Source organism: Acidovorax sp. GW821-FHT11A03, from assembly GCF_058809075.1.
On record NZ_JBXASG010000012.1, the window covers coordinates 1 to 55185 of the forward strand.

General features: G+C 66.2%; 54 protein-coding genes and 1 tRNA gene. 23 read left to right on the forward strand and 32 right to left on the reverse strand.

The window, feature by feature from the left end; genetic code table 11:
* The coding region (locus tag AC1RVY_RS25075) for a P-loop nucleotide/nucleoside kinase family protein (protein ID WP_492808814.1) at positions 1-584 on the reverse strand (584 nt) is incomplete at its 3' end.
* The gene (locus AC1RVY_RS25080) at positions 585-3035 is read right to left on the reverse strand and encodes a UvrD-helicase domain-containing protein (protein ID WP_492808816.1); all 2451 of its coding nucleotides are present in this window, start codon (positions 3033-3035) and stop codon (positions 585-587) included.
* A gap of 42 nt (positions 3036-3077) precedes the next feature.
* Between AC1RVY_RS25080 and AC1RVY_RS25085 the strand changes: the two genes are divergently transcribed.
* Together AC1RVY_RS25085 and AC1RVY_RS25090 are read left to right on the forward strand one after the other, a co-directional pair.
* Positions 3078-3794: a hypothetical protein gene (locus AC1RVY_RS25085; RefSeq protein ID WP_218340032.1), complete on the forward strand. Its 717-nt coding sequence runs from the start codon at positions 3078-3080 to the stop codon at positions 3792-3794.
* Between the two features lie 213 nt (positions 3795-4007).
* On the forward strand, positions 4008-4985 hold the full coding sequence (locus AC1RVY_RS25090) for a GMP reductase (RefSeq protein ID WP_218340031.1): 978 nt from the start codon (positions 4008-4010) through the stop codon (positions 4983-4985).
* A 143-nt stretch (positions 4986-5128) separates the two neighbouring features.
* Here AC1RVY_RS25090 and AC1RVY_RS25095 read toward each other — a convergent pair whose 3' ends face one another.
* Complete coding sequence (locus AC1RVY_RS25095) at positions 5129-6010, reverse strand: alpha/beta hydrolase (protein WP_492253690.1); 882 nt, start codon at positions 6008-6010, stop codon at positions 5129-5131.
* Between the two features lie 129 nt (positions 6011-6139).
* On the opposite strand from AC1RVY_RS25095, the gene AC1RVY_RS25100 reads away from it, so the two are divergent.
* Both AC1RVY_RS25100 and AC1RVY_RS25105 read left to right on the forward strand, forming a co-directional pair.
* Positions 6140-7024 (forward strand): NAD(P)-dependent oxidoreductase, encoded by an 885-nt coding sequence (locus AC1RVY_RS25100; protein ID WP_369643069.1) that lies wholly within the window; start codon positions 6140-6142, stop codon positions 7022-7024.
* Between the two features lie 81 nt (positions 7025-7105).
* A tRNA-Lys gene (locus AC1RVY_RS25105) sits at positions 7106-7181 on the forward strand.
* A 314-nt stretch (positions 7182-7495) separates the two neighbouring features.
* Here AC1RVY_RS25105 and AC1RVY_RS25110 read toward each other — a convergent pair.
* The 4 genes from AC1RVY_RS25110 to AC1RVY_RS25125 form a co-directional block, all read right to left on the reverse strand.
* Entirely contained in the window at positions 7496-8182 is a 687-nt protein-coding gene (locus AC1RVY_RS25110) for an IPTL-CTERM sorting domain-containing protein (protein ID WP_492808819.1), read from the reverse strand.
* 481 nt (positions 8183-8663) lie between these two features.
* Positions 8664-9545 (reverse strand): glycosyltransferase family 2 protein, encoded by an 882-nt coding sequence (locus AC1RVY_RS25115; RefSeq protein ID WP_492808821.1) that lies wholly within the window; start codon positions 9543-9545, stop codon positions 8664-8666.
* Positions 9542-10432: a Gfo/Idh/MocA family protein gene (locus AC1RVY_RS25120; RefSeq protein ID WP_492808823.1), complete on the reverse strand. Its 891-nt coding sequence runs from the start codon at positions 10430-10432 to the stop codon at positions 9542-9544. The genes AC1RVY_RS25115 and AC1RVY_RS25120 overlap by 4 nt, the downstream gene beginning before the upstream one ends.
* A gap of 35 nt (positions 10433-10467) precedes the next feature.
* A complete protein-coding gene (locus AC1RVY_RS25125; protein WP_218295703.1) occupies positions 10468-11025 on the reverse strand; it encodes a dTDP-4-dehydrorhamnose 3,5-epimerase family protein in 558 nt (185 codons plus the stop codon).
* 312 nt (positions 11026-11337) lie between these two features.
* On the opposite strand from AC1RVY_RS25125, the gene bcsZ reads away from it, so the two are divergent.
* The 3 genes from bcsZ to AC1RVY_RS25140 all read left to right on the forward strand — a co-directional run bounded on the left by bcsZ (position 11338) and on the right by AC1RVY_RS25140 (position 15054).
* Positions 11338-12507 (forward strand): cellulose synthase complex periplasmic endoglucanase BcsZ, encoded by a 1170-nt coding sequence (gene bcsZ, locus AC1RVY_RS25130; protein ID WP_492808825.1) that lies wholly within the window; start codon positions 11338-11340, stop codon positions 12505-12507.
* Positions 12508-12576: 69 nt separating this feature from the next.
* The gene (locus tag AC1RVY_RS25135) at positions 12577-13809 is read left to right on the forward strand and encodes a multidrug effflux MFS transporter (protein ID WP_218295705.1); all 1233 of its coding nucleotides are present in this window, start codon (positions 12577-12579) and stop codon (positions 13807-13809) included.
* Positions 13810-13923: 114 nt separating this feature from the next.
* Positions 13924-15054: an HD-GYP domain-containing protein gene (locus AC1RVY_RS25140; protein ID WP_492808827.1), complete on the forward strand. Its 1131-nt coding sequence runs from the start codon at positions 13924-13926 to the stop codon at positions 15052-15054.
* Positions 15055-15087: 33 nt separating this feature from the next.
* Here AC1RVY_RS25140 and AC1RVY_RS25145 read toward each other — a convergent pair whose 3' ends face one another.
* The 3 genes from AC1RVY_RS25145 to orn all read right to left on the reverse strand — a co-directional run bounded on the left by AC1RVY_RS25145 (position 15088) and on the right by orn (position 19491).
* Positions 15088-16515, reverse strand: a complete 1428-nt coding sequence (locus tag AC1RVY_RS25145) for a sensor domain-containing diguanylate cyclase (RefSeq protein WP_492255411.1) — start codon at positions 16513-16515, stop codon at positions 15088-15090.
* A 177-nt stretch (positions 16516-16692) separates the two neighbouring features.
* Positions 16693-18558 (reverse strand): DEAD/DEAH box helicase, encoded by a 1866-nt coding sequence (locus tag AC1RVY_RS25150; RefSeq protein WP_218295707.1) that lies wholly within the window; start codon positions 18556-18558, stop codon positions 16693-16695.
* 354 nt (positions 18559-18912) lie between these two features.
* The gene (gene orn / locus AC1RVY_RS25155; protein WP_492245883.1) at positions 18913-19491 is read right to left on the reverse strand and encodes an oligoribonuclease; all 579 of its coding nucleotides are present in this window, start codon (positions 19489-19491) and stop codon (positions 18913-18915) included.
* Between the two features lie 78 nt (positions 19492-19569).
* Here orn and AC1RVY_RS25160 point away from each other — a divergent pair, with 78 nt between their 5' ends.
* Genes AC1RVY_RS25160 through rsgA form a run of 3 tightly spaced genes read left to right on the forward strand, consistent with a single transcriptional unit; the run spans position 19570 to position 22195 of the window.
* Positions 19570-20880, forward strand: coding sequence for a M48 family metallopeptidase (locus tag AC1RVY_RS25160; protein ID WP_492808830.1), 1311 nt, complete (start codon positions 19570-19572; stop codon positions 20878-20880).
* Entirely contained in the window at positions 20877-21212 is a 336-nt protein-coding gene (locus AC1RVY_RS25165) for a 4a-hydroxytetrahydrobiopterin dehydratase (protein ID WP_218295710.1), read from the forward strand. The genes AC1RVY_RS25160 and AC1RVY_RS25165 overlap by 4 nt, the downstream gene beginning before the upstream one ends.
* A 38-nt stretch (positions 21213-21250) precedes the next feature.
* Positions 21251-22195 carry a ribosome small subunit-dependent GTPase A gene (rsgA, locus tag AC1RVY_RS25170; RefSeq protein ID WP_218295711.1) on the forward strand — a complete coding sequence of 315 codons (945 nt, stop codon included), beginning with the start codon at positions 21251-21253 and terminating at the stop codon, positions 22193-22195.
* A gap of 202 nt (positions 22196-22397) precedes the next feature.
* Here the strand turns inward: rsgA and AC1RVY_RS25175 are convergent, their stop codons facing one another.
* The 6 genes from AC1RVY_RS25175 to rpsP form a co-directional block, all read right to left on the reverse strand.
* Positions 22398-23384, reverse strand: coding sequence for a CobD/CbiB family protein (locus AC1RVY_RS25175; RefSeq protein ID WP_218295712.1), 987 nt, complete (start codon positions 23382-23384; stop codon positions 22398-22400).
* A 178-nt stretch (positions 23385-23562) separates the two neighbouring features.
* Entirely contained in the window at positions 23563-24285 is a 723-nt protein-coding gene (locus AC1RVY_RS25180; RefSeq protein WP_218295713.1) for a CoA pyrophosphatase, read from the reverse strand.
* A gap of 81 nt (positions 24286-24366) precedes the next feature.
* The gene (gene rplS / locus AC1RVY_RS25185) at positions 24367-24750 is read right to left on the reverse strand and encodes a 50S ribosomal protein L19 (RefSeq protein ID WP_218295714.1); all 384 of its coding nucleotides are present in this window, start codon (positions 24748-24750) and stop codon (positions 24367-24369) included.
* 128 nt (positions 24751-24878) lie between these two features.
* A complete protein-coding gene (gene trmD, locus AC1RVY_RS25190) occupies positions 24879-25637 on the reverse strand; it encodes a tRNA (guanosine(37)-N1)-methyltransferase TrmD (protein ID WP_218340024.1) in 759 nt (252 codons plus the stop codon).
* A gap of 28 nt (positions 25638-25665) precedes the next feature.
* On the reverse strand, positions 25666-26235 hold the full coding sequence (gene rimM, locus AC1RVY_RS25195) for a ribosome maturation factor RimM (protein WP_218295716.1): 570 nt from the start codon (positions 26233-26235) through the stop codon (positions 25666-25668).
* A gap of 74 nt (positions 26236-26309) precedes the next feature.
* On the reverse strand, positions 26310-26561 hold the full coding sequence (gene rpsP, locus AC1RVY_RS25200) for a 30S ribosomal protein S16 (protein ID WP_008904984.1): 252 nt from the start codon (positions 26559-26561) through the stop codon (positions 26310-26312).
* A gap of 146 nt (positions 26562-26707) precedes the next feature.
* Between rpsP and AC1RVY_RS25205 the strand changes: the two genes are divergently transcribed.
* A complete protein-coding gene (locus AC1RVY_RS25205) occupies positions 26708-27229 on the forward strand; it encodes a GNAT family N-acetyltransferase (RefSeq protein WP_369643082.1) in 522 nt (173 codons plus the stop codon).
* Positions 27230-27319: 90 nt separating this feature from the next.
* The gene (locus tag AC1RVY_RS25210; RefSeq protein ID WP_218295718.1) at positions 27320-27766 is read left to right on the forward strand and encodes a TM2 domain-containing protein; all 447 of its coding nucleotides are present in this window, start codon (positions 27320-27322) and stop codon (positions 27764-27766) included.
* A 114-nt stretch (positions 27767-27880) separates the two neighbouring features.
* On the opposite strand, the gene AC1RVY_RS25215 is transcribed toward AC1RVY_RS25210, so the two are convergent.
* The 8 genes from AC1RVY_RS25215 to AC1RVY_RS25250 all read right to left on the reverse strand — a co-directional run bounded on the left by AC1RVY_RS25215 (position 27881) and on the right by AC1RVY_RS25250 (position 35479).
* A complete protein-coding gene (locus tag AC1RVY_RS25215) occupies positions 27881-28891 on the reverse strand; it encodes an inorganic phosphate transporter (protein ID WP_218295719.1) in 1011 nt (336 codons plus the stop codon).
* Between the two features lie 19 nt (positions 28892-28910).
* Complete coding sequence (locus AC1RVY_RS25220) at positions 28911-29558, reverse strand: DUF47 domain-containing protein (protein WP_010463500.1); 648 nt, start codon at positions 29556-29558, stop codon at positions 28911-28913.
* 116 nt (positions 29559-29674) lie between these two features.
* Positions 29675-30037: a DMT family protein gene (locus AC1RVY_RS25225; RefSeq protein WP_218340022.1), complete on the reverse strand. Its 363-nt coding sequence runs from the start codon at positions 30035-30037 to the stop codon at positions 29675-29677.
* 225 nt (positions 30038-30262) lie between these two features.
* Positions 30263-30991 (reverse strand): ABC transporter ATP-binding protein, encoded by a 729-nt coding sequence (locus tag AC1RVY_RS25230; RefSeq protein ID WP_218295721.1) that lies wholly within the window; start codon positions 30989-30991, stop codon positions 30263-30265.
* Positions 30992-30993: 2 nt separating this feature from the next.
* Positions 30994-31776: an ABC transporter ATP-binding protein gene (locus tag AC1RVY_RS25235; protein WP_218295722.1), complete on the reverse strand. Its 783-nt coding sequence runs from the start codon at positions 31774-31776 to the stop codon at positions 30994-30996.
* 25 nt (positions 31777-31801) lie between these two features.
* Positions 31802-32878, reverse strand: coding sequence for an ABC transporter permease subunit (locus AC1RVY_RS25240; RefSeq protein WP_369643083.1), 1077 nt, complete (start codon positions 32876-32878; stop codon positions 31802-31804).
* Between the two features lie 13 nt (positions 32879-32891).
* Positions 32892-33821, reverse strand: a complete 930-nt coding sequence (locus AC1RVY_RS25245; protein ID WP_218295724.1) for a branched-chain amino acid ABC transporter permease — start codon at positions 33819-33821, stop codon at positions 32892-32894.
* 314 nt (positions 33822-34135) lie between these two features.
* On the reverse strand, positions 34136-35479 hold the full coding sequence (locus AC1RVY_RS25250) for a replication-associated recombination protein A (protein WP_492808834.1): 1344 nt from the start codon (positions 35477-35479) through the stop codon (positions 34136-34138).
* Between the two features lie 386 nt (positions 35480-35865).
* Here AC1RVY_RS25250 and AC1RVY_RS25255 point away from each other — a divergent pair, with 386 nt between their 5' ends.
* Positions 35866-36222 (forward strand): DUF1304 domain-containing protein, encoded by a 357-nt coding sequence (locus AC1RVY_RS25255; RefSeq protein ID WP_218295726.1) that lies wholly within the window; start codon positions 35866-35868, stop codon positions 36220-36222.
* Positions 36223-36354: 132 nt separating this feature from the next.
* On the opposite strand, the gene lolA is transcribed toward AC1RVY_RS25255, so the two are convergent.
* The 3 genes from lolA to AC1RVY_RS25270 all read right to left on the reverse strand — a co-directional run bounded on the left by lolA (position 36355) and on the right by AC1RVY_RS25270 (position 40119).
* Positions 36355-36987, reverse strand: a complete 633-nt coding sequence (lolA, locus tag AC1RVY_RS25260; protein WP_492808836.1) for an outer membrane lipoprotein periplasmic chaperone LolA — start codon at positions 36985-36987, stop codon at positions 36355-36357.
* Positions 36988-37035: 48 nt separating this feature from the next.
* Positions 37036-39369: a DNA translocase FtsK gene (locus AC1RVY_RS25265; protein ID WP_492808838.1), complete on the reverse strand. Its 2334-nt coding sequence runs from the start codon at positions 39367-39369 to the stop codon at positions 37036-37038.
* A gap of 72 nt (positions 39370-39441) precedes the next feature.
* The gene (locus AC1RVY_RS25270; RefSeq protein ID WP_369643086.1) at positions 39442-40119 is read right to left on the reverse strand and encodes a Crp/Fnr family transcriptional regulator; all 678 of its coding nucleotides are present in this window, start codon (positions 40117-40119) and stop codon (positions 39442-39444) included.
* Positions 40120-40304: 185 nt separating this feature from the next.
* Between AC1RVY_RS25270 and trxB the strand changes: the two genes are divergently transcribed.
* The 3 genes from trxB to rpmG all read left to right on the forward strand — a co-directional run bounded on the left by trxB (position 40305) and on the right by rpmG (position 41859).
* Entirely contained in the window at positions 40305-41258 is a 954-nt protein-coding gene (trxB, locus tag AC1RVY_RS25275) for a thioredoxin-disulfide reductase (RefSeq protein ID WP_492808840.1), read from the forward strand.
* A gap of 185 nt (positions 41259-41443) precedes the next feature.
* Positions 41444-41677, forward strand: coding sequence for a 50S ribosomal protein L28 (gene rpmB / locus AC1RVY_RS25280; RefSeq protein WP_007859763.1), 234 nt, complete (start codon positions 41444-41446; stop codon positions 41675-41677).
* 11 nt (positions 41678-41688) lie between these two features.
* Positions 41689-41859 (forward strand): 50S ribosomal protein L33, encoded by a 171-nt coding sequence (gene rpmG / locus AC1RVY_RS25285; protein WP_008904999.1) that lies wholly within the window; start codon positions 41689-41691, stop codon positions 41857-41859.
* Positions 41860-41972: 113 nt separating this feature from the next.
* Here the strand turns inward: rpmG and AC1RVY_RS25290 are convergent, their stop codons facing one another.
* Positions 41973-43481, reverse strand: coding sequence for an aminotransferase-like domain-containing protein (locus tag AC1RVY_RS25290; protein WP_492808843.1), 1509 nt, complete (start codon positions 43479-43481; stop codon positions 41973-41975).
* 239 nt (positions 43482-43720) lie between these two features.
* Here AC1RVY_RS25290 and AC1RVY_RS25295 point away from each other — a divergent pair, with 239 nt between their 5' ends.
* Complete coding sequence (locus tag AC1RVY_RS25295; RefSeq protein ID WP_492808845.1) at positions 43721-44131, forward strand: hypothetical protein; 411 nt, start codon at positions 43721-43723, stop codon at positions 44129-44131.
* Positions 44132-44223: 92 nt separating this feature from the next.
* Here the strand turns inward: AC1RVY_RS25295 and AC1RVY_RS25300 are convergent, their stop codons facing one another.
* The 3 genes from AC1RVY_RS25300 to AC1RVY_RS25310 form a co-directional block, all read right to left on the reverse strand.
* Positions 44224-45438: a DesA family fatty acid desaturase gene (locus tag AC1RVY_RS25300; protein WP_492808847.1), complete on the reverse strand. Its 1215-nt coding sequence runs from the start codon at positions 45436-45438 to the stop codon at positions 44224-44226.
* Positions 45439-45569: 131 nt separating this feature from the next.
* Positions 45570-46844, reverse strand: coding sequence for an RsmB/NOP family class I SAM-dependent RNA methyltransferase (locus AC1RVY_RS25305; protein ID WP_492245894.1), 1275 nt, complete (start codon positions 46842-46844; stop codon positions 45570-45572).
* A 105-nt stretch (positions 46845-46949) separates the two neighbouring features.
* Positions 46950-48803 (reverse strand): M48 family metallopeptidase, encoded by a 1854-nt coding sequence (locus AC1RVY_RS25310; protein ID WP_492808849.1) that lies wholly within the window; start codon positions 48801-48803, stop codon positions 46950-46952.
* Between the two features lie 44 nt (positions 48804-48847).
* On the opposite strand from AC1RVY_RS25310, the gene AC1RVY_RS25315 reads away from it, so the two are divergent.
* Together AC1RVY_RS25315 and AC1RVY_RS25320 are read left to right on the forward strand one after the other, a co-directional pair.
* Positions 48848-49102, forward strand: coding sequence for a DUF1653 domain-containing protein (locus tag AC1RVY_RS25315; RefSeq protein WP_492808851.1), 255 nt, complete (start codon positions 48848-48850; stop codon positions 49100-49102).
* 291 nt (positions 49103-49393) lie between these two features.
* Entirely contained in the window at positions 49394-49948 is a 555-nt protein-coding gene (locus tag AC1RVY_RS25320; RefSeq protein WP_492808853.1) for a hypothetical protein, read from the forward strand.
* A gap of 40 nt (positions 49949-49988) precedes the next feature.
* Here the strand turns inward: AC1RVY_RS25320 and purN are convergent, their stop codons facing one another.
* Positions 49989-50570, reverse strand: a complete 582-nt coding sequence (purN, locus tag AC1RVY_RS25325) for a phosphoribosylglycinamide formyltransferase (protein ID WP_218295738.1) — start codon at positions 50568-50570, stop codon at positions 49989-49991.
* Between the two features lie 39 nt (positions 50571-50609).
* On the opposite strand from purN, the gene AC1RVY_RS25330 reads away from it, so the two are divergent.
* From AC1RVY_RS25330 to AC1RVY_RS25345, 4 genes are all read left to right on the forward strand, one after another.
* Positions 50610-51314, forward strand: a complete 705-nt coding sequence (locus AC1RVY_RS25330; RefSeq protein ID WP_492808855.1) for a YceH family protein — start codon at positions 50610-50612, stop codon at positions 51312-51314.
* Between the two features lie 46 nt (positions 51315-51360).
* Entirely contained in the window at positions 51361-52542 is a 1182-nt protein-coding gene (locus AC1RVY_RS25335) for an acyl-CoA dehydrogenase family protein (RefSeq protein WP_218340011.1), read from the forward strand.
* A 24-nt stretch (positions 52543-52566) separates the two neighbouring features.
* A complete protein-coding gene (locus tag AC1RVY_RS25340; RefSeq protein WP_492245897.1) occupies positions 52567-53682 on the forward strand; it encodes an acyl-CoA dehydrogenase family protein in 1116 nt (371 codons plus the stop codon).
* Between the two features lie 76 nt (positions 53683-53758).
* The gene (locus AC1RVY_RS25345; RefSeq protein ID WP_492808858.1) at positions 53759-55153 is read left to right on the forward strand and encodes an alpha/beta fold hydrolase; all 1395 of its coding nucleotides are present in this window, start codon (positions 53759-53761) and stop codon (positions 55151-55153) included.
* Positions 55154-55185 lie beyond the last annotated feature (32 nt).

Sequence of the window (55185 nt, forward strand, 5' to 3'; positions counted from 1 at the left end):
CTCCTGACTTGAGTTGCTTGGCCTGGTAACCAGCTTCCCAAATCCGAGACGGATGAACAACCTATTGAGACATCACACCTAGCCGCTTCGCCCGGGCTGCGGTGGGCGGTGTCGACCACCAGCTGGTTGTTGTCCGCCGCCCAGGGCACGTAGTCGTGCCGGCACACGGCCTCCCAGAAGGGCGGCACGAGACCGGGTACGTCGCTCACCCGCTGCTCGACCCGCCGGCGGTGCTCGGCGGGATCGCCGCAGACCACCTCCACGGCCAGCATCGGCGCCTGCGCGTCCAGGGCCACCCGGTGCCAGGACGCGCGCGTCTCGGCCCAGGGGTTCACGCAGTCCGCCAGAACGGACAGTCCTTGCGAAAGATGGGTACGCGCCAGGGCATATGCCACCACATAGCCCGCGGCCCCCACGCCACTGCCCCCCAGCGCGCCGCAATCCCGCAGCGCCTGCTCGATGGTGTCGATGCGCAGGTACACCGCCGGCCACTGCCCCAGCAGCGCGCGGGCGATCGTGCTCTTGCCCACGCCCGGCAGCCCGCCGAGCACCACCAGCGCGGGAGCGGCGGGCGATGATTTCAATCAGTCCACCACCGTGAGCTTGGCCACCGACAGCGCCAGCCACTTGGTGCCATGGCGCGGAAAATTGACCTGCGCGCGCGCGTCGTCGCCCGTGCCTTCGATGGCCAGCACCTTGCCTTCGCCGAACTTGGTGTGGAACACCGCGATGCCCACCCGCAAGCCGTGGGCGGGCGCGGTCTTCTGCACGGGCACCGGCGGGCTGGCGAAGGTCTCGGACTTGAAGCCAAATGAGCCTCTAGCGCTTGACCCATAAGCGCCAGAAGCTCCTGAATTAGGAGCAAATGAGCCAAACCCCTGCTGCTTGGGCGTGATCCACTTGAGCGCGCCCTCGGGCAGTTCGTCAAAGAAGCGGCTCTTGATGTTGTAGCGCGTCTGGCCGTGCAGCATGCGCGTCTGCGAATGGCTCAGGTACAGGCGCTTCCTCGCGCGGGTGATGGCCACGTACATCAGGCGGCGCTCTTCCTCCAGCCCGTCGCGCTCGCTGGCGGAGTTTTCGTGCGGGAACAGGCCCTCTTCCATGCCGCCGATGAACACGCCGTCGAACTCCAGGCCCTTGCTGGCGTGCACGGTCATCAGCTGTACCGCGTCCTGCCCGGCCTGGGCCTGGTTGTCGCCCGCTTCCAGCGCGGCGTGCGTGAGGAAGGCGGCCAGGGGCGAGAGGGTTTCGCCGGTGTCCGCGTCCACGATGCCCGGCACGGGCTTGAGCGGTTCGTCGACGACCGGGGCATCGGGATCCAGCCCCTGGCTGACCGTGCTCTGCGTGAGCGGCGTGCCATGCTCGTCCAGCGGCAGGGCCACGGCATCGCGGCCAAACCCCTCCTGCGTGACGAAGCTCTCGGCCGCGTTGACCAGTTCTTCCAGGTTCTCGATGCGGTCGGCGCCTTCCTTCTCGGTGCGGTAGTGCTCCACCAGCCCCGAGGATTCGAGCACCTGCTCGATGATGCCGCGCAGGTTCAGGCCCTGCGTCTGCTCGCGCAGCACGTCCACCATGGCGACGAAGGCGCCGAGGTTGGCGCCCGCCTTGCCGGGCACGGCGCTCACGCCGTCGTGCAGCGAGCAGCCGGCGGCGCGCGCCGCGTCCTGCAGCACCTCGATGCTGCGCGCCCCGATGCCGCGCGGCGGAAAGTTGACCACGCGCAGGAAGCTCGTGTCGTCGTGCGGGTTCTCCAAGAGGCGCAGGTAGGCCAGCGCGTGCTTGATTTCGGCGCGCTCGAAGAAGCGCAGGCCGCCGTACACGCGGTAGGGCACGCTGGCGTTGAACAGCGCCGATTCGATCACCCGGCTTTGCGCATTGCTGCGGTAGAGCACGGCGATCTCCTTGCGCTCGAAGCCGTCGCTGCGCACCAGCTGCTTGATCTCGTCGACCATCCACTGCGCCTCGGCCAGGTCGGTGCTGGCCTCGTACACGCGCACGGGCTCGCCGGGCCCCTGCGTGGTGCGCAGGTTCTTGCCCAGGCGCCGGCTGTTGTGGCTGATGAGCGTATTGGCCGAGTCGAGGATGTTGCTGTAGCTGCGGTAGTTCTGTTCGAGCTTGATCTGCTGCTGGACATCGAACTCGCGCACGAAGTCGGCCATGTTGCCCACCCGCGCCCCGCGAAAGGCGTAGATGCTCTGGTCGTCGTCGCCCACGGCGATCACGCTGCCGCGCGCCTCGAAGCGCCCGCCAGTGTCGTTGCCCGCCAGCTGCTTGAGCCAGGCGTACTGCAGCTTGTTGGTGTCCTGGAATTCGTCCACCAGGATGTGCGCGAAGCGGCGCTGGTAGTGCTCGCGGATCGGGTCGTTGTCGCGCAGCAGCTCGTAGCTGCGCAGCATCAGCTCGCCAAAGTCCACCACGCCTTCGCGCTGGCATTGTTCTTCGTACAGTTGGTAAATCTCGACCTTTTTGCGGGCATCGCTGTCGTGCGTGGGCACGTCGCCGGGGCGCATGCCCTCTTCCTTGCAGCCGGCGATGAAGTACGACAGCTGCTTGGGCGGAAAGCGCTCGTCGTCCACGTTGTGCTGCTTGCACAGGCGCTTGATGGCCGAAAGCTGGTCCTGCGTGTCCAGGATCTGGAACGACTGCGGCAGGCCGGCCGCCTTGTGGTGCGCCCGCAGCAGCCGGTTGCACAGGCCGTGGAAGGTGCCGATCCACATGCCGCGCACGTTCACCGGCAGCATGGCCGACAGGCGCGCCACCATTTCCTTGGCGGCCTTGTTGGTGAAGGTGACGGCCAGGATGCCGCCGGGCGTGGCGTAGCCGTTTTGCAGCAGCCAGGCGATGCGCGTGGTGAGCACCCGCGTCTTGCCCGAGCCAGCGCCCGCCAGGATGAGCGCATGCCCCGCCGGCAGGGTGACGGCGGCGAGCTGCTCGGGGTTCAGATGGGCCAGGAGGGGCGACGCAGCCGAGGGCGCATCAAGGGAGGTGGGCGCCAGCACATCTGGCCCCCCCGGGAACGGGTCTTGTGGGAACATCCAGCCATTGTAGAAAGCGCCCCGCCGCTCTCCCATTCTTTTATGAAAAACACTGCCCGCACCCTGGCCAGCCTCGTGGCCCTTGTACTCGCCCATGCACCCGCGGCCACCTGGGCCCAGGCCAGCTGCAGCAGCGACGGCACCCCACGGCCCACCGCCCTCTTCGAGCGCTTCCTCAGCGCGGACTGCGAGGCCTGCTGGACGGACCGCGCGACCCCCGCGCCGACCGCCGGCGCCGGCACGGCGGTGCTGGACTGGATCGTGCCCGGCGCGGCGGGCGAGGATGCACCGCTGGCCGCCGCTGCCGCCCGCGACGCCCTGGTCCGACTGGAGGCGCTGGGCCGCAAGCCGCCCCGGGCCACCGACGTGCACACCGCTGCGGTACAGGCAGCCCGGCCTGCCGGACTGCGGGTGGCCCACGGCATGCCGTTCAACGACTACCTGGGCACGGCGATCGCGTTCACCCCGGGCCGGACCGCCGCGCCTGGCCCCCTGGAGTTCTACCTGCTGCTCGTGGAGGCCGTGCCAGCGGGAACCGATGGCACGGCCGTGCCCCGGAATATCGTCAGGAACATGCTCCACGGCGCATGGGGCAAGCCCGGCCAGCGGCCGGGGTCGGGATTGGGGCCATCGAAATGGATGGAAACACGGTCCATGCGCATCCCCGAAGGGGCGCAGGCCGAGCGGCTGCGCATGGTGGGCTGGGTGCAGGATGCCCGGGGGACGGTCATCGCCGCGGCGCAATCCACCTGCCGGTGATACCGGTAATACCACCATCGTTATAGGGTGGGACGGACAGGCGGGTAGAATCAATCACCGGGCCCAAGTTTCTTGGCGTCCGGTTTTTTTGTGCCCGCGCACCGCGGGGTTCGGAGCGGCCTGAACGGCCCCGCCCACAAAGCCGGTCCCAAGCCAAGCGCCCACCGCCGCTGAAATTGTTTGGCTGCGTCCCTTTATGGAGCTTGGAATCTCATGGAAATCTTCGACTACGACAACGTTCTCTTGCTGCCGCGCAAGTGCCGGGTGGACAGCCGCTCGGAATGCGACGCCAGCGTGGAACTGGGCGGACGCTCGTTCCGGCTGCCAGTGGTGCCCTCCAACATGAAGACGGTGGTGGATGAAAAGATCTGCACCTGGATGGCACAGAACGGCTACTTCTATGTCATGCACCGCTTCGATCTGGACAATGTCCAGTTCGTCAAGGACATGCACGCCCAGGGCTGCTACGCCTCGATCTCGCTGGGCGTGAAGCAGCCCGACTACGACACCGTGGACCAGCTGGTGGCACTGGGGCTCACCCCCGAATACATCACCATCGACATCGCGCACGGCCATGCCGACAGCGTGCGGAACATGATCGGCTACCTCAAGCAGCACCTGCCCAAGGCCTTCGTGATCGCCGGCAACGTGGCCACGCCCGAAGCGGTGATCGACCTGGAAAACTGGGGGGCCGATGCCACCAAGGTCGGCGTGGGCCCGGGCAAGGTGTGCATCACCAAGCTCAAGACGGGTTTTGGCACGGGCGGCTGGCAGCTCTCGGCGCTCAAGTGGTGCGCGCGCGTGGCCACCAAGCCCATCATCGCCGACGGGGGCATCCGCAGCCACGGAGACATCGCCAAGAGCATCCGCTTTGGCGCCAGCATGGTGATGATCGGCTCGCTGTTTGCGGGGCATGAGGAATCGCCGGGCCAGACCGTCGAGGTCGACGGCGCGCTGTACAAGGAATACTACGGTTCCGCGAGCGACTTCAACAAGGGCGAGTACAAGCACGTCGAAGGCAAGCGCATCCTGGAGCCCGTCAAGGGAAAGCTGGCCAGCACCCTGATCGAAATGGAGCAGGACGTGCAAAGCTCCATCAGCTACGCGGGCGGCAAGAAGCTGATGGACATCCGCAAGGTGAACTACGTGATCCTGGGCGGCGACAACGCAGGCGAGCACCTGCTGATGTAGCACGGGCGGCCGGCACGGCAGCGCCGGCCCCTTGCGCCGCCACGGCACATGCAGATGGCGCAGCCCAGGCCAGCGGGCGCCACCCCAGCGCGAAGCCCGAGGGGCGGGAAACACGGGCAGCGCCGCAAGGGGTTGCCCCCACTTCAGGCGCGCAGCAGGTTTTGCGCCATGTGGTGCAGGTCATGCCCCGGCCTGGCCAGGCAATCCACGATGCTGAAATGGTGCAGGCCCGGCAGTGCCTGGCTGCGGGGGACGAAATGGCTGCCCCAGGCGTCCTGCATGAGCTGGTTCTGCCGCAGGAACTCCGTACTTTCATCGGCCCCCACCACGCAGTAGAGCGTGCCCGCCGGCGGCTCCAGAAGCCGCGCGGGGCTGCACTGAAGGACCTGCTGCTCCGTCAGGTTCAGCACCGACTGGTACATGGGGGTGTGCATGATGGGTTCCAGATCGTGGATCCCGGAAATCGACAGCGCATTGCGCACCAGCCCATCGGGCAGCCCCTGGCCGACCAGGGGCCACACGCTGGTAAGCAGCATGGCGGCCAGCTGCCCTCCCGCCGAGTGCCCGGCCACCGTGATGCGCCGGGGGTCCCCGCCGTGGCTGGCGATGTGGCGCCACACCCATTCCAGTGCCTTCTCCATCTGCCGCACGATATGGGGAATGGTGACCGGCGCCTCCGGCGTGCCCGGGCACAGCGCGTAGTTCACCACCACCACACAGAAACCGGCCTGCGTGAAGGACGGGGCAATGAACGAATGGTCGGACTTGTCCAGCGAGCGCCAGTACCCGCCGTGCACGAACACCAGCACGGGAACACCGTCATCCGAGGCACGTGCGGACGGGAAAATATCCAGCGCCTCTCCCGTCCCGGTACCGTACGCCACGTCCAGCACGCACGGGTGGCTCGCCCGTACCCGGGCGGAATCGTCGGCCCAGCGCTGCAGATAGGCCATGTGGTCGGGCACCAGCGCGCGGTTGTTGTACATGCGCTCGAGCCAGGCGGGGTCGTGCAGGGGCAGGCTCATGGATGAAGTCTCCTGTGGCGGTGCGGCATCATCATTCCAATCCGACCATGCTGCAAGCTCCGTGACAGGGTGACGCACCAAAAAGGCACATGATGCACAGAGAGACAACCTTCCTGGGTGAATGACGCCATGACCACCACACCGCTTCGCATTGCAGTCCTCGGCATCGGAATGATGGGCCTGCCCATCGCGCGGCGCCTGAAGGACGCTGGACATCAGGTGCACGCATGGAACCGCACCCGCGCCAAGGCGGAGCCCCTGGCTGCATCCGGCATCACCGTGCATTCCCTGGCCGCCGATGCCGTCCAGAACGCCGACGTGGTGGTCAGCCTGCTTGAAAACGGCCCCGTGGTCGGCCAGGTGCTTTTCGAGGCCGGCGCGGCCAAGGCCATGCGCAAGGGCGCGCTGTTCATCGACATGGCCTCCATCCAGCCCCGCGAGGCCCGGGACCATGCCGCTCGCCTGGGCGAAATGGGGCTGTCCCACCTGGATGCGCCGGTGTCCGGCGGAACCGTGGGTGCGGAAAACGGCACGCTCGCCATCCTGGTCGGCGGTCGCCCCGAGGATTTTGCGCGGGCCCAGCCCCTCTTCGCCGCCTGCGGCCGCGCCACCCACGTCGGACCGCATGGCGCTGGCCAGCTCACCAAGCTGGCCAACCAGATGATCGTGGGCATCACCATTGGCGCGGTGGCGGAGGCTCTGCTGTTCGCCGCCAAGGGCGGGGCCGACATGGCCAAGGTGCGCGAGGCCATCCAGGGAGGCTTCGCCGACAGCCGCATCCTGCAACTGCACGGCCAGCGCATGGTGGAGCGCGACTTTGCCCCGCGCGGCCGCATGGCGGTGCAGCTCAAGGACATGCGCAACGCCCTGGCCACCGCCGGCGAGATCGGCTTCGATGCCCCCATCACGGCCCTCTTCGAGACCCTCTATGCCGAAGGCGTCGAGCATGGCCTGGGTGAACTGGACCACAGCGGCCTTTTTGTGGAACTCGCAAGCCGCAATGCGATGCAATAATTTTTTGCGGCGCTTGCCAACTCGCAGAAAATTGGTGCATAATTCGAGGCTCTGCAGCAATGCAGACAGATTAACAAGTTTGGGTTCTTAGCTCAGTTGGTAGAGCAGCGGACTCTTAATCCGTAGGTCGAGTGTTCGAGTCACTCAGGACCCACCAAACTAAGCCGCAAGGCTAAAAAAGCCGCAGCTATCGAAATGGTAGCAGCGGCTTTTTTCATTGGCTCGTTGTGATTCGATGAGGCGCATTGCAGGCCCCTTGTCCAAGTGTTCAACGCTGCACGCCGCGCCTGCTGCGGTTCGGTTGCATTGCACGCCAACACGTCGGCAGCTCCGGGCCAGGGCATCGAAAACGCACCCAAGACGGCGTGGAACATCTCCGCATCCGAAAACGGCAGATGCCGCCACGCCGCACCACAAGCAAAAACCCCGCAGCGTTTTTTGGCTTGGCTGCGGCTTTTGCGAGTCAGGTCGTTAGAGGCTCTTGCGGCGTAGGGCCGCGAAGCTGGCTAGCGCCATCAGGCCCGCCATGATTGCCAAGCCCCATTCAGACAGGGAGGGAATTGCCGCAGGGGCCGCTGCAGCTGACCAGGCCAATGTGACAGGGCCGGCGGTGGAAGACGAAGCATCCGTGAGTCCGCCAATGCATGTGTCCGCCGCACCACTGGGTGCGACACCCGTGGTGATACAGGGCACATTGTGCAGAGCCGATGCGGCTACCCCAAACACCAACATGCCGGAGAAACGGTCATTGACGATATGGGGTGCGGACCCGGTCAACCAGCGCTGGACAAAAAACGAGGCCCCTACGATGGCGCCACTGGGGTCCGTTGTCGCCAGTATCTGGACGATGCGTGCCGACGGGTCGATGTTTGAATATGCGTTGATCCCATCGCTAAAGTTGAACGAGGTGACCAACGGAGTTATGTCCGTGTTGATCAAGCTGCCAGGCAACGGGCTGGCTGTTCTGAACGAACCGGATGGCGGTGCCGACAGCACGTAGTTTTGGCACGGGCCAGCGCCGCAAGGTGCGGTGAAGTCCACTTTCGTCGGGTAGGGGCCGGTGGATATGGCGGTATAGACCATGGCTTGAGCATTGGCCCAGCCTGTGGCGCAAAGAACCAAGATGGCTGCGAGCCAATTTCGGACGTTGGTTTGCATGTCTCTGTTCTCCCCCGAAGTAGTGCCGTCGATCATACGTGCGCGCCCTAATAAAAGCGGCTGCCGTGCTCTCGCGCAGCCGCCCATCCCCCCCATTGCAGCATGGCACGGATACGCCCTCGTCTCCCGTGTTGAAGCAGCCATCAGCCAGGGTCCCCTTGCGGGTCATCCACTTGCACCCGCGAGTGCGGGGTCATCAGCAATGCGCGGCCCGGCAACTGCCGGGTTTGCAACATCTGGATGCGGGGGGTGTTGGGCCACGTTCGGCTCTTGTTTGCGAGCCACAGAGGCTCCGCATGATTGAGGCGATTGGGTATCAACGCCAAGCTGGCACCCCAGAGCTTTCTCACGGCACCAGCGCACGCTGAGCGACGTGTTGCCTCATCGTGTACGCGGGCCATCAAGCCCATGCAGGCCCACAACCTCTCCCACCAGGGCAGGCGCCTATCGGCATCCGTTCAAAGCCGCTCGAAGCTCCCGGTCACGGCTTCATCCCCAGTCGATGACCCAGCGCACGCAAAGGCGCCGTGATCCGCCAGGATAGACTGCTCTTGATCATCTCGATCTCAGGCTGAGACTGAGACTGAGACTGAGACTGAGCGTAGCAATGGGCGTTGACCCTGAACAACACGTTTTTCAGCAAGCTCAGCCGGGCTTCAGGGTCTTGAAGGCGTTCCCACCATTGCTCCAGTTCAGCCGCCCGGTCGGCAGGGGACAAGCTGCGGCGGGTCACCGATGAAAAATGGAGGCTGGTGGGCCATTTCACCGAGGAATAGCGCAAACCCGGCTGACCCAGCATTTGCAGCCAGAAGTGAAGATCAGTACTAATGCTGAGGGGCGCAGGGGTCCAGCCGACAGGCAGCGCATGGTAGGCGCGGCGGGTATGCGCTGCGGACGCCAAGCCAAAGCCACCGGCGGAGGCTCGCATGCGCTCAATCTGCTGGCCATCCTGGAAGGCATCAAAAGGCCATGTCGCGGTCTCGCCTGCCGGCGATACGTCGATCTGCATGGTGTGGACCAGGTCATGGTCTTCAAGCGCCGCCGCCAGGATGTCAAGATGGTCTGGAAGCCACAGGTCGTCATCGGATTGGTAGGCGACAAAACGGCCTCGCGCCTCCTGCAAGGCCCGGTGCCTGTGCGCTTCGCCGTGCCGCGCCCCCTTGGGGTTGTCAAAGTAGCGGATCCGGGGATCGCGCTCCGCCAAGGACTGGGCAATGGAGCGGGTGCGCTCAGGCGCACCGTCGCCCACAATGAACACTTCAAAGCTCTGGCAGGTCTGCCACTGCACACTGGCGACCGAATGCCACAGCGTGTCCGCGTGGTCGTGGGTTGGAATCACGACCGTGAATAGCGGGTCGCTCATTCGGGCAGTCCTGCCAGCGCCCGCAGCGACGCGATGCGCTCCACCACCATCAAGCCCTCCGCCGCGCTGCTCTTGGGGGGTGGACCACGATGGCAAAGATAGTCCAGGAACGCCGTCAGTTCCCGCAAAAGGGGCATGGCGGTGTCCACGGGACGCAGCTCGGTGCCGGGCACGGGTCCGTCGAAGAGGCAACTCGAAGTGCGCTGCACGGCGACATGGGCGTCGTAGGCGTCGCTGAGCGATGCAATGCCGTCACGACAGCGCAGTTCGATGGTCCGCCGGTGGGAAGGAGAGCGCACGCCGATTTCAAACTGCATCCACGGGTGACTGCGATCCTTCAGACCCAGCACGCCCGAGAGCGCGACCAGGCCCTCTGCGCTGGTTTCCGCCCAGGCCGCGGTGGGCTCGGGCAAGTCGCCCAGGATTTCGATGGCGATACTGAGATCATGTGGAAGCAAAATCCAGTCCGCGCTCACATCTGCATGGGGATTGCCCCATCCGAGGCGGGTGGTCTTCAGTCCCAGCACCGGGCCCAGTTCTCCGGACTGCGCCAGCGCGGCCAGTGCGAGCACGCCCCCGTGATAGCGCCATTTGTCCATGATGAAGATCCGGTCACCCGCCAGCTGGGCGATGGCCTTTGCCTCCGCAGCGCTGGACGTGAACGGTTTTTCGCAGAACACCGGCTTGCCGGAGGGCACCAGTTGGCGAAGGAAGGCGGCGTGCTGGGCGGTGGGCACGGCCACCACATACCCGTCGACCTCAGGGAGATCTTCCAGGGAGGATGCCACCACGTCGGCATTGCCTTCGCATGCACGGGCCCGGCTGGCCTCTCCCACCGCCAGCACCGCCACGTAGGCCCCCAGTTGCTTGAGATCACGCAGAATCAATCGCCCCCAGCGGCCGCACCCCAGAAGTCCTATCCTCACCATGATTTGTCCTTGCTGCCGCGCAGCTCCTCCAGCAATCCGTCGAGGGACGTTGCGGCCTGATCCCTTGGGGACAGTACCGGGGCACTGACCGGCCAGTCCAGCCCCAGGCCAGGGTCATCCCAGCGGCAGCCAAGCTCATCCGTCACGGGATCCCAGTAGTGGGTGACGCTGTACAGCATGTCCGCAGCTTCCGGAAAGTAAAAGCCGTGCGCGACCCCCGTCGGAATGCTGACCATGGTGGGTTCGGCACCGGTCAGCTCGATCACCGTGCTCTGCCGGAAATGGTCGGTGCCCTCGCGCAGGTCGATCAGGCCGAGCAGCATGGTGCCCGTCAGCACCAGCAAATGGTCGGTGTGCCGCACGTGCACATGAACCCCTCGCAAGACGTTGGGCCGGGATTTGACATGGTTCCATTGCAACGGCAGGCTGCCCGGGTGCCACTCGTTGCGGAAGACTTCCGTCAGCGTTCCGCGCTCGTCTTTTCTGGGATGCAGTCGCCTGACCTGGACTCCCGGGATATCTTCAACCCGGCCCAATAGATGTTGTTCCATTTTGATCCACGACTTTGAGCGAATTGGCCACGAAAAGGCCTTGTGGCTATATTTCTGGGGTCAGGGCACTCTGCATTTTGTAGCACTTCAGGCCTTGCACCCAAAGGGCACGGCACCTGCATGCAAACAATGCCGCCAGAACCCGCCCGGGATTTCCTTGGCTAGTATAGGCAACCCTTGCGCCCGCCACGCTGTCCAGGCCCGTGGCAGCCCGTGCTTTCCCCGGGTGCCTCCAATGCGCTGCATTGACAGGACGGCGGAAAGAAGAAGAAGGCGCTCCACCACAGTATGCGAAACGAAAACTCTCCCGACATGACTGCTGCATTGCTCTTACGGCGGACGGCCCTGCTCACGGGGCTGGGTTTCCTCTCACCCACGGCGTTCCTGGGCGCCAACGGACAGGCACGTCCCTCCGCGGGCCTGGCCAGCGGCGGCCAGTGGCCCGCATGGGACCGCTTCAAGGCGCAATTCGTCAGCGACGAAGGCCGTGTGATCTCCGACGATGGCGAAGGCGGACGGACCTACTCCGAAGGCCAGGCATACGGGCTTTTCTTTGCCCTGGTGGCCAATGACCGCAAGGGGTTCGATGTCCTCCTGCGCTGGACTGAAAACAACCTGAGCGGCGGCGACCTCGGCGCCCGCTTGCCCGCGTGGCTATGGGGCCGCCGGCCTGACGGTACCTGGGGCATCCTCGACAGCAACGCCGCATCGGACGCGGACCTCTGGATTGCCTATGCCTTGGGTGAGGCGGCCCGCTTGTGGCAAGTGCCGCGCTACCACGCACTGGGAGCCCGGCTGGCCGCACGCATCATTGCCGAAGAAACCGCCGACCTGCCAGGCCTGGGCCTGTGCCTGCTGCCCGCGCCACGCGGCTTTGTGGAAGCCGGCGACCGATGGAAGCTCAACCCCAGCTACCTGCCTTTGCAGGCAATGCAACGGCTCGGCGCGCTGTACCCGCAGACCGCCTGGAAGCAGTTGGTACGAAGCTCCGAGAAGGTCATCGTGGGCGCATCCCCCCAAGGCTATGCCCCGGACTGGGCCATTTACGACGCGCGGCAGGGCTTTCTCATCGACGAAAAGGGCAAGGAAAAAGGCCAGGGCACCTACAACGCGATCCGCGTCTACCTGTGGGCCGGCATGCTGCACCCGGCCGCCAGCGGCCGCAAGGCGCTGCTGTCGGCACTGGCCCCCATGGCCCGCTACGTGCGGGAACAGGGGCACCCCCCCGAATCCATCGATGTACGGAGTGGACAAGCCTCCGGGGCAGGCCCGTCGGGCTTCTCTGCCGCGATGCTGCCCTTCCTGCAGGCGCAAGGAGACAGCGCCGCGCTGCAAGCGCAACGCAACCGCCTGGCAGCAAGCCCCGTGCGCACCACGGCCTACTATGAGCAGACCCTCTCACTCTTCGGGCTGGGGTGGATGGAGGGCTGGTACCGGTTTTCGCCCGGGGGCCAGCTCCTGCCCAGGCGGCCCAGGCCCTGACGATCCCGCGGCAGCCCCACCGCCCTCCATCCCACGACGCCCCCTTCCACCGCCCTTCGAAATTCATCCATGAACCCTAACGCCCACACGCTCTGGCGCGCTCCCCAATGGGCCCTGGCCGTCCTCCTCGCCGTGCTGGGCATGCTGGGGCCTTTCTCCATCGACACCTACATCCCCGCGTTCACCGGCATTGCGCAGGCACTGGGCGCCACCCCCGTGGAGATGCAGCAGACCCTGTCGGCCTATCTCTTCGGTTTTGCGTTCATGAACCTCTTCCATGGCGCACTGGCGGACAGCTTTGGCCGGCGCCCCGTGGTGCTGTGCGGCATCGCGATGTTCACGCTGGCCTCCGCGGGCTGCGCGCTGTCGCAAAGCATCGGCCAGCTCATTGCATTCAGGGCGCTGCAAGGGCTATCGACGGGCGCCGGCATCGTGGTGTCGCGCGCGGTCATCCGCGACATGTTCCCCCCGGCACGCGCGCAGCAGGTGATGAGCCAGGTGACGATCTACTTTGGCGTGGCCCCGGCCATCGCCCCCATCGTGGGCGGCTGGCTGTTCGTGCACACGGGCTGGCACAGCATCTTCTGGTTCCTGACGCTGGTCGGCGTGGTCCTGTGGATCGCCAACTTCCGCCTGCTGCCCGAAACCCTGCAGCCCGAGCTGCGCCAGCCCTTCAACGTGCCCCACCTGATGCGCGGCTACTGGCAGCTGGGGTCCAGCCCACGCTTCGTGCTGCTGGCGCTGGCCAGCGGCGTGCCCTTCAACGGCATGTTCCTGTATGTGCTGGCGGCGCCGGCCTTCCTGGGCGAGCACCTGGCGCTGGCGCCCACGCAGTTCTTCTGGTTCTTCGTCCTCACCATCTCCGGCATCATGGGCGGCGCTTGGCTCAGCGGCCGTCTGGCCGGCAAGATCGCGCCGAAGCGGCAGATACGCCATGGCTTCGTGATCATGTTCACCGTGGCCATCCTCAACCTGGGGGCCAATCTGCTGTTCCCGGTGCATGCGGCGTGGGCACTCGCGCCGATCGCGGTCTTCGCGTTTGGCTGGGCCCTGATGGTGCCCGTGGTCACCTTGCTGGTGCTGGACCTTCACCCCGAGCGCCGCGGCATGGCCTCGTCCATGCAGGCGTTTGTAGGCTCCACCGCCAATGGCCTGGTGGCAGGGGTCGTGGTGCCGCTGGTGATGCATTCCACCGTCTTGCTGGCACTGGCCTCGCTGTTGATGATGTGCGTGGGCATGGCCGCATGGATCTACCTGCACCATCGCTGGCCCGATATTGGACGGACCGCCACGCCAGGCTGACCCGCCTGTTTGTGGAACCCCACGCATGCTGCAACAATGGGGCGAAATTTCATTCTCGACAGAACCCGTGTGCTCGCGCAGCGGACGAGGAGGCTCAGGCACTGGAGGACGACCATGCAGCTGCTGAAACTGGTTGAATCCAAGGTACGGGTGGGCGTGCCGCTGCCTTGGAATGTGCGCAACCAGGACTGCACCCTGCTGCTCGCCCGTGGGCACGTGATCCGCAACGACAGCCAGCTGGAAGCACTGCTCGAGCGCGGCATGTTTGTCGATATCGAAGAATTCAAGGCGGTGCAGGCGCTGGCGGCCCCTGCGGCAAAACCACCGGAAAGCATCTATACCCGCTGGGCGCTGGCCATTGACGCACTGGAATCCGCGCTGCCGCACCTGGGTGAAACCTCCGACAGCCTGGATGCGATCCAAGCGCTGGCGGACGAGATACTGGAGCTTGCCGACGCGGACCCCGACATCGGCCTGTTCATGGCCGTGCGGCAGGACCATGCAAAGCATCTGCGCTACGGATACAGCCATGCGGTCTACACAGCGCTGCTGGGCATATTGATGGCGCGGCAGCTCGGCTGGGCCGCCGTGCGCATCCGGCAGATCGCACTGGCGGCGCTGACGATGAACGCCAGCATCGCCGAGCTGCAGGGCCAGATGGCCGCGCAGGACTATCCGGCCCTGGACCGGCAACGCACCCAGATCCGCGCACACCCTGCCCTGAGTGCCGCGCTGCTGGAGAAAGCCGGCGTTACCGACGCCGAATGGATCGCCGCGGTGATGCAACACCACGAGCAGCCGGATGGCAGCGGCTATCCACACGGCATCTCATCGGTGAGCGACGCTGCGCAGGTATTGCGCATGGCGGACCTGTTCATGGCACGCATCAGCCCCCGGCAGCTACGCCAGCCGCTCTCCATCCAGGATGCCGCCCGGCTGATGTTCAGGGATGACAAGGGGGGCCCCTTCTCCACGGCGACCATCAAGGTGCTGGGCATCTATCCACCTGGCGACTTCGTGAAACTCGCGTCCGGAGAAATGGGGGTCGTGATGCGGCGGGGGGCCGAAGCACGCACCCCGCTTGTGGCCGCCGTGACGGACTCCCAAGGCAAGAGCGTGACCAGCACCCTGCAGCGCGACACGTCACAGGCCGCCTACGCCATCACGGGCCCGGCCACGGATCGCAGCCTGCTGGCCAGAGTGCCTCCCGAGCGGCTGTACGGCTACGCGGTGCACACGGGCTGAATCCAGCCATGGGCGGGCGTTTGCGCGGTGCGGCTAGCTGGCGTGCCGCCTGTCCAGGCCATTGTCCTGGTAGTAGCGGTTCTTTTCGGCATACATGGCCTGGTCGGCGCGGTTGATCGTCGCCTCCACCTGATCGCCGGATCGACACGACGCGACCCCCATGGCCAGGCTGATCGGCTGCCCCGGATAGAACTGGTTGTTCAGGTCCAGCATCGAGAGGATGCGGTCCTGCAACGCAAAGGCACTGCGCTCATCCATGCCCGGCAGCAACACGGTGAACTCGTCGCCGCCAATGCGCGCGGCGCATGCCGGCGGATCCACCGCCTTGGCCAGCACTTCACCCACCCTTCGCAGCATCGAATCGCCCGCGGCATGGCCTTGCTCATCGTTCACGGCCTTGAGCCCGTTCAGATCGATCGCAATGATGGACAAGGGCCAGGGCCCCTTGCGCGTGACCCGGTTGAGCTCCTCGGCATAGAAGGCCCGGTTGCGAAGCTGGGTCAGCACGTCATGTTTGCCCAGGTACTCCAGGTAAGCCTCGGCCTTCTTGCGCGCGGTGATGTCCACCAGCGAGAGCAGCACCAGCCCCCATTCCGCCAAATGGTCCGCCAGCACCGAGAACTGCATGTGGATGTGCACCGCGTCGCCCGACAGGGCGTAGTTGACGACTTCGCGCTGCTGAAAGGTCTTGCCCTCCCACAGATCCAGCAACTGGTCGGCGAAAGACTCGTGCATTTCCCCCCGGAACACCCGGCCGATGTTGTTGAGCAGCATCTCCTTGCTGGATGCTCCGAACATGCGCAAGGTCTGCTGGTTGACATCCACCACCCGGATCTCCTGCATGCAGCGCGTGACGAACTCGGGATGCACCGTGATGAAGGTTTTGAAGTCGTCGATGCCTTGCGCGCGCACGCCATCGAGCAGGTTCTTCACGGCGCTGAAATCCTCCACCCACAGGGAGACGGGCGAATGCTCGAACAGATCCCGGGCATATTGTTCGCTGCGCCGCAGCTGGCGCGCGCCCCGCATCTGGGCCGTGATGTCTTCCAGCGAGAGCAGGACGCGGCTCCAGTCGTCCTCATACCCTGGCAGGATGCGCGCGCGGATCTGCACATCGAGCCGCCGGCCGTCGAGCGCGTAGTTCACGGTCTGGTTCGAAAACTCCAGCTGCCCCGACCAAAGCGCCGCCAGCTCATGGGAGACCGCATCGTGCATGTCATCCCTGAAGACCTTGTCCAGATTCGCCTCGAGCACCTGCTGGCTCGGGGCAGCGAACAGCTCCAGCGTGCGGCGGTTCACCTTCAGAACCTGGAGCGCGGCACTGCATTGCCGCACCCGTGCCGGGTCTTGCGCGAGGTGGGCACGGATATCCGTGACTCCGGTGGCGCGCCAGCCGTCCAGAATCTGCTTGAGTGCGCTGTAGTCCTCCAGCCAGAGGGACACAGGGGCCAGCTCGAACATGTGCTCAAAGTCCGCACCCGACGATAACGAAGACGACACTGCAGATTCCTCCCGGAGGGATTATTGTCGAGCCGCTCTCTATATTCTCGCGCCCGGCAGGTGGCGGCAACAAAAAAAGGCTGACACCTTGCGGTGCCAGCCTTTCAGGGCTCGCGTCGAGACGACGGGGCGGCCGAATCAGCGCGCGGGGCGCGCAGGGCGCTTGCGCGCATCATGGGCCACGAAGGGCTTGCCGCCGCCACCGCCTGCGGGCTTGGCGAAGCCGGGCTTGCGGGGTGCGAAGTCGCCACGGGGCGCGCCAGCGTCGCCCCGGGGGGCAAAACCACCCCGGCCTGCATCACCGAAACCGGGCTTGCGGCCATAGCCGTCACCGTCGCGGCGGGGAGCGAAGCCCCGGTCATCACGGGCACCAAAACCACCACCCTCGCCGCCACGGGCAGGGGCTGCACGCTGGCTGTCGCGGCCGGCGAATCCGCCGCCAAAGCCACCACCAAATCCGCCGCGGTCGTTGTTGCCGCGTGCGGGGCCGCCGAACTTGCGGTCACGGCTGTCGCGGTCGTAACCGCCACCGGGGCGGCCACGGCCACCAAAGTCACCACCGCGCGGTGCCTGGGGAGCACGTTGCGAAGGCTCCATGCCGGGAATCACATCGGCCTTGAACTGCTGGCGGCTGTACGACTCAATGTCGTAGATCTTGCGGCGGTCGCGGAACTCGGCAAACGTGATGGCCAGGCCATCGCGGCCCGCACGGCCGGTGCGGCCGATGCGGTGGGTGTAGTCCTCGGCCTTCATGGGCAGGCCAAAGTTGAACACGTGGGTGATCGTGGGCACGTCGATGCCGCGCGCAGCCACATCGGTGGCCACCAGGATCTGCACCTGGCCGGCACGCAACGCCATCAAGCGGCGGTTGCGCAGGCCCTGGCTCAGCGCGCCGTGCAGCGCCACGGCCGAGAAGCCTTCCTGCTGCAGGTCGTTGGCCAAACCATCGCACTCCACCTGGGTGCTGGCGAAAACGATGGCCTGATTGATCGTGGTGTCGCGCAGCCAGTGGTCCAGCAGCTTGCGCTTGTGCTGGGCGTTGTCGGCCCAGTACAGCATCTGCTTGATGTTGGCGTGCTTTTCTTGCGGAGAATCGATGGTCACCTTCTGCACCGACGAACCGCCGTCGTGCATCACGCGCATCGCCAGTTGCTGGATGCGCGGCGCGAACGTGGCGCTGAACATCATGGTCTGCTTGCGCTGGGCGGTCAGCTGGTTCAGTTCGGCCAGGTCGTCCGAGAAGCCCAGGTCCAGCATGCGGTCGGCTTCGTCGACGACCAGGAACTGCACCTTGTCGAGCTTGATCTGCATCGAGCGCTGCAGGTCCAGCAGGCGGCCGGGGGTGGCGACCACGAGGTCGGCGTTCTGCAGCTTGGCGATCTGCAACTGGTAGGGCATGCCGCCCACCACGTTGGCCACGCGCAGGCCACGGCAGTGCTTGACCAGGTCGATGGCGTCGTGCGCCACCTGCTGGGCCAGTTCACGCGTGGGGCACAGGATCAGGGCGCCCGGGGTGGCGGCCTTGAAGTTGCGCGAGCTGGTGGGGTCCTTGCGCTTGGCACGCTTGGGAGCGGGTTCGCCACGCGCAGCGGCTTCGGCCACGGCGCGCTCGAAAGCGGCGCGTTCCTCGGCTTCGGCGGCGGCTTGCTGGTTGATCAGCGTGTGCAGCACGGGCAGCAGGAAGGCGGCGGTCTTGCCGGAGCCGGTCTGGCTCGAGACCATCAGGTCGATGAACTTGGTGGAGTCGTTGCCACCGCCCATGGCCAGGGGAATGGCCTTGAGCTGCACGCTGGTGGGCTGGGTGTAGCCCAGGTCAGCCACGGCTTGCACCAGTTCGGGCGCCAGGCCCAGTTCGACGAAGCCATTGGGTTCGGCGGTGACGGCGGCATCGCCTTCAGCGGCGGCCACCACGGCGTCCAGAGGGGAAGGCTGCACGGAAAGGTCGGCAGCAAAGGAAGTTTCTGCAGGCGCGAATTCGCCCTGCACCAAAGAGGTGTCGGTCATGATTTTTCTCTCACGAAGACGATCGCAGGCGCAGCCTGCGAGTGGCTTCGTCAATGGTTAAAAAACATCAACCATCAAACGAAACCTGCATTGCTCTGGGCGGATGCTGGTGGGCGTTGTTCGCTAGTCCTGCACTGCACGAAGCAGTCGGCTGGCAAGCCCGGTGTGTGAGGGGAGATGCACAATCTGCGAGGAACCGTTTCCTGCGCAGCCGCTGATTATGGCATGAATAGGGGTTTCCCCGCAAGCCCCTTCACCTTGCAGCACGCTTCATGCCTCAGCGCGACCACGGTCTCGAAGGGATCACAAGCCGGTCTCGCACAGGTGCAGCCCGGCCCGGCCGCGCGCAACGGATCACACCGACAGCAGATGCCTGCGGTAGTGCGCCAACTCGTCGATGGACTCATGCACGTCGGCCAGGGCCGTGTGCTTCTGGGCCTTCTTGAAGCTCGTGTAGGCCTCGGGTTTCCAGCGCTTGGCCAGCTCCTTGAGGGTGCTCACGTCCACATTGCGGTAGTGAAAGAACCGCTCCAGCTTGGGCATGTAGCGCACCAGAAAGCGCCGGTCCTGCCCGATGCTGTTGCCGCACATGGGTGCCGTGCCCTTGGGAACATACTGGCTCAGAAAGGCAATGATCTGCTGCTCGGCCTGCGCTTCGGTCACGGTGGAGGCCTTGACCTTGTCGATCAGGCCGCTGCGGCCATGGGTGCCCTTGTTCCAGGCATCCATCTTGTTGAGGAGTTCGTCAGGCTGGTGGATCGCAAACACCGGGCCTTCGATGCGCGGCTCCAGGCTGGGGCCGGTCACGATGACGGCGATTTCGAGCAGACGGTCGGTATCGGGCTCCAGGCCGGTCATTTCGCAGTCGAGCCAGACGAGGTTCTGGTCGGACTTGGCAAGCGCCTGGGGGGTGGGATGGTTGGCTTCTGGCATGGCGCGCATTGTCGCCGATGGCCCGCAGCCCTTGCACCACAGTCCCAGGGGCTTCCCCATTAAACTCCCCCCACCACCATGCCCACCTCCTCCGACGCCCTCTCCCCTTCCTCGGTGCTGACGTTCGCCTTCGCGGCGGCACTCCTGCTGGGCCTGGCCCTCAAGCTCTGGCTGGCCACGCGCCAGATGCGGCACGTGGCCCGCCACCGTGGCGCGGTGCCGGCGCCGTTTGCCGAGCGCATTGCGCTGGCAGCCCACCAGAAGGCCGCAGACTACACCATCGCCAAGGGGCGCCTGGGCCTGCTGGAGATGGCGCTGGGCGCTGCCGTGCTGCTGGGATGGACGCTGCTGGGCGGCCTGGACGCCCTGAATCAGCTCCTGCTGGACGCACTCGGAGGCGGCATGTGGCAGCAGTTGGCGCTGCTGGCGGCGTTTGCGGCGATCAGCGGGCTGATCGACCTGCCCCTGTCGCTGTACCAGACCTTCGTGGTGGAGGAGCGCTTCGGTTTCAACAAGATGACCTGGCGCCTGTGGCTTGCGGATGCCGCCAAGGGCTTGCTGGTCGGCGCGGCCATCGGCCTTCCGATCGCCGCGCTGATCCTGTGGATCATGGGCGCTGCCGGCCCGCTGTGGTGGCTGTGGGCCTGGTGCTTCTGGATGGGGTTCAACCTGCTGCTGATGGTGGTCTACCCCACCTTCATCGCACCGCTGTTCAACAAATTCCAGCCGCTCGAGGACGAATCCCTCAAGACCCGCGTGACGGCCCTCATGCAGCGCTGCGGCTTCTCGGCCAAGGGGCTGTTCGTGATGGACGGCAGCCGCCGCAGCGCCCATGCCAACGCCTACTTCACGGGCTTTGGCGCCGCCAAGCGCGTGGTGTTCTACGACACGCTGCTGCGCCAGCTGTCGCCGGGCGAGGTGGAGGCGGTGCTGGCCCATGAGCTCGGGCACTTCCGGCATCGCCACATCATCCAGCGCATCGTGACCATGTTCGCGCTGAGCCTGGCCGGATTCGCGTTGCTCGGCTGGCTCTCCACCCAGGTATGGTTCTACACAGGCCTGGGAGTGCGCCCCAACATCTCCTTCGACCCGGCAATGGCCGCCGCGCCGAACGACGCGCTGGCGTTGCTGCTGTTCATGCTGGCGGTGCCGGTGTTCACGTTCTTCATCTCGCCCGTGTTCTCCCGGCAATCGCGCCGCCACGAGTTCCAGGCCGATGCCTATGCCGTTGCCCAGGCCAGTGGCGCCGACCTCTCCTCGGCCCTGCTCAAGCTCTACGAAGACAATGCCTCCACGCTCACCCCCGACCCGGTGTACGTGAAGTTCTACTACTCGCACCCACCCGCCACCGAGCGGCTGGCGCGCATGCACCCCCCCGCCCACCCATGACGACTATGCTGAAGAAAAAAGACTGGTCCACGCAGACCCGCCGTGCGCTGACAGCTACTGAAGTTGTAGCAAACCTGGCCAAACTCGAAGGCTGGAGCCTGACCGGAGATGGCGCCGACGTGGCCATCGAGAAGACCTACCGGTTCGCGAACTACTACGAAACCATCTCGTTCGTGAATGCACTGGCCTTCATCGCCAACGCGCAGGACCACCACCCCGACCTGTCGGTGCACTACAACCGCTGCGTGGTGCGGCTGAACACGCACGACGTGCATGGCATCTCGTCCACCGATTTCGAATGCGCGACCCAGTTCGATGCCCTGGTGGCGTGACCCCATGACGCCGCGCACCACCACCAACACAACATCCCATGGCTGAACGCAGCGCGCTCATGGAAGGCACCGTGGTGGCCAGCCATGGGCGCCACTGCATGGTGGAGACGCCCGACGGCGAACGCCGCATCTGCCATCCACGCGGCAAGAAGAGCCAGGCCGTGGTGGGTGACCATGTGCTATGGCAGGCGCCCCCGCCCGGCCAGGGCGAAGAGGGCACCATCGAAAAGGTCCAGGAGCGACGCAACCTCTTTTACCGCCAGGACGAGATCCGCACCAAATCGTTTGCGGCCAACCTCGACCAGGTGCTGATCCTCATCGCGGCGGAACCCGTGTTCTCGGAAAGCCAGCTCTCCCGCGCGCTGATCGCCGCCGAGGCCGAAGGCATCACGCCCCTCATCGCGCTCAACAAGAGCGACCTGGTGGAGCCCTTCGCCCGGGCCTGGGAGCGCCTGCTCCCCTACCGCCACATGGGCTCTGGCAAGCACTACGGCGTGCTGCCGCTGTCCCTGGCGCTATCGAGCGATGTGGACCGCGCGCTGCTGATGGAGCACCTGCAGGGCAAGACCACGCTGGTGCTGGGGCCCTCGGGCTCGGGCAAGAGCACCCTCATCAACCTGCTGGTGCCGGGCGCCTCGGTGCTGACCGGCGAAATTTCGCAGGCCCTCAACTCAGGCAAGCACACCACCACCAGCACCCACTGGTACTGGATGGACAAGGCCCGCACCACGGCCCTCATCGATTCGCCGGGTTTCCAGGAATTCGGGCTGCACCACATCGCCCCAATGCAGCTGGCCGCCTGCATGCCCGACATCGCCCAACACGCGACCCACTGCAAGTTCTACAACTGCACCCACCTGCACGAGCCGGGCTGCGGCGTGCTGGACGCAGTGAAACTGGGCCCTTCCGCAGGCGGGATCAGCCCTACACGCTACAAAATATATAGCGATTTATTCGAAGAGCTGAGCCATACGCGGTATTGACCGGTGTTGATCAGTGCTGATCAGTATCGATGTATGCGCAGCGCCGACGGCCGGGTCGGAGCCGGAGATACGAGGGCATCGACGCGAACCGCCCTCCGCATGGCATGTACCACGCCAGCGCACCCGTGGAACTGGCTTTGCATGGCCATCGGGTGCGCCCCCTCCGGGGGAAGGCGCCGAAGGCTACTAGGGGGATTTCCAGCTACCCCAGCAAACGCGCCAGCGTGAGCAGCGCCAGCAGCAGCATCCACACCACCACCGAGCGCCACACCAGCCCCACCACGCTGCGCAGGTGGCCCACCTCGGGCTCCCGGCCCGGCGTGGAATCGCTGTCGCCCATGTCGGCGTCGATCTCCAGGCCCTGCGGCGCATGCAGCTCGGTGCGCGCCTTCAGCGCCTCGCCCCCCAGGCGCACATTGATCGCGCCCGCGGTCGCCGCCAGCACCACGCCGTCGTTGTCATTGGGAAAACGCTGCGCATGGAATCGCCAGCCCTCGATGGCTTCCTCAAAGCTGCCCACCACGGCAAAGCTCAGCGCGGTGAGCCGGGCCGGAAGCCAGTCGATGGCCGTCCACGCCTGGGCAGAAGCCTGCTGCAGCGAGGCACTGGCGGGCTGGGCGCCCGTGCGCTGCTTGTAGTGCCAGTAGCGCGATACGAATTCGGCCAGCCGGTACAGCACGGCACCCGTGGGCCCCAGGCCCAGCGCGGCCAGCACCGAGAACCAGGCCAGCACCCCGAACACATGCCGGTGGGCCGCCAGCACCGAGTACTCGATCACGTGGCGCACGATCTCGCTGCGTGGAAGCGCACCCACGTCCACCTGCTGCCAGTGGGCCAGGCGCTCCCGGGCGCCATCTTCATCGCCCTCTTCCAGCGCATCGCGGATGCCGGTGAAATGGTGGCTGAACTGCCGAAAGCCCAGGGTGATGTAGAGCACCGCCACGCTCCAGAGCACCGCGAAGGGCCAGCCCAGGCCCCACAGCAACAGCCAGTGGATGGCCAGCGTGAGGAGCGCGGGCACGACGACTGCGAGGCCCCAGGCCACCCAGCCATGGTGCGGCTTGCCCGCATCGAAATTGCGGCTGACGGACAAGGCCCACGCACGCAGACCTGCATGGATGGGATTGCTGCGTGCCAGCGGGCGGGCCTGCTCGATCAGCAAAGCGAACAGGATGGCGAAGAAACTCATGGGGGGCAATGATACTGGCGCCAAGCCGCAGGAGCGCGTGTTTGCGCCGAACCTCAGCGATACATCCACCATGAACAGCGCGACACACCCGCAGCCCGCGGAACTGGCGCGGCCCAGGCCCGCCCTCCCGCGCAAGGTCCGCCCCGCCGCGCCGGGGACAGCCCCGGCCGGGGAGGCCTCACTCGGCCATCATGAAGCGGTAGAAGTTGCGCAGCATGCCCGCCGTGGCACCCCAGATGTAGTGGTTCTTGCCACCATCCTGGTACGGCATCGAGAACCACTCGCGGTGCACGCCATCGCGGTCGAACACATGGCGCCGGTGGTTGGCGGGGTTCAGCAGGAAATCCAGCGGCACCTCGAAGAGGTCCGCCACCTCGTAGGGATTGGGCTGCAGGACACAGTCGGGCCGCACCAGCGCCACCACGGGGGTGATGATGAAGGACGACCCCGTGACATAGGTCGGCAGGGTTCCGAGCACTTCCACGAACTCGCGGCCGAGCCCCACCTCTTCCTGCGCTTCGCGCAAGGCCGTGTCGGCGGGGGAAGCATCGCCAGCGTCTGCCCGCCCTCCTGGAAAGGCCACCTGCCCCGAATGTGTGGACAGATGGGCCGTGCGCTCGGTCAGCAGCACCATGGGCTCTTCGCGCAGCACGATGGCGAGCAGGACCGACGCGTGGGCCGGCTCGCGGTTCATGAACTTCTTCTCCAGCAGCACCTCGGGCTCCCAGCGGGGCGGGTGCGCGAAGCGCGCGCGCAGCGCCTGCGGCGTCTGCGCGGCCGCCGGCACCGCGGGCAGGTGCGCATCCACCCCCACCACCGGCACGAGGCGGGGGTCGAAGTCGGGCAGGCTCGACAGCGGCGCAATGACCGACGAAACGGCAGGGATGGAAGATGGGTTCACGAAAGGGGGTTCAACGGACCAGAAAACAAAAAGCCGCTACAGGCAGATGCTGTAGCGGCCTTGTCAGGACGAGCCCGCGCCTTATGCGGCGGTGGCTGCAACCTTGACGCGCGAAGGCAGCTTTTCCTTGATACGTGCCGACTTGCCGCTGCGGTCACGCAGGTAGTACAGCTTGGCACGGCGCACGTCGCCACGGCGCTTGACTTCGATGCTGGCGATCAGCGGGCTGTAGGTCTGGAACGTACGTTCCACGCCCTCGCCGCTGGAGATCTTGCGCACGGTGAAGCCGCTGTTCAGGCCGCGATTGCGCTTGGCGATCACCACGCCTTCGTAGGCCTGCACGCGCTTGCGGGTACCTTCCACCACGTTCACGCTCACGATGACGGTGTCACCAGGGGCGAATTCGGGGATGGTCTTGTTCAAGCGGGCGATTTCTTCCGCTTCCAGGGTCTGGATCAGGTTCATGTGAGTTTCCTAGCGATCTTGTCCGCGCCAAAAATGGCTGCGTCGGGATTGACGTCTCAGTGTTTCGCGGGAGAACTCCCTGTCAAAACGGCCGGCCAGAGGATCGAAAAGCCTTTGATTATAGCAATTCAGGCGAGCTTGGCCAATACCGCCTCGTCAGCGGGCGCCAGCCGCCCTGCCTTTCGCGCGGCGTCGATGAGGTCGGGCCGGTGCCGGGCCGTGATGGCCAGGCGCTGGTCGCGCCGCCAGCGCTCGATGTGCGCGTGGTGGCCGGACATCAGCGCGGCCGGCACCTGCTGCCCTGCCCATTCCTCGGGGCGCGTGTAGTGGGGGCAGTCCAGCAGGCCATCGAGCGCCGGATTGAAGCTGTCGAGCTGGTGGCTACCCTCGTCATTGAGCACGCCGGGCTGCAGGCGCGCCACGGCGTCCAGCAAGGCCATGGCTGCGATTTCGCCTCCTGACAGCACGAAGTCGCCCAGGCTCATCTGCACATCGACATGGGCGTCGATGAATCGCTGGTCGATGCCCTCGTAGCGCCCGCACAGCAGGATGGCCCCCGCGCTGGCCGACCAGCGCTCCACGGCCGCATGGTTGAGCGACTCGCCAATGGGCGAAAAAAGGACCAGCGGCGCCTGGCTGCCCTGGAGCTCGCCGCGCTCGGCCCGGATGGCCGAGAGGCACCGCGCGAGGGGCTCCGCCATCATCACCATGCCCGGGCCGCCGCCAAAGGGGCGGTCGTCCACACGGCGGTAGTTGCCGTCGGCATGGTCCCGCGGGTTCCACAGGCGCACATCAACCTGGCCGCTGGCGTAGGCGCGCCGGGTCACGCCGCTGGCCAGGAAGGGCGCGAACAGCTCGGGGAACAGGGTGATGAGGTCAAAGCGCATGGTGCGCGGCGCGGTCCGTCAAGGCCGATCAGTAATCAGGCTGCCAGTCCACCGTGATGCGCTTTTCCGGCAGGTCCACCTTGTCGACGAAGGCCGAGACAAAGGGAATCATGCGCTCCAGCGCCTTGCCGTCCTGCTCGTAGGCCAGCACCAGCACCGTCTGCGGACCGGTGGACATGAGCTCCCGCACCTCGCCGAGCGCCACGCCTTCGCGGTTGAGGACCGCAAGGCCGATCAGGTCGACCCAGTAGTACTCGTCGTCCGTGGTGGACGGAAAGCTCGATCGCGGCACGAAGATGCGCGCGCCGCGCAAGGCCTCCGCAGCATTGCGGTCGTCAATGCCCTGCGCCCAGGCCACCACGGTGTCGGAATGGTCCTTGGCCTGCCGGATGGGCAGCAGCACGGTCCCGGTGAACGTCCTGGCCCCGCGCTCGGACGGCTGCAGGTACCAGCGCTTGGAGGAAAACAGTGCCTCGGGGCTGCTGCTGTGGGGCAGCACCTTGAACCAGCCCTTGACCCCCCAGGCGTCGGCGATGCGGCCCACTTCGATGGCATCGGGGGGCAGCTCGGCAGGTTCGAGGGTCAGGGTGGCGGCCATGGTGGTGATTCCAGAATAGGAAAAGGGCGGGTTCCGCGCGGCAAGCCGACGGAACCCGCCCTTTTCAGGGAGCTTTAAGCAGCCTTCTTGGCGGCTTGCTTGATCAGGCGGTCCACGGTAGGCGAGGACTGGGCGCCCACGCTCTTCCAGTACGTCAGACGGTCTTGCACGATACGCAGGCCTTCTTCGGATTCCTTGGCGGTGGGGTTGTAGAAGCCGATGCGCTCGATGAAGCGGCCGTCACGGCGCACGCGCTTGTCAGCAACGACGATATTGAAGAAAGGACGGCCCTTGGAGCCGCCGCGGGAGAGTCGAATGACGACCATGATTTATCCTTCGGGTGGTGAACTCCGGCAACATTTGCCTTGAGCCACAGTGTTCGCAACCATATTCGCAACGCTTGAGACACGCGACATGGCCACCCGGCCAGCGACACGCTGCAAAGCCCACGATTATATCCACTTCCCCGCAAATGCCTACCATCCGCCCCAGCCGCGACGAAGATATCGCGGCCATCACCGCCATTTATGCCCACCACGTCCTGACCGGAACAGGCACTTTCGAGATCGATCCGCCCACCGAAACCGACATGGCGGGCCGCCGGGCCGACGTGCTGGCGCGCAATCTGCCGTACATCGTGGCCGAAAAAGATGGGCGGGTGACGGGCTTTGCCTACGCCAACTGGTTCAAGCCACGCCCGGCCTACCGCTTTTCGGCCGAGGACTCGATCTACGTGGCCGACGACGCCCGCGGCATGGGCGTGGGCCGCAAGCTGCTCGCCGAGCTGGCCGTCCAGGCCGAGGCGGCCGGGGTGCGCAAGTTGCTGGCGGTGATTGGCGATTCGGCCAACCTGGGCTCGATCGGCGTGCACCGGTCGCTGGGGTTCACCGACGTGGGCGTCATGCGCTCGGTGGGCTGGAAATTCGGCGCCTGGCGCGACATCGTGCTCATGGAAAAGACCCTGGGTGCGGGCGATACCAGTTCGCCTGAATAATCGGGGCATGGAACATACCCCCCACGCTCTCCCGCTTCGTGTGACCACGGCCCCCGAGGCAGCCGCATTTTTTCCCGGGACGGCCCGGCGATGAAGAACAAGACCCTGGCCGCCTGGCTGGCCTTCCTCGGCGGCCCTCTGGGCCTGCACCGCTTTTATCTTCACGGCCTGGGCGACCTGCTCGGCTGGCTGCTGCCGATTCCCACGGCGCTGGGCATCTACGGCATCCAGCGCGTGCAGCAGCTCGGCCAGGACGACCACTACAGCTGGATGCTGATTCCCCTGCTGGGCTTCACGATCGCCGGCTGCGCATTGCAGGCCATCCTGTTCGCGCTGAAAACACCCGAGGCGTGGAACGCGCGCTACAACCCAGCCGCCGCACCCGACGCCCCGGCCGGCAGGACGCAATGGATCACCATCGGCGCCATCGTGGTCTCGCTGATGGTCGGCACCGCCGTGCTGATGGCCAGCCTCGCGTTCAGCTTTCAACGGTATTTCGAGTACCAGATCGAGGAAGCCCGCAAGATCTCGCAGTGACCCCGCTGGCACCAGGACAAACGCCCCATTGAATTTGCATTCAATTGGGGCGTTAGCGCTTATCTGGATTGCCTTGTTAGCTACATATCTAATAGCAAATCAAGGATTCCAGGCTCAGAACATCTGCAGGCTGATCCAGTACGCCACGGCCGCGACGAACGCGCTGGCCGGGATGGTCAGTATCCAGGCCCAGACAATGTTGCCCGCCACGCCCCAGCGCACAGCGCTGGCGCGCTGGGTGGAGCCCACGCCGACAATCGCACCCGTGATGGTGTGCGTGGTCGAGACCGGGATGCCCAGCGTGGTCGCAAGAAACAGCGTCATCGCCCCACCCGTCTCCGCGCAGAAGCCGCCCACGGGCTTGAGCTTGGTGATCTTCTGGCCCATGGTCTTGACGATGCGCCAGCCGCCGAACATGGTGCCCAGGCCGATGGCCACATAGCAGCTCACGATGGCCCAGGTCGGTGGTGATGCGTCGGACGCCGAAGAATACCCCGTCGCAATCAGCAGCAGCCAGATGATGCCGATGGTCTTTTGCGCATCGTTGCCGCCGTGGCCCAGGCTGTAAGCGCCCGCAGACACCAGCTGCAGCCGGCGGAACCATTTGTCCACCTTGCTCGGCCGCGTTCGCCGGAAGATCCAGGCCACCGCCACCATCATGATCGAGCCCAGGGTGAAGCCCAGCAGCGGCGAGACGAAGATGAACGCCACGGTCTTGAGGATGCCGGCGGAGATCAGCGCACTGGCGCCCGCCTTGGCGATCACCGCGCCCACGATGCCGCCGATGAGCGCATGCGAGGAACTGCTGGGAATGCCGTAGTACCAGGTGATCACGTTCCAGGTGATGGCGCCCACCAGGGCGCCAAACACCACGTGCGTATCCACCACACCGGGCTGCACGATGCCCTTGCCCACCGTGGCGGCCACGCTCAGGTGAAAGACGAAGATCGCCACGAAGTTGAAGAATGCCGCGAACAGCACCGCCTGCGCGGGCTTGAGCACGCCGGTGGAGACCACCGTGGCAATGGAGTTGGCGGCGTCGTGGAACCCGTTCATGAAGTCGAACAGGATCGCCAGCGCCACGAGCAGGACCACAACCCAGAGGGCCGTTTGTACGGTTTCCATGCTGGTCAGCCCGCGGGGATCAGGAGTTCTCGAGGACGATGCCCTCGATGCAGTTGGCCACGTCCTCGCACTTGTCGGTGATCGTCTCGAGCAGCTCGTAGATCGCCTTGAGCTTGATCACCTCGCGCACATCGGGCTCCTCGCGAAAGAGCTTGCTCATGGCGCTGCGCATCACGCGGTCGGCGTCGGACTCGAGCTTGTCGATCTCCTCGCAGGTCTTGAGCGCGGCCTCGGCCACGGCCGGGTCGGCGATCTTGTCGAGCAGCTTGACGGCGTCGCGCAGGCGTTCACAGCACTTGAGGCTCAGGTCCGTGAGGCGCGTGATCTCCTCGGTCATGTGGCGCACGTCGTAGAGCGCCATGGTTTCGGCGGAATCCTGGATCAGGTCGGCCACATCGTCCATGGTGTTGATGAGCGTGTGGATCTGCTCACGGTCGATGGGGGTGATGAAGGTCTTGTGGATGGCCTTGTTCACCTCGTGCGTCACGCGGTCGGCGGCACGCTCGGCGTTGTCCACGTCCTGGTTGTACTTGTCGCGCAGGTGCGGGTCGTTGTAATTGGCCACCAGTTGCGAAAAAGCGCGGGCCGCTTCCACGATGCGGTCCGCATGCTGGTTGAACATTTCAAAAAAATTGCCTTCGCGTGGCAACAGCTTGGCAAACAGCATGGGGGCTCCTGGAGGGGGATCGGATTTCTGAAAAGAGGGACGGCGTCATGACAGAAACATGACTGTTCCGTGACCCGGGGAGTTTAACCGTCCGCCCCGCCGGGGCGCGGGCGGGCTCAGGCGCTTCGGAAGATGAAGTACACCGCACCCACCAGGCACAGGCCCGCCCACAGGTAGTCCCACTTCAGCGGCTGGCCCATGTAGAACACCGCGAACGGCACGAACACGGCCAGCGTGATCACCTCCTGCATGATCTTGAGCTGGCCCACATTGAACTGCGTGAAGCCGATGCGGTTGGCCGGCACCTGCAGCAGGTACTCGAACAGGGCGATGCCCCAGCTCACCAGCGCGGCGGTGTACCAGGGCGACGTGGCCAGGTTCTTGAGGTGCCCGTACCAGGCAAAGGTCATGAAGACATTGCTGGCGATCAGGAGCAGGACGGTCTGGAGCGAGATCGGCAGGGATTGCAGGGCGTTCATGGCGGTGCAGCGTGGACGGCAGAAAGACGGCAAGGGGCCAGATTATGGACAAAACAAGCCCATGGCGCCTGACGCACCATCCTTTTTTGCTACGAAATAAATAGCAAATCGAGCACAGATGCCTTCCTGCCGGCGGCGGTTCGTGCCGCCATGAAAAAAGGCACTTCGGCTGGGCAGTGCCTTTTTTCCGGTGGCGCCCACGGCGCCCAATGCGCGGCAGGCGGGTTATTCGCCCAGGTAGGCCGCCCGCACCTTGGGGTCGCTCAGCAGTTCCTGGCCGGGGCCCGTCATCGTGATGAGGCCCGACTCCATCACGTAGCCGCGGTCGGCAATGGCCAGCGCGCGGCTCGCGTTCTGCTCCACCAGCAGGATGGTCACGCCCAGGGCGTACACGTCGCGCACCACCTCGAAGATCTTGTCCACCATGATGGGCGACAGGCCCATGGAGGGCTCGTCCAGCAGCAGCACCTTGGGCTGGCTCATCAGCGCGCGGCCCATGGCCAGCATCTGCTGCTCGCCGCCCGACATGGTGCCGGCCAGTTGGTCCTTGCGCTCGCGCAGGCGCGGGAAGATGGTGAACATCTTCTCGATGTCGGCCAGGATGCCCGCCTTGTCCCTGCGCGTGTAGGCGCCCATCTGCAGGTTCTCGGTGATGGTCATGCGCGCGAACACGCCACGGCCTTCGGGCACCATCACCAGACCCTTCTTCACCAGGTCCCAGGCGCCCTTGCCCTTGATGCTTTCACCCAGGTACAGGATGTCGCCATCGTTCATGCCCAGGGTGCCGGTGATGGCTTTCATGGTGGTGGTCTTGCCGGCGCCGTTGGAGCCGATCAGCGAGACCAGCTCGCCTTCGCGCACTTCGAAGTCCACGCCCTTGACGGCCTGGATACCGCCGTAGGCCACTTTCAGGCCCTTGACCTGCAGCAGTACCTTGTTGGATTTTTCGGCCATTCTCAATGTCCTCCGGTGCCCAGATAGGCCTCAATCACTTTTTCGTTCTTCTGCACTTCGGCGGGGTTGCCTTCGGCGATCTGCTTGCCGTAGTCGAGCACCGTCACGCGGTCGCACAGGCCCATCACCAGCTTCACGTCGTGCTCGATGAGCAGGATGGTGCGGTTGTCGTTGCGGATGCGGTCGATCAGCTCGCGCAGCAGCACCTTCTCGGTGGCGTTCATGCCGGCGGCGGGCTCGTCCAGGGCGATCAGCTGCGGGTCGGTGGCCAGGGCGCGGGCGATTTCCAGGCGGCGCTGGTCACCATAGCTCAGGGTGCGCGCCTTGTAGTCGGCGAACTTGCCGATGCCCACGTAGTCAAGCAGCTCCTGCGCGCGCTTGGCGATGGCGGCTTCTTCTTCCTTGAAGCCCTTGGTGCGCAGCACGGCGCCGAGCAACCCGGACTTGGTCCGGATGTGGCGGCCGACCATCACGTTCTCCAGCGCCGTCATCTCGGCGAACAGGCGAATGTTCTGGAAGGTGCGGGCGATGCCTGCCTTGGCCACTTCGTGCACGGCGGTGGGCTCGTAGGCCTTGCCGGCCAGCTCGAACGTGCCGCTGTCGGGGGTGTACAGGCCCGTGATCACATTGAAGAACGTGGTCTTGCCCGCTCCGTTGGGGCCGATCAGGCCATAGACCTGGCCGCGCTGGATGGTGATCCCGACGTCGGACAGGGCCTGCAGGCCGCCAAAGCGCTTGGAAATGCCGGCGACCTTCAGCACCACTTCATTGGATTTCTCTGTCATTGCTAACTTTCGGTGGTGTTCTGCTTCAGGTCTTCTGCGTCAGGCTCTTGCCGTGCTCAGGCGAGGGCCACAGGCCGCGGGGGCGAATCAGCATGATGACGATCATGGCCAGCGCGATCAGCAGCTGGCGCAGGATGGCGGAGTCCAGGCGGCCGTCCGTCATGGCCTGCAGCGGACCGGCGACGTAGCGCAGCACCTCGGGCAGGGCCGACAGCAGCACGGCCCCCAGAATCACGCCAGGGATGTGGCCGATGCCGCCCAGAACCACCATGGCGACGATCATGACCGACTCCATCAGGCTGAACGACTCGGGCGACACGAAGCCCTGGAACGCACCGAACATCGCACCCGACACGCCGCCAAACGAAGCGCCCATGCCGAAGGCCAGCAGCTTCATGTTGCGGGTGTTGATGCCCATGGCCTTGGCGGCGATCTCATCCTCGCGGATGGCCATCCAGGCGCGGCCGATGCGCGAATCCTGCAGGCGGTAGCAGATCACGATGGAGATCACCACCAGGATCAGGAACAGGTAGTAGTACAGCGTGACCGAGTTGATGTCGAAGCCGAACAGCTCCAGCCGCTTGCCCAGGTCCAGGCCAAAGACCTTGACCGAGTCGATCTGGCCCAGGCCCTTGGGGCCGTTGGTCAGGTTGACGGGGTGGTCCAGGTTGTTCAGGAAGATCCGGATGATTTCGCCGAAGCCCAGCGTGACGATGGCCAGGTAGTCGCCCCGCAGCTTGAGCGTGGGGGCTCCCAACAGCGCCCCGAAGAACGCCGCGAGCAATGCCGCCAACGGTATGACCAGCCACAGCGAGGTGTGCAGGCCGGTGGGGAACATGGCGGCAAAGGCCGCAAAGTTGTCCGCAAGGTGCGGCGAAGCCATCAAGGCAAACAGGTAGGCGCCCACGGCGTAGAACGCCACGTAGCCCAGGTCCAGCAAGCCGGCGTATCCCACCACGATGTTCAGGCCCAGGGCCAGCAGCACATACAGCAGGGCCAGGTCGGCGATGCGCACCCAGGCGTTGCCGAAGGATTGCAGGATCAGCGGCAGCACCAGCAGCGCGACGGCGCCGATGATCCAGTTGGTTTTGGTGTTCTTCATGGTCCTAGGCTCCTCAGGCGCGATCCGCCACACGCTCACCCAGCAGGCCCGAGGGGCGCAGCGTCAGGATGATGATGAGCACGATGAACGCAAAGATGTCGGTGTAGTGGCTGCCCAGCAGGCCGCCCGTGAGCGTGCCGATGTAGCCCGAGCCGATGGCTTCGATGAGGCCCAGCAGGATGCCGCCGACCACCGCGCCGGCCAGGTTGCCGATGCCGCCGAACACGGCTGCCGTGAAGGCCTTGAGCCCGGGCAGGAAGCCCATGGTGTGCTGCGCCGTGCCGTAGTTGGAGGCATACATGATGCCGGCCACGGCCGCCAGGATGGCGCCGATGATGAAGGTGGCGGAGATCACCATGTCGGGCTTGACGCCCATGAGCGAGGCCACGCGGGGGTTCTCGGCCGTGGCGCGCATGGCGCGGCCCAGGTTGGTGTGGTTCACCAGGTACACGAGGGAAGCGAGGGCCACGGCCGTCACGCCCAGGATCAGGATCTGCGTGGGGGTGATGAAGGCGCCGCCGACCTGGAACGGCGTGCTGGGCAGCATCGTGGGATAGGGCTTGTAGTTGGGCTTCCAGATGATCATCGCCAGCGTCTGCAGCAGGATCGACATGCCGATGGCGGTGATCAGGGGTGCCAGGCGCGGACTGTTGCGCAGGGGCCGGTAGGCCACCTTCTCGATCACGAAATTGAGCGTCGCGGCGACCACGCAGGCAATGAGGGTCGCCAGCAGCAGGATCAGCCAGCCAGGCGCGCCCGGCATCGCGGCCTGCATCATTCCTATACAGCTCCAACTGGTCAGAGCCCCGATCATCAGCACCTCGCCGTGGGCGAAATTGATCAGCTGAATAATGCCGTACACCATGGTGTAGCCCAAGGCTATCAAGGCGTACATGCTGCCGAGTACCAGACCGTTGATGATCTGTTGCAGCAAAATGTCCATAAGAGAAGTCCTTCGTTTGTAACGTACCCACCGCTTTGGCACCGGAATCGGTACAGCCTTGTGGGCCCGACTGCCATCTAGCAAAAAACCCGCCAGAAGTGCAGCTGTGCGGGTTTGTGGACGGGATTGTAGCGAGTAGTCACAAGCGGCCCCCGCCAAGCCGGGCGGGGTTTTCCCTCGGGTTGGGGCCACATCAGCGGGCAACGCAATTCATAAGCGCACATGATGCAAGCAGGAAAATTGATGTGCGAACTTATTACCCAATTCATGCCAAATCGGCATGAAGGGGGCGCGCCCCCGCCCCTGCCGGCCGATCAGGTGCCGCCGCCCTGCCCGTCCCCGGAATCGGCCGACACATTGCGGTCCCGCAGTTCACGCAACTTCTGTGCGATCTTGATTTCGAGCCCGCGCTCCACCGGCGCGTAGAAACCGGGCTCCGGCATGCCTTCGGGCAGGTAGTTCTCGCCCGCCGCGAAGCCGCCCTCCTCGTCGTGCGCGTAGCGGTAGCCCTTGCCGTAGTCCAGCTGCTTCATGAGCTGGGTTGGTGCATTGCGCAGGTGCATGGGCACGGGGCGGGTCCCGTCCTTCTTCACCCAGGCGCGGGCCGCGTTGTAGGCCTTGTAGACCGCGTTCGACTTGGGCGCGACGGCCAGGTACACCACGCATTCGGCCAGGGCCAGTTCGCCCTCGGGACTGCCCAGGCGCTCGTACACCTCGGTCGCATCCAGCGCCAGGCGCAGCGCGCGCGGGTCGGCCAGGCCGATGTCCTCGCTGGCCATGCGCACCAGGCGGCGGGCCATGTAGCGCGGATCGGCACCGCCGTCGAGCATGCGCACCAGCCAGTACAGCGCGGCGTCGGGGTCGGAGCCCCGCACCGACTTGTGCAGCGCGCTGATGGTGTCGTAGAACTGCTCGCCGCCCTTGTCGTAGCGGCGCATGCGCTCGCCCAGCACCTTGAGCAGCCAGGCATCGGTGATCTCGGGCAGCTTCTCCTGGGCCGCCGCCATCGCCAGGGTTTCGAGCGTATTGAGCAGGCGGCGGGCATCGCCGTCGGCGTAGGCCACCAGGCGCTCGATTGCTACATCTTCAATAGCTGGAAGCGCTTGTTCCGCCTGGGCCAGGGCCACAATCTGCTTCAAATCCTGCTCGGACAGCGGCTGCAGCACATAGACGGCGGCGCGCGACAGCAGCGCGGAGTTCACCTCGAACGAGGGGTTTTCGGTGGTCGCGCCGATGAAGGTGAACAGCCCGCTCTCCACATGCGGCAGGAAGGCATCCTGCTGGCTCTTGTTGAAGCGGTGCACCTCGTCGACGAAGACGATGGTGCGCTGCTGCATCAGCCCGTCGCGCGCTGCCTCGGCGCGTTCCACGGCCTCGCGGATGTCCTTGACCCCGCCCAGCACGGCGCTGATGCTGATGAACTGCGCATCGAACGCATCGGCCATCAGGCGCGCGATGGTGGTCTTGCCCACGCCGGGCGGCCCCCAGAGGATGCAGCTGTGCGGGCGGCCCGACTCGAACGCGAGCCGCAGCGGCATGCCCGGGCCCAGCACATGCTGCTGGCCGATCACCTCGCCCAGCGTGCGGGGCCGCAGGCGCTCGGCCAGGGGGCGGTGGATCGCCTGCGAGGTTTCGGGGGGGGCGTTGCGGGCGGCCATCTCAGCCCCCCGCGGCGCGGGCGCCAGAACGGGCGGCCGGGGCGCGCGGCCCGGTGGCGAGGGCATGCAGAGAGGGCAGTTGGCGCGACAGGGCGCCAGGCACGCAAGGATCGGCTGGCTGCGCGGCCCGGGTGCGCAGGCGGAAAACGGTCTTCATGCCGCCATTCCAACACAACCGGCCGCCGCGCTCCGGCAAGGGCACCGTCGGGAACCAGGCCGCCGGCAGCACTCTTTCTTTCTTCGCCGCGCGCGCAAGGGGAGGCACGCCCACGACCTGGCGCGCCCAGGTGACTGTACCGGGCAACACCCGCGGCCTGAAATGGATTACCGTGGTGCCCTCGCACCGCACCCGCGGCCCCTGCCTGCCACCACCCCATGGAGTTTTCATGTCCCTTGCCGCCAATATCGTCGTCGGTCTGATCGGCCTCCTGCACGTGTACATCCTGGTGCTGGAGATGTTCCTCTGGGAAAAGCCCGCCGGACGGCGCGCCTTTGGCCAATCCCGCGAGCAGGCCGCCGCGACCAAGGTGCTGGCGGCGAACCAGGGGCTCTACAACGGATTCCTGGCGGCAGGCCTGTTCTGGGGGCTGACGCTGGGAGACGCCGGTCTGGGCGTGAAGGTGTTCTTCCTGCTGTGCGTGCTGGTCGCCGGCCTGTATGGGGCGGCCACGGCCAGCCGCAAGATCCTGTTCATCCAGTCCGTGCCGGCCGCCATCGGCCTTGCCTTGCTGCTGCTGGGGTGAGCCGCGCCCGGGCAGCCAGCGCCATCCTTGCGGTCCCTTGTGGCCGCCAGCGCCCTGCCGGAAGGCGCCGATAGCTATCTATTCAATAGCAAGCCGGAAATCCACGCACCGGCAACCGGCCGCCGCAGAACATTACTGCTTGACCACGTCCGCCCCGGCCGGGGGCTTGAACTGGAACGTGCCGGCGGGCAGCACGGCATTGGCCTGCATGCCGGTAAAACGGATCAGCGAGCGCTGGCCGAAACTGTCCAGGATGTCCAGCGCCGCGAGCTGCTCGCCGGCAAAGCCCACGCGCACGCTCCTGAGCTGGCCGTCCTTGGCCTTGGGGCTGGCGAGCACCCACTGCAGGCCATCCTGGTCCGGCGCGGACTCCAGCGTGAATTCGGCCTTCAGCGCCGACAGATCGGGCGCCGAGGCCAGCAGCGCCGCCGGGGTGGTGCCCAGGGCCTGCGCCTGTGCGCGCTGGGTGACCTGGTTCAGGTCCACGTCGTAGAGCCACAGGGTCTGGCCGTCGGCCACGATGGTCTGCTCGAAAGGTTTCTTGTAGACGAACTTGAAGCGCCCGGGGCGCTGGAACTCGAAGCTGCCGCTGGAAGTCTTGGTGCGCGCGGTCTGCCCGTCCTTGGGCGGCGAGGTCACCGTCTGGCTGAAGTCCGCCCGGCCGGTCTGCGTGCCCTTCATGAAGGATTCAAGGCTTTTCAGGCCATCAGCGCTTGCCAGTGTCGCGCTGGCAGCTATCAAAATTGCAGTGGCGATCTTTTTCAACAAAAACTCCTGTAAGGGGCATGGGCCGGGCTTGGCGCCCCGCCCGGGTCACTCGCTGCGCGCCGGCACCAAAACCTCGCGCTGGCCGCTGGTGGTCAGGCCACTGACGAGGCCCGCCTTTTCCATGTCTTCCAGCAAACGCGCAGAGCGGTTGTAGCCAATGCGCAGCTTGCGCTGCACGTACGAGATGCTCGCCTTGCGGTCCTTGAGCACCACTTCGACGGCCTGGTCGTACATGGGGTCCTTCTCACCCCCGTCGCCGCCGCCCTCCCCTGACAGATCACCCTCGCCATCCACAGTTCCGCCTTCGAGCACGCCGTCTATGTAGTCCGGCTCCCCTTGTTCCTTGAGGTAGCTGACGACACGGTGTACTTCCTCGTCCGACACGAAGGCGCCATGCACCCGGATCGGCAGGCCGGTGCCGCTGGCCATGTAGAGCATGTCGCCCATGCCCAGCAGGGCTTCTGCGCCCATCTGGTCCAGGATGGTGCGGCTGTCGATCTTGGAGCCCACCGAGAACGCGATGCGGGTCGGGATATTGGCCTTGATCAGGCCGGTGATCACGTCCACGCTGGGCCGCTGCGTGGCCAGGATCAGGTGGATGCCGGCTGCCCGCGCCTTCTGCGCCAGGCGGGCGATCAGCTCCTCGATCTTCTTGCCCACCACCATCATCAGGTCGGCCAGCTCGTCGATGATGACCACGATGTGCGGCAGGCGCTGCAGCGGCTCGGGCTCCTCGGGCGTCAGGCTGAAGGGGTTGTAGATGAACTCCTCGCGCGCCTTGGCTTCGTCGATCTTGACGTTGTAGCCCGCCAGGTTGCGCACGCCCAGTTTGGACATGAGCTTGTAGCGGCGCTCCATCTCGGCCACGCACCAGTTCAGGCCGTGCGCCGCCTGCTTCATGTCGGTCACCACGGGCGCCAGCAGGTGCGGGATGCCTTCGTAGACCGACATTTCCAGCATCTTGGGGTCGATCATCAACAGGCGCACATCGCGCGCCTCGGCCTTGTACAGCAGCGAGAGGATCATGGCGTTGATCCCCACCGACTTGCCCGAGCCCGTGGTGCCGGCCACCAGCACGTGCGGCATCTTGGCGAGGTCTGCCACCACCGGATTGCCCACGATGTCCTTGCCCAGGCCCATGGTGAGCATGCTCTTGGCCTCGTGGTAGACCTGCGAGCCGAGGATCTCGGACAGGCGGATGGACTGGCGCTTGGCGTTGGGCAGCTCCAGCGCCATGTAGTTCTTGCCCGGGATGGTCTCCACCACGCGGATGGACACCAGGCTGAGCGAACGCGCCAGGTCCTTGGCCAGGCCCACGATCTGCGAGCCCTTCACGCCCGTGGCGGGCTCGATCTCGTAGCGCGTGATCACCGGACCGGGCATGGCGGCTACCACGCGCACCTCCACGCCGAAATCCTTGAGCTTCTTCTCGATGAGGCGGCTGGTCATCTCCAGCGTCTCGGGCGCCACGGTCTCCTGGCGCTGCAGCGGGCCGTCGAGCAGGTCCACCAGCGGCAGCTTGCTGTCGGGCATCTCGGTGAACAGGGGCTTCTGGCGCTCCTTCACCACGCGGGTGCTCTGCGGCACCTCCACCAGCACGGGTTCGATGATCTGGATGGGCTCGGGATGGTGCACCTCGCTCTCGGTGCGCTCCTCCAGCACCACCACCTCGCGCTCGCGCGCGGCCTTGCGGCCCACGGCCACGTCCTTGGCCACCTCGCGCTGGGCCAGGCGCGACTGCACCAGCGCGTCGATGCGGCCGCCCACGAACTCCGCGACGTGGCCCCACGAGAAGCGGAACACCAGCGCCGCGCCCAGCACCGCCAGCACGATGGCCAGCAGGCCCGAGCCCGTGAAGCCCAGCCACTTCACGCAGGCGGGGCCCATGATGTAGCCCAGCACGCCACCGGCATGCCCGGGCAGGAAGGATTCAAACCGGTACAGGCGCGACCATTCCAGCGCGGTGCTGGAGCACATCAGCACCACCAGGCCGGCCCAGAAAAGTGCCCGCCGCCGCATCGGGCCCGCGGCCCCCGCAACGGACTCTCCGCCGCGCATCCAGCGCGCCAGCGACGAAAGCCAGGCGCGCACGCCGGCCGCCACGCACCACCACACCGAAAACCCCAGCGCGAAGTAGCTGCCATCGGCCAGCCACGCGCCGAACCGGCCCGCCCAGTTGGCGACCATGCGTCCGCCCCGGACGCCCGAGGTGGACCAGGCGGCATCCTGCGCCGAATAGCTGAACAGGGCCAGAAGCCAGAAAACCAGGGCCAGCAGCCCCACCATGAGGCCGATTTCATGGCCAAAACGGGCAGCGCCCGTGCGGGGCGGCGACTTGGCCGCCGCCGATGCATTCAGGGTATTGAGGGAATAGGTCATATGCGTGCCGGGCGAGCTTACCCCAAGCACCGCAGGGGATGTGTGCCGAAAGGCAGCCACACCGCGGCGCCGTCAACCCAGGGCGTTCAGCCGGTCCTTGAGCAGGGTGGCGCCGCTGGGCAGGACCTCGACGAAGCCACGCTCTTCCAGGTCCTTCATCACGCGGCTGACCATCTCGCGCGAGGCGCCCACCATCTTGGCCAGGTCCTGGCGCGAGATCTTGTCCTTGATCACGAGCTGGCCCTGGGCATCCGGCAGCGCGAAGTCCAGCAGCGCATGGGCCACCCGGCCGTACACGTCCAGCAGCGCCAGCGACTCGATCTTGCGGTCGGCATGGCGCAGGCGCTTGACCAGGCCGCGCATCACGACCAGCGACATCGAGGCGTTCTCGGTCAGGCAGCGGGCGAACTCGGCGCGGCCGAGCATGAGCACGTCGGTCTGCACCTCGGCACGCACCGTGGCCGAATGGGGTTCGTTGTCGATGATGCTCATCTCGCCCAGGTAGTCGCCCTGCGAGAGCGTGGCCAGGATCACCTCGCGCCCCCGGCTGTCGGAGGTCATCACCCGGGCGCGTCCCGTGAGCAGGATGAACAGCGCATTGGACTTCTGCCCCTGCTCCACCAGCGCCTCGCCCCGCTTGAAGCGGCGCTTGATCACCGCGCCACTGATCACCTCGGCCTGCGTCACCGTCAGCAGCGAGAACAGCGGAACCCGGCGCAGCAGGTCCAGGTTGGACAACATCGTCGACATGAATACTTCTCCTCTCAGGTGCGCGACCCAACCGGAGTCGCAACGGGTCATCAATGGGTTCTTACAATCGCCGTGATTGAAAAAGGGGCCGCTTGCACCCCCGGCCGCCGGTTGATACTCGGCGGCTCAGCCCCAGCTTTCCCAACAGCGCCCCATGTAGCGGGCGCAAAACACAGGCTTTTACCATGTCCACCACCCAACACGCGAAAGTTCTGATTCTTGGCTCCGGCCCCGCGGGCTACACGGCGGCCGTCTATGCCGCACGGGCCAACCTGAATCCGGTGCTCATCACCGGCATGGCCCAGGGCGGCCAGCTGATGACCACGACCGAGGTGGACAACTGGCCCGCCGACGTGCACGGCGTGCAAGGCCCCGAGCTGATGCAGCGCTTCCTGGAGCACGCCGAGCGCTTCAAGACCCAGGTGATCTTCGACCATATCAACAAGGTCGATTTCAGCCAGCGCCCCTTCACGCTCACCGGCGACAGCGGCACCTACACCTGCGACGCGCTGATCCTGGCCACGGGCGCCTCCGCCAAGTACCTGGGCCTGCCTTCGGAAGAGGCCTTCATGGGCAAGGGCGTGTCCGGCTGCGCGACCTGCGACGGTTTCTTCTACCGCGAGCAGGACGTCTGCGTGATCGGCGGTGGCAATACGGCGGTGGAAGAAGCGCTGTACCTGTCGAACATCGCCCGCAAGGTCACCCTGGTGCACCGCCGGGACAAGTTCAAGGCCGAGCCCATCCTGGTGGACAAGCTCAACGAGAAGGTCGCGGCGGGCAAGATCGAGCTCAAGCTGTTCCACACGCTCGACGAAGTGCTGGGTGACAACACCGGCGTGACCGGCATCCGCATCAAGAGCACCAAGGACGGCAGCACGCAAGACATCCAGCTGCAAGGCTGCTTCATCGCCATCGGGCATGCGCCCAACACCGAGATCTTCCAGGGCCAGCTGGAGATGGAAAACGGCTACATCATCACCCAGGGTGGGCTCAAGGGTTTTGCCACCCAGACCAGCGTGCCGGGCGTCTTCGCCGCGGGCGACGTGCAGGACCATGTGTACCGCCAGGCCATCACCAGCGCCGGCACGGGCTGCATGGCCGCGCTGGACGCCCAGCGCTTCCTGGAACAGGAGAGTTGATCAAAAACTGGGCATCAGGCTATAATCTGCGGCTTTGCTGAATTCGGCCCGCTTTTGCGGTCCTTTCGAAACAGGCAAATCGGGTTACCGCCACCCTTTATTCTGGCGAGGTGAGGCCGCAAGCCAACCTGGGGAAACAACCCCAGGGCCCAGCGAACGGCCGTTAAAAGTATCGGAGTGTCCTCATGGCACGCGTCTGCGACGTAACGGGCAAGAAGCCCATGGTCGGAAACAATGTTTCCCACGCCAACAACAAAACCAAGCGCCGGTTCCTGCCGAACCTGCAATACCGCCGTTTCTGGGTCGAGACCGAAAACCGCTGGGTTCGCCTGCGTGTTTCGAGCGCTGCCCTGCGTTTGATCGACAAGAACGGTATCGACTCGGTGCTCGCAGACCTGCGCGCACGTGGTCAGGCTTAAGGAGAAGCACCATGGCAAGCAAAGGCGGACGCGACAAGATCAAGCTGGAATCCACTGCGGGTACCGGCCACTTCTACACCACGACCAAGAACAAGAAGACCATGCCCGAGAAAATGCTGATCATGAAATTTGATCCAAAAGCTCGCAAGCATGTGGAATACAAGGAAATGAAGCTGAAGTAATCGTTCAGCCTCGTTTTCTCCCCAAAGAACCGCCCGGACCCCGGGCGGTTTTTTTATGCCTGTCTCCGCCTGCACCTGCCCAGAGCCGTGCGCAGGGCAGCGCTGGCGGCCCCCTAGGCAACCTTGCGCGAGGCGGGTGCCCGCACGGCCAGCTGGTCCGCCATCAAGGCACCCAGCGTGCGGTAGCCCTCCTCCACCTGCGCGGTGAAGGGCATGCCGCAGCTCAGGCGCAGGAAATGTTCATAGCGCCCCGTGTTGGTGAACATGGGCCCGGGGGCGATGCGGATGCCGCTTTGCAGCGCCTGGTCGTACAGCAGCGTGGACGAAATGCCGGCCGGCAGCTCCAGCCACAGGCTCAACCCTCCCGGAGGCAGGCTCAGCCGCGTGCCGGCCGGAAAGTAGCGGGCCACGGCCCGCGCGGACTGCTCCCGCTGCAGGCGCAGCTGCACACGCATGCGGCGCATGTGGCGTTCATAGGCCGGGGAATCCACGCTGCGCGCGGCCAGCAGCTGCGACCACGTCTGCATGTTGCGCGTGCGGGCGAACTTGAGCATCTGCACCCGGGCCTGCCAGCGCCCCGCGCTCATCCATCCCTGGCGCAGGCCGGGGGCGAAGCTCTTGCTGAGCGAGGCGCAATAGATCACCTGCCCCGCATCGCCCGGCCGGTCCCAGGCCTTGGCGGGGCGCAGCACATGCGGCGACTCCACGAATTCGCGGTAGATATCGTCCTCGATGAGGGCCAGGCCATGCTCCACGCACAGCGCCACCAGGCGCTCCTTGTGCGCGTCGGGCATCACGCTGCCCTGCGGCATCTGCAGATGAGGAACCACCACCACGCCCTTGAGCCGCGGCTCGTTGCGCGCGGCCAGTTCCAGCGCCTCCAGCGATATGCCGGTGTGGGGGCTGCAGGGGATCTCCAGCGCGCGCAGCCCACGCACCTCGATGGCCTGGAGGATGCCGAAGAAGGTGGGCGATTCGACGGCAATCACATCGCCCGGCTCGGCCACCGCATCCAGGGCCAGGTTGACCGCCTCGGAGTTTCCATGGGTGGCGCCAATGTCTGCAGGGGCCACACAGACCCCAAAGGTGAGCGCATGCCGCGCCATGGCCTGCTGGAACTCGGGATGCGTCGTGGGTGCCGAAGGGCCATACACCAGGATGTCCGGCTGCTCCCGCAGCAGGCCATGGGCAAGCCGGTTGAGCGCCTTCGCATCGAACAGGCTGGGCGCCGGCATCGCGCTGCCCAGGTCCAGCGGCAGGGGGCCTGCACGGCGGGCCTTGTCCAGAAAGACCGAAATGCGCTCATTGATACCCGCAAAGGCTTGGGGGTCGCTGGCCAGCGGTTCATGCACCTCGGGTTCGCGCGCCTCCGGGAGCGCCACGCCGCCCAGCTCGCGCACGAAGTAGCCCACGCGCTCGCGCGCCTCCACGCACCCCTGGGATTCGAGGTGGCGCAGCACCTGCAGCGCCGTGGTCAGGCTCACCTGATGGCGCTGGCACAGTTCGCGCATGGACGGCATGCGCATGCCGGACTTGAGGCTGCCCGCGGCGATCGCCTGCTCGTACAAGGCCGCCAGTTGGCGGTAGAGGGGAGGTTCCCGGGTGTCGGAGGAGCGTGGCATGGCTGGAGAACGAAGGATGCCGCTGCGCCATGGGATGGGCGCCGCAGCCGGTCTGTGGATGGTGCCTGAACGCCATCCACGGGTACAGATACAGGAAAGGGCAGAAGCAACCATAACAGCATGCCCGCTATCGCTGCTGTTCTACCTCCTCACGGGGGAGCGTGTACCTGTTGCGGCGGGGCGGCATTTCCTACGCTCAAGCCCTCGCTACAGCCTTTTGTCCCCGGAGGACCCGCACCATGAAACCGCGCCCCCAGCCCACCGCCATCCCCACCCCTTTCCTCACCCTGCATATCGCGCCCGGCCAGAGCCTTTGGGCCTGCCTCGCACCCGGCAGCCGGGTGCACGCGACCCGGGGGGACGTGGCCATCCGCCTTGCGCCCCGCTCTCTCGGGCACGCGCTGCACTCGCCACCATTGGCGCGGTTGAAGGCGGGCGACCACCTGCCGTGGGTGGTGGAGCACCGCCAGGCCACCTGGGTGCAGCTTGGCAGCGCCACGCAGGGCCCGGCGGAAGTCAGGATCGTGGAAGGCACACCCGTGCCCGGACTGGGCCAGAAAGCCTGGAGACGCCTGCGCAGGGCTTTCTCGGCGGGCGGGAAGGCCCGCAAGGAGGGGACACTTGGCGGCGCCTTGCACGCCGCACGGTGAAGCGGCAAGGCGGCAGAAAAGACAAAGGCCTTGCCGGACGGCAAGGCCTTTTTCCTTCGCATCCGGGCGCCGCGGCAGGCGGCCGGCTGTCTCTAGGCCTGGGCCGCACGCAACCGCAGCGAGAACTCGCGCAGCGCCGCAATGCCGCTTTCCTCGGCGCGGCGGCACCATGCCTGCAGATCGGCCGTCAACTGCTCGCGGGAGTGCGAGGTATTGAGCCACAGCTGGCGCAATTCTTCCCGCATGGTCACCATCTTGTCGAGGGCCGGGTGCGCGGCACGCGCCTGGGCCAGTTGCGGCAGGGCCACGGCAGGCACCTTCTCCGCATCGCGGTGAAGCCAGCGCTTGGCGGCCTTGAGCACCGACGCATCGGCCTGGCGCGCCTGCAATGCGGCAATCTCCTCCTTGCAGGCCTGGCGCACACCGCGCGCATAACCGGCCATCACCTCGTAGCGGTTGGCGATGAGGGCTTCCAGCGTCTTTTCGTCCGCGACGGGCTTCACATCGCCCAGCTGCAGCTTGGGTGGAACCTTCTTGACGGTGGCCCAGCCGATCTTCTTCATCAAACTGATGTAGACCCAGCCGATATCGAACTCATAGGGCTTGACCGAGAACTTGGCCGAGGTGGGGTAGGTATGGTGGTTATTGTGCAGTTCCTCGCCGCCAATGATGATCCCCCAGGGCGACAGGTTGGTGCTGGCATCCTGCGCCTCAAAGTTGCGGTAGCCCCAGTAGTGGCCCACGCCATTGACCACGCCCGCCGCCCAGAAGGGAATCCAGAGCATCTGAACCGCCCACACGGCAGCGCCCAGGGCACCGAACAGGGCGAGGTTCAGGATCAGCATGAGGCCCACGCCCTGCCAGCCGTAGCGGGTATAGACGTTGCGCTCCATCCAGTCATCCGGCGTGCCGTGGCCGAACTTCTTCATGGTCTCCATGTTCTTCGACTCGGCGCGGTACAGCTCGGCACCACGCCACATCACGGTATCGAGGCCCCGTGTCTGGGGACTGTGCGGGTCGTCCACCGTTTCGCACTTGGCGTGGTGCTTGCGGTGGATCGCCACCCATTCCTTGGTGACCATGCCCGTGCCGATCCACAGCCAGAAACGGAAGAAGTGCGAGGGGACGGCATGCAAATCCAATGCGCGGTGCGCCTGGGCGCGGTGCAGGAAAATCGTGACCGCCGCGATGGTGATGTGGGTCGTCGCCAGGGTGTACAGGATGATCTGCCACCAGGCCAGGTTCCACAAACCATGGCCGAGCCAGTCAATGGCGGCGTTCAGCACAGCCCAATCGGGTAACAGCATATTCGGGAAGCCTTACTACAGAGAACCCGCTCGCCAGCGGAGCGGGTACCTGATTTTAGAGGGAGTACCCCGTGCAGAGTTCAGGGGTATCCACAGTATTTACGCGTATTTAGAAACTTTAGAGCGGTAACTCAGCTCTTTTTGGACCAGATGGCGGCGAAAAAGCCGTCCGTCTGGTGCCGGTGGGGCCACAGGCGCAGAAAACCACTGCCTGTTTCGCCGCCGCTGCACAGGCCCTTGGCGCCCTCGACCTTGAGCTGCTCCAGCAGTTCGCCGGCGTCTAGCAGTTCGAAATCAGGGTGCGTGGCGCTGAACGCGTCCGCGATGGCCTCGTTTTCCTGCGGCAGGATGCTGCAGGTGGCATACACGAGGCGGCCGCCGGGCTTGAGCAGGCGCGCTGCGCTGTCCAGGATGGCGGTCTGCTTGGCCACCAGCTCCTCGACGGCCTTGGGCGACTGGCGCCATTTGAGGTCGGGATTGCGGCGCAAGGTACCCAGGCCCGAACAGGGGGCGTCCACCAGCACGCGGTCGATCTTGCCCGCCAGCCGCTTGACCCGGTCATCGCGCTCATGGGCGATGGCGGCGGGGTGCACGTTCGACAGGCCGCTGCGGGCCAGGCGCGGCTTCAGCGCATCCAGGCGGTGCGCCGACACGTCGAACGCATAGAGTCGCCCCGTGCTGCGCATGCCCGCGCCGATGGCCAGCGTCTTGCCGCCCGCCCCGGCACAGAAATCCACCACCATCTCGCCGCGCTTGGCGTCAAGCAGCAGGGCCAGCAGCTGCGAGCCTTCGTCCTGCACCTCAATGGCGCCGCGCGTGAACGCATCGAGCTTGGTCAGCGCAGGCTTGTCGTCAATGCGCAGGCCCCAGGGCGAATACGGCGTGGGGCTGGCCTTGATGCCGGCCTTGGCGAGCTCCTTTTGCACATCGGCGCGCTTGTCCTTGAGCGCGTTGACGCGCAAATCCAGCGGCGCGCTCTGGGCCAGGCTTTCCACCAGCGGCCAGAAGCCTTCGCCCAGCTGGTCCTTCAAGGGCTTGACGAGCCATTCGGGCAGGTTGTGGCGGTGGCGCTCCATCAGGTCATCGACCGTGACGGCGTCGCACTGGTCGAGCCAGTTCTTCTCCTGGTCGGTCAGTGCGCTCTTGAGGAAATCGCGCGGGCCGTAGAAGCCCAGGATGGCCAGGCGGCGTTCCTTGGGGCCCGAGCCGGAGGGCGCCATGTGGTCGAACAGCAGCTTCTTGCGCAGCACGGTGTAGACCGTTTCGGCCAGCGTGGCCCGCTCGCGGGGCCCCAGGCCCCGGTTGTCGCGGAAGAACCGTGACACCACCGCGTCGGCGGGGTGTTCAAACGTGAGGGTGAGCCTGACCAGTTCGGCGCAGGCGTCGAGAAGAACTTTGGGATGCATCCCCGTATTGTCCACCCCCTGAGCTGCTTACCGTCACCCCCCGGAGGGGTACGCCGTGTGCAACTCACCGTGCAGACGAGAAAGGGACGAGCAAAAAGTTGGCCATCAACGGGCATAGATCGGATCGAACGCATGGCGCTCGATTTCCTTGAGCGAAGGAGATTCGCCCGACCACAGCGCCAGCGCGGGGCCCGGAAGGCTCAGATTGCGCTCCAGGGCGCGGCACAGGTGGTAGCGGCTTTCGTCGTCCATGCCTGGCAGCTCCAGGAACACCAGGTACGCACGACGCTGCGGATGCTCGCGCAGGTTCTTGCGCACCAGCCAGCAACGGGCGAGGGGCGCACAACGGGCCAGCTCCGATTGCAGCTCGGCCAGCTCGAAGGAGCTCAGGTCGTGCCGCACGATCTGGCTAAAGAACGAGGTGCCCGACAGCTCTTCCCAGGCCCGCTCCTCCGACTCCTGGGCGCGCTCCAGCCGTTTGCGCCACTGCTTGAAGGCGGCGGCATCGTGGTCCAGACCCAGGCGGGGTGTCTCCAGCTCGGCCAGGGCGGTGCGTGCCGCCCAGTAGCGGTCGCTGCTGCCCGCCTCCCACACCCGGTGCAGCAGCTGGAGCTTGCCCTCGCGGTCATCGTCGGGCAGGCAAGGCACCAGCCCGCGCAGGGCGGCGGGGTATTCGGGACTGCGTTCCAGCGCCAGCTCGTAGAGGGCACGCACATCGGCACGGGGGTCCAGATGGCGCTGGAGGCGCGCCAGCTCCACCAGGTCGGCGGCGCTGCTCTGGGCGGTCGATGCACCCAGGGCCTCGGCACGTGCGCGCACGCGCCCCAGCCACGCATGGTGCTGCTTCCACTCCGTGGCGTTGTCGCGGCACCACTGCTTGTCGAAGTGGGCCACCCAGCGCCTGGCCTCCGTGCCCAGCAGGGCCAGCGCGTTGCCGCGCGACCAGTCCGGCAGCGTGGGCGTTGCGTCCAGCGCCTCGATGCGGTCGCGCAGGCCAGGGTGGGTGTCGTCCACGCTGCTCAGGCGCTTGAGCGCCTGGCGCAGCGCGTCGTTGGCGAACGCCGGGTCGGGGGCTTTCGCCAGGCAGCGGCGCATGGCGCGATAGGGGCCCACGGGAAGCGGGTTGCCCGCGGCCTCGCACCAGTGGTTTCCCCAGAATTCCGCCTGCAGCCACGCGCCACGGATCTCGATTTCAGCCAGCGCGGCGGCCGCCACCTCGCGGCCCAGCAGCTTGCCCGCGATGCGATCGGCCTCGTACTCGTCCTGGCGCGCCAGCGCGAAGGTCTTGGCGGAAAAGCGCGGAAAGTACCACCGCATGAAGGCCTGCGTGGCGGCGGCCACCGGGCCTTCGTCGTCCGCCAGGCTGTGGTTCAGGCGCATCCAGGACAGCCGCGTGCGGTAGATCCATGCCGCAAACCGGCCATGGTCGCCGCGCAGATGCCCGTATTCATGCGCCAGCACGGCCAGGAAACGCGGCCGATCCAGTGCCATGAGCAGGGGCAGCCCGATGCTCAGATGGTTGACCGCGCCCCCCAGCAGGCCAAAGCGGGGCAGCTGCTGGATGCTCGCGTTGAACTCGTCGTTCAGCGTGACCTTGTGGATGGGCGGGCCCTTGATCTTGCGGCGGATGCGGTCGAGCGCCTCGAACAGTTCGGGCGCTTCCAGCACCGTGATCTCCACGCCGGCGGGTGCGTCAAAGCGCACCCACAGGGCCCGCAGGCTCACCCACAGCAGGCCGCCAGCCCCCAGCAGCAGCCACACCATGGCAAAACGAAAGCGACCGTGCAGGAGCTGCGGCACCACCCACGCCAGGATGCCCACGGCCAGGGCCAGGCAGCCGAGCACCCACGCATAGCCCAGCGCCGCGAACGCGGCCACGCTGCGGCGGTACGCTCGGCTGTTGTCGGCACTGGCATGCTCGCTCATGCGCACCATGTGCACAAAATCTGCCTGATCCACTGGCGTCCCCCACTCTTGGTTGATTTTCAGCCGCCATCCTAACCATGAACGACAACGACCTCCCCACGCTCATCCGCACCCCGCCGGGCCTGTACCGCCACTACAAGGGCATGCTCTACGAGGTGATCGACACCGTGCGCCACAGCGAGACCCTGGAGCCCATGACGCTGTACCGCGCGCTCTATGGCCAGCGGGGGCTGTGGGTACGCCCCGCCGCCATGTTCGAGGAGCAGGTGCTCATCGATGGCGTGGCGCGGCCCCGGTTCGAGAAATGCGGCGACGAAGCCGGTCCCCGCTGAACCCGGTCCGGCCACGCCACGGCACGGCACGCGCGAAGGCGGTATCGGCCAGCTGGAACGCGTTGCGCTGGCGCCACGGGTTTCTGGCCGCGCAGGGCGACATGCCCCCGAACGCAGGGCACCTACCCCGACGGCCCGCCGCGTCCTACAGCGCCCCGGCCAGATGCGGCCTACCGTGAGCTCTGGGCCCGCATGCCCTGGCACCCGGTGGGAGGCTGCCAGCTCCCTGCAGCATTCCTCCCACCCACATCGCCGGGCACGGAGGGCCCGGCTTGATCCCAGGAGGTTCCCATGGGCTATCTACTCCAAGGGCTGTTCGGAGAACGCTCACTCACCAAGGTCGCCGGCCTGTTTGCCCAGCAAAGCCAGGCCGAGACCTCCATGGCGCAGATGCTGCGCATCGGCGGCCTGCAGGCCGGACAGGTCCGGCTGCTGGGCCCGCAGGATGCGCGCGCATCGCGCCGCGACCTGTTCGCGCGCTCGCTCGAGCCCGAACCGCGCGGCATTGCCCGCACCTTCTTCCAGACCCACATCGTGGTGGGCGCCGCCGGGGCCGTGGCAGGCCTGGCGCTCTTTGCCTGGTTCTACAACGCAGGCCACCCCATGATGGTGAGCAGCCCCCTGCTGGCCTTCATCGCCCTGGTGGGTTTTGGCACCACGTTCGGCATGCTGGGCGGGGGGCTCCTGTCGATGCGGCCCGACCACGTCCTGCTCATCACCAAGGTGCGCTCGGCGTTGCGCCACAACCACTGGGCTGTGGTCGCCCACCCCACCAGCGCGGAGCAGACGGCCAGGGTCAAGGAGGTGCTGCAGGGCCACTCGGCCGAGGTGGTCAGCACCCTCTAGCCCGCTCACCATGGCGCATCCCCGCGCAATGGCGGGTGCGCTACAGGGCCCGCACCAGCGCCCGCACGGCGCGGGGGTAGATCACGTGTTCCTGCGTGAGCACGCGGGCGGCCAGGGTGTCTGCCGTGTCGCCCGGCAGGACTGGCACCACCGCCTGGTCCAGGATGGGCCCGACGTCCAGCTCCGCCGTCACCTGGTGCACCGTCACCCCCGCAAACCTGCAGCCCGCGTCGATGGCGCGCTGGTGCGTGTGCAGCCCCGTGAAAGCCGGCAGCAAAGAGGGGTGGATGTTGATCAGCCGCCCCGCATAGTGCGCCACGAAGCCGGGCGTGAGGATGCGCATGAACCCGGCCAGCACCACCAGCGCCGGGGCGTGGCGGTCGATGGTGGCGGCCAGTGCGGTGTCAAATGCCTCGCGGCTCGCGAACGCCCTGTGGTCCAGCGCCTCGGCGGCGATGCCCTGCTCGCGCGCGAAGGCCAGGCCGGCGGCCTCCGGCTTGTTGCTGACCACGGCGGCCACACGGGCGCCATGGCGCTGCTCCCAGTTCTCCTGCTGCGCGGTCCGCACGATGGCGGCCATGTTGGAGCCGCTGCCGGAGATCAAAATCACGATGTTCTTCATAAATTGCACTGCGACGCTCAACCCCGGATTATCCCTGCCATGCCATTCGACCCCGCAACCCGCCCCCTGACCCCGAACGAGGCCCGCGTGCTGGCCACGCTGATGGAAAAAGCCCGCACCGTGCCCGACAGCTACCCCATGTCGCTCAACGGCCTGCTCACGGGCTGCAACCAGAAGACCAGCCGCGACCCGGTGATGCACCTGAGCGACGCCGACGCCCAGGAGGCCTTGGACTCGCTCAAGCTCCTCACGCTGGCCTTCGAGACCACCGGCAACCGCACCACGCGCTGGGAGCACAACTTCCAGCGCGGCGTGGGCGTGCCCGAGCAGTCGGCCGTGCTGCTGGGCCTGTTGATGCTGCGCGGGCCGCAGACGGCGGGCGAGTTGCGCATCAACGCCGAGCGCTGGTACCGGTTCGCCGACATCTCCTCGGTGGAGGCCTTCCTGGACGAGCTGCAGGAGCGCAGCGCCGAAAAAGGCGGCCCGCTGGTGCTGCTGCTGCCCCGCGCGCCCGGCGCGCGCGAGCAGCGGTGGGCACACCTGCTGTGCGGGCCGGTCGATACCCACAGCGCCGCCGTTCCCGCCCCGGGCAGCGGCGGTGGCGGCACGCCGGCCGCACTGCAGGCGCGGGTGGAGGCGCTGGAAGCCCAGGTGGCGGGCCTGCGCGCCACCGTGGAACGGCTGTGCGCCGAGCTGGGCATCGCCCCCGCGCCGGATGGAATGTCGCCACCCGGACAGGAATAAAACGAACGACCGTGCTACAAACAGGACTTCTCAGGAGACAAGCCGCATGGATCTCGCATTCACCCCCGAAGAACAGGCCTTCCGCGAAGAAGTTCGCGCATGGGTCCACGCCAACCTACCCCAGGAAATTTCCCACAAGGTCCACAACGCCTTGCGCCTGACCCGTGCAGACATGCAGGGCTGGGCCAAGATTCTGGGCAAGAAGGGCTGGCTCGGCTTCGGCTGGCCCAAGGAATTCGGCGGCCCTGGCTGGACCGCCGTGCAAAAGCACCTGTTCGAAGAAGAGTGCGCGCTCGCCGGCGCGCCGCGCATCATCCCCTTCGGCCCCGTGATGGTGGCCCCGGTGATCATGGCCTTCGGCAATGCCGAACAGCAAAAGCGCTTCTTGCCCGGCATCGCCAGCGGCGAAGTCTGGTGGAGCCAGGGCTACAGCGAACCGGGCTCGGGCTCGGACCTGGCCTCGGTCAAGACCCGCGCCGAGCGCGTGGGCGACAAGTACATCGTCAACGGCCAGAAGACCTGGACCACGCTCGGCCAGCACGGCGACTGGATGTTCAACCTGGTGCGCACCAGCACCGAGGGCAAGCCCCAGACGGGCATCTCCTTCCTGCTGCTGGACATGAAGTCCAAGGGCGTGACCGTGCGCCCCATCAAGCTGCTCGACGGCGAGTGCGAGGTCAACGAGGTGTTCTTCGACAACGTCGAAGTGCCCGCCGAGAACCTGATCGGCGAAGAGAACAAGGGCTGGACCTACGCCAAGCACCTGCTCTCCCACGAGCGCACCAACATCGCCGACGTGAACCGCAGCAAGCGCGAGCTGGAGCGCCTGAAGCGCATCGCCAAGACCGAGGGCATGTGGGACGACCAGCGCTTCCGCGACCAGATCGCCTTGCTGGAAGTGGACGTCGTGGCCCTCGAAATGCTGGTGCTGCGCGTGCTCTCGGCGGAAAAATCGGGCAAGAACTCGCTCGACATCGCCGGCCTGCTCAAGATCAAGGGCAGCGAGATCCAGCAGCGCTACGCCGAACTGATGATGCTGGCCGCCGGCCCGTTCAGCCTGCCCTTCATCGAAGAAGCGATGGAAGCGGGCTGGCAAGGCGACTTCCCTGGCGGCGTCAGCGCCAACGCGCCCCTGGCGTCCACCTACTTCAACCTGCGCAAGACCACCATCTACGGCGGCAGCAATGAAGTCCAACGCAACATCGTGGCTCAGACCGTCCTCGGCTGAACCCAAGTTCCAGGAGACAAGAACATGGATTTCGATTTTTCTGACGACCAGGAACAACTGCGCGATGCCGTGCGCAAGTGGGTGGACAAGGGCTACACCTTCGAGCGCCGCCGCGCCGCCGTGGCCGCTGGCGGTTTTGACCGCGCCGCCTGGGGCGAACTGGCCGAGCTGGGCCTGACCGCACTCACCGTGCCCGAAGCCCACGACGGCATGGGCCAGGGCGCCATCGACGCCATGGTGGTGGCCGAGGAACTGGGCCGCGGCATGGTGCTCGAGCCCATCGCGCAGGCCTTCATCGCCAGCAGCGTGCTGTCGCAATACGGCACTGCCGCCGTGCAAGCCGCCTGGCTGCCCCGCGTGGCCAGCGGCGAGGCGCTGGTGGTACTGGCCTACCAGGAGCGCAAGGCGCGCTACCGCCTGGACGTTTGTGAAGCAAAAGCCACTCAAGCGCAATCAGGACATGTGGTAACAGCTACAAAAAGCATAGTAGCCGCCGGCGACCAGGCCGATGCCTTCATCGTGCCGGCGCAGCTGGACGGCAAGATCGCCCTCTTCCTCGTGGAACGTTCGGCCGCTGGCGTGACCACGCGGGGCTACGTCACGCAGGACGGCAGCCGCGCGGCGGAAGTGCAGCTGGCCAACGCCCCCGCCACGCTCCTCACCACCGACGGCCTGGCCGCGCTGGAGCTGGCCGTGGACACCGGCATCGCCGCCACCTGCGCCGAGGCCGTGGGCGTGATGGACAAGACGGTGTCGCTGACCGTCGAATACATGAACCAGCGCAAGCAGTTCGGTGTGTTCATCGCCAGCTTCCAGGCGCTGCGCCACCGCGTGGCCGACATGAAGATGCAGCTGGAGCTGGCCCGTTCGATGAGCTACTACGCCAGCCTCAAGCTGGGCGCCCCCGCCGCCGAACGCCGCGCCGCCATGGCGCGCGCCAAGGTGCAGCTGGGCCAATCGATGCGCTTCGTGGGCCAGCAATCGGTGCAGCTGCACGGCGGCATCGGCGTGACCGACGAATACATCGGCAGCCACTACTTCAAGAAACTCACGCAGCTGGAAATGACCTTTGGCGACACGCTGCACCACCTGGGCGAGGTGTCGAGCCGCATGCAGGACACCGCAGGCGTGTTTGCCTGAAGAGGACTGTCACGCAACCGTGCAATGCTCGTGGGCCCACCGGTCCACGGGCATTTTTTCTTTCTGGAGCCCCCCCATGAACAACACGCACTTGCTGCCACGCCGCTCCCTTCTGGTGGCCGCCGCTGCCGCCGCCAGCCTGGCCCTGGCGGGCTGCGCCACCCGCAGCCCCAGCCTGGCGGAGGCGCCGCCCATCGTCTTCGTGCATGGCAACGGCGACACCGCCGCGCTGTGGCAAACCACCGTGTGGCGGTTCGAGTCGAACGGCTGGCCGCGCGAACGCCTGCACGCCATCGACGTGCCCTACCCGCTCTCGCGCGACGAGGACGGCAAGCCCCAGCCCGGCCGCACCTCGGCGGCGGAGCACATGGCCTACCTGAAGGCCGAGGTGGACAAGGTGCTCCAGGCCACCGGCGCCCGGCAGGTCGTGCTGGTGGGCAACTCGCGCGGCGGCAATGCCATCCGCAACTACGTCTACAACGGCGGCGGCGACCAGACCGTGAGCCACGCCATCCTCGGCGGTACGCCCAACCACGGCGTGTGGGCGGTTCCAGGCTTTCGGGAAGGCAACGAGTTCTCGGGCACCGGCCCGTTCCTCAAGGCCCTGAATGCCGCCAAGAACGCCGCAGGGGACGAGGTGAGCGGCCCGGTGAAATGGCTGACCATCCGCTCGGACAACAACGACAAGTTCGCCCAGCCCGACGGCGTGTGGATCGGCGCCAAGGGCACGGCCACCAACGTCACGGCCGCGGGCCCCGAGCTCAAGGGCGCCACCAACGTGGTCATCCCGCGCATCGACCACCGCGAGACATCCTATTCACCCGCCGCGTTCGAGGCCACCTACCGCTTCATCACCGGCAAGGCCCCGGCACGCACCGAGATCGCCGCCGAGAAGGCCGTGGTGCTGAATGGCAAGGTCACCGGCCTGGGCGTGGATTCCACCGACCCCAGGACCGGCAATTTCAGCAACAACCTGCCCCTGCCGGGGGCGCAGCTGGAGGTGTACACGACCGACCCCGCCACCGGCGCCCGCACCGGCAGCGCCTTGCTGCGCAAGGCAGTGGGCGCGGATGGCCAGTGGGGCCCGCTCGCCGTCCCCACCGGCTCGCCCATCGAGTTCGTGATCACCGCGCCCGGCTACGCCACCACCCACATCTACCGCAGCGGCTTCCCGCGCGGCAGCGACCTGATCCACCTGCGCCCTGAACGCATGGCCGACGCGGACAAGGGCGCGGACAGCATCATCACCCTGGCCCGCCCCCGCGGCTACCTGGACCCGGCGCGCGACAGGATGCTGCTGGACGGCGCCCCGCCCGCTGGCGTGCCCCCCGGAGCGGGCGTGGCATCCGCCAAGGTCAAGCCCGCTGGCGGCGTGCGCAGCATCGCGGCCGAATTCAACGGCGAACGGGTAACGGGCCAGACCTGGCCGGCGGCGCAAGGGCATGTGGTGATGCTGGAAATCAGCCAGTAAGCAAGGCGCCGGCAGCGGCATGCATGAAAAAA

Bases quoted from the DNA above. Each gene is read 5' to 3' on its own strand.
- AC1RVY_RS25080 (WP_492808816.1), bottom strand. From the start codon at position 3,035: ATGTTCCCACAAGACCCGTTCCCGGGGGGGCCAGATGTGCTGGCGCCC.
- AC1RVY_RS25085 (WP_218340032.1), top strand. From the start codon at position 3,078: ATGAAAAACACTGCCCGCACCCTGGCCAGCCTCGTGGCCCTTGTACTC.
- AC1RVY_RS25090 (WP_218340031.1), top strand. From the start codon at position 4,008: ATGGAAATCTTCGACTACGACAACGTTCTCTTGCTGCCGCGCAAGTGC.
- AC1RVY_RS25095 (WP_492253690.1), bottom strand. From the start codon at position 6,010: ATGAGCCTGCCCCTGCACGACCCCGCCTGGCTCGAGCGCATGTACAAC.
- AC1RVY_RS25100 (WP_369643069.1), top strand. From the start codon at position 6,140: ATGACCACCACACCGCTTCGCATTGCAGTCCTCGGCATCGGAATGATG.
- AC1RVY_RS25110 (WP_492808819.1), bottom strand. From the start codon at position 8,182: ATGCAAACCAACGTCCGAAATTGGCTCGCAGCCATCTTGGTTCTTTGC.
- AC1RVY_RS25115 (WP_492808821.1), bottom strand. From the start codon at position 9,545: ATGAGCGACCCGCTATTCACGGTCGTGATTCCAACCCACGACCACGCG.
- AC1RVY_RS25125 (WP_218295703.1), bottom strand. From the start codon at position 11,025: ATGGAACAACATCTATTGGGCCGGGTTGAAGATATCCCGGGAGTCCAG.
- bcsZ (WP_492808825.1), top strand. From the start codon at position 11,338: ATGACTGCTGCATTGCTCTTACGGCGGACGGCCCTGCTCACGGGGCTG.
- AC1RVY_RS25135 (WP_218295705.1), top strand. From the start codon at position 12,577: ATGAACCCTAACGCCCACACGCTCTGGCGCGCTCCCCAATGGGCCCTG.
- AC1RVY_RS25140 (WP_492808827.1), top strand. From the start codon at position 13,924: ATGCAGCTGCTGAAACTGGTTGAATCCAAGGTACGGGTGGGCGTGCCG.
- AC1RVY_RS25145 (WP_492255411.1), bottom strand. From the start codon at position 16,515: ATGTTCGAGCTGGCCCCTGTGTCCCTCTGGCTGGAGGACTACAGCGCA.
- AC1RVY_RS25150 (WP_218295707.1), bottom strand. From the start codon at position 18,558: ATGACCGACACCTCTTTGGTGCAGGGCGAATTCGCGCCTGCAGAAACT.
- orn (WP_492245883.1), bottom strand. From the start codon at position 19,491: ATGCCAGAAGCCAACCATCCCACCCCCCAGGCGCTTGCCAAGTCCGAC.
- AC1RVY_RS25160 (WP_492808830.1), top strand. From the start codon at position 19,570: ATGCCCACCTCCTCCGACGCCCTCTCCCCTTCCTCGGTGCTGACGTTC.
- AC1RVY_RS25165 (WP_218295710.1), top strand. From the start codon at position 20,877: ATGACGACTATGCTGAAGAAAAAAGACTGGTCCACGCAGACCCGCCGT.
- rsgA (WP_218295711.1), top strand. From the start codon at position 21,251: ATGGCTGAACGCAGCGCGCTCATGGAAGGCACCGTGGTGGCCAGCCAT.
- AC1RVY_RS25175 (WP_218295712.1), bottom strand. From the start codon at position 23,384: ATGAGTTTCTTCGCCATCCTGTTCGCTTTGCTGATCGAGCAGGCCCGC.
- rplS (WP_218295714.1), bottom strand. From the start codon at position 24,750: ATGAACCTGATCCAGACCCTGGAAGCGGAAGAAATCGCCCGCTTGAAC.
- trmD (WP_218340024.1), bottom strand. From the start codon at position 25,637: ATGCGCTTTGACCTCATCACCCTGTTCCCCGAGCTGTTCGCGCCCTTC.
- rimM (WP_218295716.1), bottom strand. From the start codon at position 26,235: ATGGCCGCCACCCTGACCCTCGAACCTGCCGAGCTGCCCCCCGATGCC.
- rpsP (WP_008904984.1), bottom strand. From the start codon at position 26,561: ATGGTCGTCATTCGACTCTCCCGCGGCGGCTCCAAGGGCCGTCCTTTC.
- AC1RVY_RS25205 (WP_369643082.1), top strand. From the start codon at position 26,708: ATGCCTACCATCCGCCCCAGCCGCGACGAAGATATCGCGGCCATCACC.
- AC1RVY_RS25210 (WP_218295718.1), top strand. From the start codon at position 27,320: ATGAAGAACAAGACCCTGGCCGCCTGGCTGGCCTTCCTCGGCGGCCCT.
- AC1RVY_RS25215 (WP_218295719.1), bottom strand. From the start codon at position 28,891: ATGGAAACCGTACAAACGGCCCTCTGGGTTGTGGTCCTGCTCGTGGCG.
- AC1RVY_RS25220 (WP_010463500.1), bottom strand. From the start codon at position 29,558: ATGCTGTTTGCCAAGCTGTTGCCACGCGAAGGCAATTTTTTTGAAATG.
- AC1RVY_RS25225 (WP_218340022.1), bottom strand. From the start codon at position 30,037: ATGAACGCCCTGCAATCCCTGCCGATCTCGCTCCAGACCGTCCTGCTC.
- AC1RVY_RS25230 (WP_218295721.1), bottom strand. From the start codon at position 30,991: ATGGCCGAAAAATCCAACAAGGTACTGCTGCAGGTCAAGGGCCTGAAA.
- AC1RVY_RS25235 (WP_218295722.1), bottom strand. From the start codon at position 31,776: ATGACAGAGAAATCCAATGAAGTGGTGCTGAAGGTCGCCGGCATTTCC.
- AC1RVY_RS25240 (WP_369643083.1), bottom strand. From the start codon at position 32,878: ATGAAGAACACCAAAACCAACTGGATCATCGGCGCCGTCGCGCTGCTG.
- AC1RVY_RS25245 (WP_218295724.1), bottom strand. From the start codon at position 33,821: ATGGACATTTTGCTGCAACAGATCATCAACGGTCTGGTACTCGGCAGC.
- AC1RVY_RS25250 (WP_492808834.1), bottom strand. From the start codon at position 35,479: ATGGCCGCCCGCAACGCCCCCCCCGAAACCTCGCAGGCGATCCACCGC.
- AC1RVY_RS25255 (WP_218295726.1), top strand. From the start codon at position 35,866: ATGTCCCTTGCCGCCAATATCGTCGTCGGTCTGATCGGCCTCCTGCAC.
- AC1RVY_RS25265 (WP_492808838.1), bottom strand. From the start codon at position 39,369: ATGACCTATTCCCTCAATACCCTGAATGCATCGGCGGCGGCCAAGTCG.
- AC1RVY_RS25270 (WP_369643086.1), bottom strand. From the start codon at position 40,119: ATGTCGACGATGTTGTCCAACCTGGACCTGCTGCGCCGGGTTCCGCTG.
- trxB (WP_492808840.1), top strand. From the start codon at position 40,305: ATGTCCACCACCCAACACGCGAAAGTTCTGATTCTTGGCTCCGGCCCC.
- rpmB (WP_007859763.1), top strand. From the start codon at position 41,444: ATGGCACGCGTCTGCGACGTAACGGGCAAGAAGCCCATGGTCGGAAAC.
- rpmG (WP_008904999.1), top strand. From the start codon at position 41,689: ATGGCAAGCAAAGGCGGACGCGACAAGATCAAGCTGGAATCCACTGCG.
- AC1RVY_RS25290 (WP_492808843.1), bottom strand. From the start codon at position 43,481: ATGCCACGCTCCTCCGACACCCGGGAACCTCCCCTCTACCGCCAACTG.
- AC1RVY_RS25295 (WP_492808845.1), top strand. From the start codon at position 43,721: ATGAAACCGCGCCCCCAGCCCACCGCCATCCCCACCCCTTTCCTCACC.
- AC1RVY_RS25300 (WP_492808847.1), bottom strand. From the start codon at position 45,438: ATGCTGTTACCCGATTGGGCTGTGCTGAACGCCGCCATTGACTGGCTC.
- AC1RVY_RS25305 (WP_492245894.1), bottom strand. From the start codon at position 46,844: ATGCATCCCAAAGTTCTTCTCGACGCCTGCGCCGAACTGGTCAGGCTC.
- AC1RVY_RS25315 (WP_492808851.1), top strand. From the start codon at position 48,848: ATGAACGACAACGACCTCCCCACGCTCATCCGCACCCCGCCGGGCCTG.
- AC1RVY_RS25320 (WP_492808853.1), top strand. From the start codon at position 49,394: ATGGGCTATCTACTCCAAGGGCTGTTCGGAGAACGCTCACTCACCAAG.
- purN (WP_218295738.1), bottom strand. From the start codon at position 50,570: ATGAAGAACATCGTGATTTTGATCTCCGGCAGCGGCTCCAACATGGCC.
- AC1RVY_RS25330 (WP_492808855.1), top strand. From the start codon at position 50,610: ATGCCATTCGACCCCGCAACCCGCCCCCTGACCCCGAACGAGGCCCGC.
- AC1RVY_RS25335 (WP_218340011.1), top strand. From the start codon at position 51,361: ATGGATCTCGCATTCACCCCCGAAGAACAGGCCTTCCGCGAAGAAGTT.
- AC1RVY_RS25340 (WP_492245897.1), top strand. From the start codon at position 52,567: ATGGATTTCGATTTTTCTGACGACCAGGAACAACTGCGCGATGCCGTG.
- AC1RVY_RS25345 (WP_492808858.1), top strand. From the start codon at position 53,759: ATGAACAACACGCACTTGCTGCCACGCCGCTCCCTTCTGGTGGCCGCC.